A 56,950-nucleotide genomic window follows, 5' to 3' on the forward strand; every position below is an offset into this window, starting at 1 on the left:
AGCGCCATCATCACGGCACCGGCGTCCACGTCGTCGCGGACGGCGCCGTCCCGCACGGCGGCGGCCACCAGGTCGGCGACCGCCTGCTCCAGCGCCCGGCTGCCTTCGGCGAGGTCGCCGGCCCGATCGGCCATGAGCGTGGCCAGCGTCCGGGCCAGGCCCTCGTGGGCCGCGATGTGGTCGACCATGCCGCGCAGGAAGGTCGCCAAGGCCTCCGCCGGGGGCAACGTGGCCTGCAGCCGGCGGGCGCGGTCGCACAGGGCGGCGACTTCCCCGCGGTAGACCGCTTCGGCCAGCGACTCCCGGGTGGGGAAGTGGCGGTACAACGTGCCGGTGCCCACCCCGGCCAACCGGGCGAAGTCGTCGAAGCGGAGGTCGAAGAAGCCGCCCGCGTCGAAGACCTCCCGGGCCTTGGCGAGCAGGGCGTCGCGCTTGCGCCGGGCATCGGCCCGCAGCGGCTTCTCGGCGGTCACGAACCACCCTCCCGTTGACAAATGGAGATGATCTCCATATTTTCAGAAGTGGAGATGACCTCCAGATCGACAATACCCCACGAGGTGCGGCGTGAAGATCCTGATGTTCGGCCGAGGCGTGATCGCCACCGTCTACGGCTGGGCCCTCCAACGGGCGGGGCACGACGTCGAGTTCTACGTCCGGCCGGGCCGCGCGGCGACGTACGGGGACACGGTGGAGCTCGACCTGAGCGACCTGCGGCGCCGGGTGTGGGGGCAGCGCGTCACCGAGAAGTGGCCGGTGCGCTACCGCGAGACCCTGGAGCCCGGCCACGACTTCGACCTGATCGTGCTCAGCGTGCCGCACCACCGCCTCGAGGAGGCAACGGCCTTCCTGGCCCCGCGCCTCGGCCAGGCCACGGTTTTGGTCTTCGGCAACATCTGGACGGAGCCCCCGGCCGCGATCGGCACCCTCCCGGCCGACCGCATCGCGTGGGGCTTCCCTCAGGCCGGCGGCGGCTTCGACGCGGGAGGAGTGCTCCGTGGAATGCTGATGCGTTCGGTCGTCTTCGGCACGCTCGGCGAGCCCCCGACCGACCGAGAACTGGCGGCGCGCCAGGCGTTCCGCGAGGCCGGACTCCGCATCAAGGAACGCCCCGACTTCCGCGGCTGGCTGTGGGTCCACTTCGCGTCGGACGCGGGCCTGCTCTCGCAGGGGCTGCGAGTGGGGTCTCTGTCCAAACTGGCCGGGTCGAGGAGAGACCTGCGCGAGGGCCTGCTGGCGGCCCGCGAACTGCTGCCACTCCTGGAGGCACGCGGCGTCGACCTACGACGTCACCGCGGCGGTGTGCTGCTGTTCCGGGCACCCACCTGGCTGACGGCTCCGGTGCTCGCCTGGCTCACCGCTCACGTCGAGCCGGCGCGCGTGAGTTTGGCGGCGCACTTCGACCCCGAGGCCGAGGAGCCACGCGAGGTCTGCCGGGACACACTGACCGAAGCACGGCGGTTGGGCATTCCGGTACCACGGCTGGAAGCGGCGGAACCGAACTTCGCCCGGTAGCAGAGCCCGGAACCGCAGCCGTACTCATCCACGTTCGGCCGACGTCCACTGTGGTCAGCCGGCCTACTGGTTCTCAGCACCAGCCAGACGTTGAGCGCGGCCAACCCGGCGCCGCCGCCCAGCCGCCCCGCGGGCGACCGTGGATGTGCGACCTGCGGCCGGCTGACGCAGATGTGGCAACATCCCACCGTGTCTCTGGTGACCTGGGAATTCGATGGCGGCTTGTACTGCGCTGCGGCCACCGAGACTGGCGTAGGCGAGGATCGGACCACGTATTTCGAGCTCAGTGAGGCGCGAACGGTTCCGGCTTCAGCTGCTATGCCTGCTTCACCGGCTCCAGGACCGACCGCCGTGACGGTGGTTGTCTACGCGCCCGAAGAAGAGAAGCCGGCGGACGTCTTCTTCGACGGGGAGCAGACGCTGCCGTTCGTCGTCTTGCAGCACTTCGTCGAGATCGTCGCTTCACAGGCTGGCGAGCACGCAATCCTGGGGCTGCCGTCCTGACTGCCCCGGACACAACTGGATCAGACAAGTGCGGCCCCTGCCCAGGTTCTTCCTGGTCAGGGGCCGTTTTCTGCTGGTGCTCGCGAGTGCCCCCGGTGAGATTCGAACTCACACTGGACGGGTTTTGAATCCGTTGCCTCTGCCAGTTGGGCTACGGGGGCGCGACGCGACAACCCTACGGGATCACCGCTCTCCTCCGACCTTCGGGGGCGGGAGTGTCGTCCCCGCCACTTCGTGGTGAACGCCATCTCTCGAACTGGATCGTTCCCGGTAGGCTTCAGGTTCGCGGGAAGCCGCGAAAAACCGACTGTCCCGCCGAGTCTTCAGGAGGACCCCGGTGACCGATCAGGCTACCGAGGCCAACGGTGCCGCCACCGTGCCGCAGCGACGGGTGCTCGTCGCGGAGGACGAGGCGCTCATCCGGCTGGACCTCGTCGAAATGCTGCGTGAAGAGGGTTACGAAGTCGTCGGCGAAGCCGGGGACGGGGAGCAGGCCATCGCGCTGGCCACCGATCTCAAGCCCGATCTCGTGATCCTCGACGTGAAGATGCCCAAGCTGGACGGGATCGAGGCCGCGGCCAAGATCACCGGGGATCGGATCGCGCCCGTCGTCATCCTCACCGCCTTCAGCCAGCGGGATCTCGTCGAGCGCGCGCGAGACGCCGGCACCATGGCCTACCTCGTCAAGCCCTTCGCGAAGCGGGACCTCGTGCCCGCCATCGAGCTCGCCGTCAGCCGGTTCTCCGAGCTGCAGGCGCTCGAGGCCGAGGTCGCCGGGCTCACCGACCGGCTCGAGACGCGCAAAGTCATCGACCGGGCCAAGGGGCTGCTCATGAGCCGCCAGGGGCTCACCGAGCCCGATGCCTTCCGCTGGATCCAGCGCACCGCCATGGACCGGCGGACGACCATGAAGGCCGTCGCCGAGGCCGTCGTGGAGAGCATCGGGAGCTGAACCACCACCGACACGGGGTGCGCCGGGACGACCGGCGCACCCCGTTTTCGTGACGCTCCGGGTGCCCGAAAGGGCGTTGTTGGTACCTTTGCGAACCTTCCCGGCGTGGCCGGGCGCGGTGATCGACTCGTGGTCCGTAGACTCTGCACACGTTTAACCGGGCGTCAAGGGGCACTCCGCGGGCTGTTGAGCACCGAGAGTCACCACCCGCTGGTCAGATTACGACGAGCGGGTGTAAATCATACGTTAATACTCGTGACGACCGTCACGATGTGGCTACAAGAGCACGCGTGACTCTGTGCAACGGCTCCCGGGGCGGCTACTTTCAGCGGCCAGTCAGGTCCCACATGGGGACAGCCGTCCTACCGGGCGGTCAGGTGGCATTTGGAGGAACGAGTGCAGAAAGCACGACTTGCGCGGTTCATCGTGCTGGCCGCTGCCGGGGCCATTTCGCTCAGCGCGTGTTCGGCACGCACGGACAGCGGCTCGGGCGACAGCAGCGCGAGCTCGCAGTCCCAGGCCGCGGCTCCGTCCGCCGCCGCCGACGCGGCCGACCCCGCCGGTGACGGCAAGGCCCAGTGTTCCCCGACCTCCATCGCGTACGCGGGCACCATCAACGGCGCCAACGCCGCGCTGGGCGTCAACATCCTGAACGGCGCGAAGCTCGCCGTGGAGCAGCACAACAAGGCCAACCCGGGCTGCCAGGTCAAGCTGGAGCAGTTCGACACCGAGGGCACGCCCGACAAGGCGCCCGGCATCGTGACGCAGATCGTCAACACGCCGGCCATCATCGGCGTCGTCGGCCTGCCGTTCTCCGGCGAGTCCAAGGCCGCGGGCAACATCTTCAACGGCGCGGGTCTGGTCACGGTCACCCCGTCGGCCACCAACCCGACCCTGTCCCAGAACGGCTGGAAGACCTTCTTCCGCGGCCTGGGCAACGACAACACCCAGGGCCCGGCCGCCGCGAAGTTCATGACCGGCGAGCTCAAGGCCAACAAGGTGTGCGTCATCAAGGACGACTCCGACTACGGCACCGGCCTGGCCGCGTCGACCATCCAGGCGCTCGGCGACAAGGGCACCTGCCAGGACTCCGTCAAGACGAAGCAGACCGACTTCTCGGCCGTGGTCAACAAGATCAAGAGCGAGAAGCCGGACGCGGTGTTCTACTCCGGGTACTACCAGGAAGCCGCTCCGTTCGCGCAGCAGCTGAACGACGCGGGCGTCGAGGCCAAGTTCGTGGGCCCGGACGGCGTCAAGGACGACGAGTTCGTCAAGGGCGCCGGCGAGGCGGCCTCGAAGGCGTACTTCACCTGCCCGTGCGTCCCGGCGGACCAGTTCACCAAGTTCACCGACGCCTACAAGGCCGCGGTCGGCAAGGACCCGGGCACCTACTCGCCCGAGGCCTACGACCTGGCGACGATCCTGCTCAAGGGCATCGACGCGGGCAAGAAGGACCGCGCCGGCCTGCTGGACTTCGTCAAGTCGTACGACGGCCAGGGCATCACGAAGCACTTCAAGTGGGACGACAAGGGCGAGCTGTCCAGCACGACCGTGTGGACCTACAAGGTCGAGGGCGGGAAGATCGTCCGCAACACCGAGATCAAGTAGCGCAACGCTCCCGTTCTGATTCCCGGGGTGCTCGCCCGGCGGCTCGATCCCGCCGGGTGGGCACCCCGGTCCCACATGGAGAACTAGTGTGTCATTGACTCATCACTTGAGCTCGGTCGTTCTGGCGCAGAGCGACAGCTGGATCACGTTCGACGTGAGCGCGTTCCTCGACCAGTTCTGGAACAACACGTTCGACGGGCTCGCCTACGGCAGCATCTACGCGCTCGTGGCGCTGGGGTACACCCTCGTCTACGGCGTCCTGAAGCTCATCAACTTCGCCCACTCCGAGGTGTTCATCTACGGCGTCTACGCGACGTGGTTCACCTTCTACGGCCTCGGGTTCCGCCCCGGTAACACGCCCACGCTCACCGTGATCGAGCTGATCGGCTTCCTGCTCCTCGCGTTGCTGGCGTCGATGGCGATCTCCGGCGGCACGGCGGTGGTCCTCGAACGGGTCGCCTACCGGCCGCTGAGAAAACGCGGCGCGCCCAAGCTGGTCTTCCTGATCACCGCGATCGGCGCTTCCTTCGTGCTGCAGCAGCTCATCTTCATCTGGCGCGGCGGCAACCCCGAGCTGGGCATCCGGCTCATGCGCAACCAGGAAGTCTTCACGCTCTTCGGCGGCAGCGTCACCAACGTCACGATCATCACGGTCGTCGCGTCGATCCTGCTGATGCTCGGCGCCAACTACTTCGTCAACAAGACGAAGTTCGGGCGCGGCATCCGCGCCGTGGCGCAGGACCCGGACACCGCGACGCTGATGGGCGTCAACAAGGAACGCGTCATCATGCTGACCTTCCTCATCGGCGGCCTGCTCGCCGGTGCGGCGGCGCTGTTCTACATGATGAAGATCCCGCAGGGCGCGTGGTACCAGGGCGGCTTCCTGCTCGGCATCAAGGCGTTCACCGCGGCGGTGCTCGGCGGTATCGGCAACCTGCGCGGCGCGCTGCTGGGCGGCCTGCTGCTCGGCGTCGCGGAGAACTACGGCCAGTCGCTGTTCGGCGGCGGGTGGCGCGACATCGTCGCGTTCGTCCTGCTGGTGCTGGTCCTGATGATCCGGCCCACCGGCATCCTCGGTGAGTCGCTCGGAAAGGCCCGGGTATGACGACGACCACGACCCAGCCGGCGGTGGCGAGCCCCGGCAAGCACTCGCTGCGCGAGCGCTGGAACAACCTGAGCCGCGTCCAGCAGTGGGTCATCCTGATCCCGCTGGTGGTGCTGATCTACTTCCTGCCGGTGCTGAACCCGCCGATCCTGACCACCCAGCCGGGGTACGACTTCCCGATCGCGATGTTCGAGGTGGCCCGCTACGCACTGGTCGCCATCGGCCTCAACGTCGTGGTCGGCCAGGCGGGCCTGCTGGACCTCGGGTACGTCGGGTTCTTCGCGATCGGCGCGTACGTGATGGCGCTGTTCACGAGTCCCGACTCGTCGCTGTCGCACCTGCCGTTCCTCGTCGTGCTGCCGATCGCCATGGTCGTGACGATGGTGTTCGGCGTGATCCTCGGGACACCGACGCTGCGGCTGCGAGGGGACTACCTCGCGATCGTGACGCTCGGGTTCGGCGAGATCGTCCGCCTGCTCGCGGACAACGTCGGCCCGCTGCGCGGCAACTCCGGCTTCAAGGAGGTCGGGCACCCGCCGGGCACGAACGCCGACGGCTCGGCGCTGTTCAACAACTCGAACGGCACGCCGTGGTACTGGCTGTGCGTCACGCTGATCATCGCCGTCCTGTTCCTGGTCGGGAACCTGGAGCGCAGCCGCGTCGGCCGCGCGTGGGTCGCCATCCGGGACGACGAGGACGCGGCGGAGATCATGGGCGTGCCGACGTTCAAGTTCAAGATCTGGGCGTTCATCAGCGGCGCGGCGATCGGCGGCCTCTCCGGGGCGCTCTACGCCGGACAGCTCGGCTTCGTGAACAACCAGAAGTTCGACGTCGTCACGTCGATGCTGTTCCTGGCCGCGGTGATCCTCGGCGGGTCGGGCAACAAGGTGGGTGTCCTCCTCGGCGCCTGCGTCGTCGCCTACGTCCCGCTGCGCTTCCAGGCGATCGCCGAGTACAAGTACCTGATCTTCGGCCTGGCGCTGATCATCCTGATGATCTTCCGGCCGCAGGGCCTGCTCGGTGCGCGCCAGCGCCTGCTCGCCTACGGCAGGCAGGCGTACCAACGACTGCTGGGCCGCGGTGAGCAGATCAGCAGTGACGGCGCGCTGCAGACCGAACCGACCCCGGGGAGCAAGTCATGACCGAGCCCCAGAACGGCGGGCCGGAGGTCGTCGCGGAGGGCGGCCTCGTCGCCGAACTGCAGCAGATGACGGCGGAGGAGCGGGCCGAGCACGACGCCGAGGTCGCCGAGGTCGTCGCGCCGGACCGCGACATCGAGGTCGAGGTCGGCGAGACGCTGCTCGAGGTCGACGACGTGACGATGCGCTTCGGCGGTCTCGTCGCGCTCGACCAGATCTCCTTCGGCATCCGCCGCGGCGAGATCCTCGGCCTGATCGGGCCGAACGGCGCGGGCAAGACGACGTGCTTCAACGCGATGACCGGCGTCTACCGGCCGACCTCGGGCGAGGTCCGGCTGGAGGGCAAGGCGCTGGGCAAGACGTCGCGGCACGGCATCACCCAGCTGGGCATCGCGCGGACGTTCCAGAACATCCGGCTCTTCAGCGAGATGACCGCGCTGGAGAACGTCGTCGTCGGCACCGACGCGCGGCACAAGACCAGCCTGCTCGGCGCGCTGGTCCGCTCCCCGCGCCACCACCGCGAGGAGAAGGCCGCCGTCGAGAAGGCGATGGCCCTGCTGGAGTTCGTCGGCATCGCCGACCGCGCGGCCGACCGGGCGAAGAACCTGCCCTACGGCTACCAGCGGCGCCTGGAGATCGCGCGGGCGCTGGCCACCGAGCCGAAGCTGCTCTGCCTGGACGAGCCCGCGGCGGGCTTCAACCCGGCGGAGAAGGAAGACCTGATGGGCCTGATCCGGACCATCCGCGACGACGGCTACACCGTGCTGCTCATCGAACACGACATGAAGCTCGTCATGGGCGTGACCGACCGGATCGTGGTGCTGGAGTTCGGCAAGAAGATCGCCGAAGGACTGCCCGCCGAGATCCGCGAGAACCCCGCGGTGATCGCGGCCTACCTGGGGGTGCCTGACGATGACGTTGCTTGAGTTGTCGGACGTGTCCGTCCACTACGGACGGATCCAGGCGGTTTCCGGGCTGTCCATCTCGGTCGAGGAAGGCGAGATCGTCACGCTGATCGGGGCCAACGGCGCCGGCAAGTCGACGACGATGCGGGCCATCTCGGGCATCCGGCCGATCTCGTCGGGCAAGATCACGTTCGCCGGCGAGGACATCTCCAAGCTGCGCGGCGACCTCCGGGTCGTCCGCGGCATCTCGCAGGCGCCGGAAGGCCGCGGGATCTTCCCGGGCATGACGGTGATGGAGAACCTCGACATGGGCGCCTACGCCCGCAAGGACCGCAAGGACCTGGCCGAGGACCTGGAACGGGTCTTCGAGCTGTTCCCGCGGCTGGCGGAGCGCAAGGGCCAGTTCGGCGGCACGATGTCCGGCGGCGAGCAGCAGATGCTCGCGATCGGGCGCGCGCTGATGGCGAAGCCGAAGCTGCTGCTGCTGGACGAGCCGTCGATGGGGCTCGCCCCGCAGTTCATCCAGCAGATCTTCCGGATCATCACGGAGATCAACAAGCAGGGCACCACCGTGCTGCTGGTGGAGCAGAACGCGCAGCAGGCGCTGTCCCGCGCCCACCGCGCGTACGTCCTCGAAACCGGCCGGATCACCAAGTCCGGCACCGGCAAGGAACTGCTCGCGGACAACAGCATCAAGGAGGCCTACCTGGGCGTCGGCTGACGTCCCGGCGGCTTTCACCCCGGCCCCGCACGCTCCGGCGTGCGGGGCCGGTTCGCGTTCCCGGCCACAACCACCGGTTGTCGTCGCGGTCCGGAAGGCTGTTGGACCCGCTCGTCTTCTCGCGGTTTGCTTGGGGCACAACGAAAACCGAGGAGCACGAGATGATCGAGGGTATCGCGGCCGGGGTGCCGTTCGTGGCGGTGCCGCCGGCGAACGCCGGCGAACCGGCGGCGCTGGTGGCCGGCTGGCACCTGATGGACGTGCCGTCGAGCGAGCAGGCGATGGCCGAGGCCGTGCCGATGGCGGGTCTCCAGGCGTGGCGGGTGTACTTCGGGTTGCCGCTGAGCGGGGCGCGGCTGCCCGAAGGCGGCCACGACGAGGTCTTCCGGCGCGCGGGCGAGGACGCCGTCCTGAACGTCTTCGAGCCCGTGACCGAGCAGGCGGCGGCCGAGTTCCCGGCGGCGCTGGCCGAGCTGCGCGACCGGCTGCCGGGCGCGAGCGGGCCGCTCGGGGTGTTCGGCGGCTCGGCCGGGGCGATCGTGGCGCTGGAGGTGCTGGCGCGCGGGGACGCCGAGATCACCGCCGCCGCGGTGGTCAGCCCGGTCGTCCAGCTCGCGCCGATGATCGCCGCCAACGAGCGGCGCTTCGGGGTGACCTACGCGTGGACCGAGCGGTCCCGCGCGGTCGCGGCGCGCTACGACTACGTGAACCGGGCCGCCGAGCTGACCGCGCCGCTGCTGCTCGTGACCGGGGCCGACGACGACGTCGCCGTGCGCGAACCGGCCGCGGCCCTGCACGAGAAGCTGGGTGCCGAGCTGGTGGCGGTCGAGGGGATGGCGCACGAACTCCCGCCGGGCACGCCGGCCGCGGCCCGGGTCGACGCCGCGTTCACCGGGTGGTTCGCGCGGCAGCTGCGAGGATGACGTCGTCGTCCGGCACCCAGGCGTGCGCCGGGTCGTAGGCGCACCAGTCCTCTTCGCGGCTGGTGCGCCCGGCCAGCGACATCAGCCGCTTCAGCGCCGGGTGCGCCTTCCCTCGCCGCCAGACCAGCGACCACGGGAACAGCGGCGACGGCTCGAACGGCAGCACCTTCAGGTTCAGGTCGGGCGCGAGCTCCATGTCCGCGCCGGCGAGCGTGACGCGCCGCTTGCCGTAGCGGGTCTGCTCCAGCGTGTGCCGCAGGTCGTAGCTGACGCCGGAGTCGTCGATCGGCACGCCGAAGCGGGTGCACAGCTCGTGCACGTAGGACAGCCATTCGGCGGGGCCGCCGTGCCCGGGCAGCCAGATCCCGTCGGCGCTGAGGTCGGTCAGCGGCAGGGTGTCCTGCACGGCGAGGGGGTGCTCCGGGGCGAGCAGGGCGACCAGCGGCTCCAGCCGGACGACCCGGTGCTCCAGCTCGTCGGGCAGCGCCCGCCCGAAGCCGTTCACCCGGCCGAAGGCGGCGTCGAGCTCGCCGCTCAGCAGCTTCTCGACGGCGGTGGCGAACCCGCCGCCGGCGACCTTGTCCACCCGCAGCCCCGCGTCCCGCTCGGCGAGCCGGCGCAGCAGGAACATCGGGGAGAGGCGGTAGTCGAGCAGGTCGAGGCGCAGCGGCCGGTCGTCGGCGCCCATGGCGGCCACCGCCGCGTCGGCCACCCGGACCAGCTCCCGCGCGTGCGGCAGGAACCGCTCGCCTTCGGCGGTCAGCTCGACCGACCGGTTGGTGCGCAGGAACAACGGCGTCGCGAGGGCGTCCTCGAGCTTGCGGATGCGCTTCGAGAGCGCCTGCTGGGTGAGGAACAGCGCCTGGGCGGCTCGCCCGAAGTGGCGCTGGTCCGCGGTCACCACGAACGCCCGCACCTGGGCGAGGTCGAGGTCCACCGGCTCAGGCGCCCGGCGGGCGGTCCCGGACGACGCAGGTGAGCCGGGCGGTGCAGGTGCGGCGGCCCTCGTCGTCGGTCAGCACGATCTCCGCGGTGATGGTGCCGCGGCCGACGTGCAGCGGCGTCGCGACCCCGGTGACGGTGCCCGCGCGCACGGCCCGGTGGTGGGTGCAGGACAGCTCGAGCCCCATCGCCGCGCGGCCGGGGCCCGCGTTGAGGGCCGCGACCGTCGAGCCCAGCGCCTCGGCGAGCACCGCGTTCGCGCCGCCGTGCAGCAGGCCGTAGGGCTGGAGGTTGCCCTCGACCGGGATCGTGCCGACCACGCGTTCGGCCGTCGCTTCGAGCAGCTTCATGCCGATCTTGTCGTTCAGCTGCTGGTCCGCCGCCGCCGGGTCGATGCCCGACAGCCGCTCCACGTCGATGGGGGCGGCACTGTCCGTCACACAAAGCTCCTGTTCCTATGCGACACGTAAGAGTGTCGGACCCTCAGCCTAGACTCGGGCCCGTGAGCCCGAGTGAGAAGACGACCGTTGCCAACGCCACAGGATCGACCAGCGTCGCCGAGCGCCCGAAGCTGCTGCTGATCGACGGCCATTCGATGGCCTACCGCGCGTTCTTCGCGCTGCCGGCGGAGAACTTCAAGACCAAGACCGGCCAGGTCACGAACGCGGTCTTCGGCTTCACCTCGATGCTCATCAACCTGCTCCGCGACGAAGCGCCGACCCACCTCGCGGTGGCGTTCGACCTCTCGCGCAAGACGTTCCGCTCGGAGACGTTCGCGGACTACAAGGCGAACCGCAGCGCGACCCCGGACGAGTTCCGCGGCCAGGTCGACCTGGTCAAGGAAGTCCTCGACGTGCTCGGCATCCCGTCGCTGACGAAGGAGAACTTCGAGGCCGACGACATCATCGCCACGCTCACGACGCAGGCGACGGCGGAAGACTTCGACGTCCTGATCTGTACGGGTGACCGGGACGCGCTGCAGCTGGTCACCGAGCACGTGACCGTGCTGTACCCGAAGCGCGGCGTGTCGGAGATGACCCGGTTCACGCCGGACGCCGTCGAGGAGAAGTACGGGCTCACCCCGCGGCAGTACCCGGACTTCGCGGCGCTGCGCGGCGACCCCTCGGACAACCTGCCGAACATCCCGGGCGTCGGCGAGAAGACCGCGGCCAAGTGGATCAAGCAGTTCGGCTCGCTCGACGACCTGATCGACCGCGTCGACGAGGTCAAGGGCAAGGCGGGGGAGGCGCTGCGGGCGCACCTCAGCTCGGTCCAGCTGAACCGCCAGCTCACCGAGCTGATCCGCGACGTCGAGCTGGAGATCGCCCCGGCCGGGCTGGAGCTGCGCCCCTGGGACCGCGAAGCCGTGCACGCGCTGTTCGACGAGCTGGAGTTCCGCGTGCTGCGGGACAGGCTGTTCGCGACGCTGCAGAGCGCCGAGCCGGAGGCCGACGAGGGCTTCGAGGTCTCGGGGGCCGCGCTCGCGCCCGGCGCGCTCGGCGCGTGGCTGGCGGCGCACGCGAGCGGGGGCGAGCCGGTGGCGCTGGCGTTCCGCGCGGTGGGCGCGTCCGTCCGCTCCGACCTGCGCGCGGTAGCTTTCGCTGCGGCGGACGGCGAAGGCGCGTATGTCGACGTCACGGCGATGGACCAGGCGGACGACGCCGCGCTGGCCGCCTGGTTCGCCGACCCGGAGATCCGCAAGACCGGCCACGACCTCAAGGTCGCGCTGCACGCGATCCACGCCCGCGGCTGGACGCTCGCCGGGCTCGCCATGGACACCGCGCTGGCCGCGTACCTGGTGCGCCCGGGCCAGCGCACGTTCGAGCTGGACGACCTCGCGCTGCGCTACCTGCACCGCGAGCTGCGCTCGGAGACCGACGGCGGCGACGGCCAGCTGTCGCTGCTCGACGGCGGCGCGGAAGGCCTGGAGCAGAAGGAAATCCAGGAAGAGCTCGTCAAGGCCCGCGCCATCTTCGAGCTGGCCGGCGCGCTCGAGAAGGAGCTGGAGGAGATCGGCGGCGCGAAGCTGCTCGCCGAGCTGGAGCTGCCGCTGCTGGAGGTCATCACCGAGCTGGAGATCGCCGGGGTCGCCGTCGACCTGGAGCAGCTGACCACGCTGGAAGCGCACTACCTTTCGCGCGTCACGCAGGCGGCCGAAGAGGCGTACGCGGTGATCGGCAAGCAGATCAACCTCGGTTCGCCGAAGCAGCTGCAGGTCGTGCTCTTCGACGAGCTCGGCATGCCGAAGACCAAGCGCACCAAGACCGGCTACACGACCGACGCCGAGGCGCTGCAGGGGCTGTTCGAGAAGACCGAACACCCGTTCCTGCAGCACATGCTGGAGCACCGGGACGCGACGAAGCTGCGCACGACGGTCGAGGGGCTGATCAAGTCCGTCGCCGACGACGGGCGCATCCACACCACGCTGCTGCAGACGATCGCGGCCACCGGGCGGCTGTCCTCGACCGAGCCCAACCTGCAGAACATCCCCGTGCGCACCGAAGAAGGCCGTCGCATCCGCGACGCGTTCGTCGTCGGTGAGGGCTTTTCCGAGCTGATGACCGCGGACTACAGCCAGATCGAAATGCGGATCATGGCGCACCTGTCGCAGGACGAGGGCCTGATCGAGGCGTTCAACTCCGGCGAGGACTTGCACACGTTCGTGGCGTCGCGGGCGTTCTCGATGCCGCCGGAGGAGATCACGCCGGAGCTGCGCTACCGCGTCAAGGCGATGTCGTACGGCCTCGCGTACGGGCTTTCGGCGTACGGGCTTTCGCAGCAGCTGCGGATTTCCACCGAGGACGCCAAGTCCCAGATGGAGGCGTACTTCGACCGCTTCGGCGGCGTGCGCGACTACCTCCACTCGGTGGTCGGGGTCGCGGCGAAGAACGGTTACACCGAAACGGTCTTCGGCCGCCGCCGCTACCTGCCCGACCTCAACAGCGACAACCGCCAGCGCCGCGAGATGGCCGAGCGGATGGCGCTGAACGCCCCGATCCAGGGCAGCGCGGCCGACATCATCAAGGTCGCGATGCTCAACGTCCACCGCGAACTCGTCAAGGCGAAGCTGAAGAGCCGGATCCTGCTGCAGGTCCACGACGAACTCGTGCTGGAGGTCGCCGAAGGGGAGCGCGAACAGCTGGAGAAGCTGGTGCGCCACGGCATGGGCTCGGCGTACGAGCTCGCCGTGCCCCTCGAGGTCTCGGTCGGTTACGGGCGGTCCTGGAACGAAGCCGCGCACTGACCGTTCGCCTACTCTGCGTCGCGACCCGGATCACCGGGTCGTGGCGCGGGAGCACCCGGGCGGCCGTCGTCGGATGCCGTTCGCCGCGACGAAGCTGGCGGCATGGCCAGTGACTTCCAGCGACGCAAGATCTCCGTCGTCTTCGGCGCCCTCGACGCCGACGACGACGGGTATCTGACCGAGTCCGATTTCCGGGCGCTCACGGCGAGGTGGCTCGACGTGCGCGGCACCGACGGCGGCAGCCCCGACGGCGAGAAGCTCGCCGCGATCATGATGGGCTGGTGGGCGACCCTGCGTGCGGCGTCCGACCGCGACCGCGACGGCAAGGTCTCCCTCGACGAGGTCCTCGGTGTCGTCGACGAACTCCCGCAGATGCCGGGCGCCGTCACCGGCACGGCCGCGGCGATGTTCGAAGCGGTCGACGAAAACGGCGACGGCGCGATCTCGGCGGCGGAGTACCACCGGATGATCGAGGCGTGGAGCGGCGCCACGACGTCCACCGGCGACGCGTTCGCGCTGCTCGACACCGACGGCGACGGCCGGCTTTCCCACGACGAGTTCACCGGCCACTGGTACGAGTTCTGGGCGGGCGACGACCCGGCCGCGCCGGGCAGCTGGGTGTTCGGCCGGGTTTGACGGGTTTGCCGGTGCAGTGTCTGGTGATCTTTCGGGCAGACCGCTCAGCGAGCAGTCGGTCCCGCTGAGCGGTCTCCCCGGGGGCTCGTTCAGTCATCCGCGCACGAAAACCGTTGGCATTGCGACGAACGGAGGACTCCGTTCGGGTGAGCTATTACCGCTGGGTAGGGAGGTCGGCGCCCGAGGCGCGGCGATCACGGCGTAGGGTCCGCCGAATGGGGTTCGAGCGTGAGCGACGACGCTGGCGGGTCCGGCTGCACGACGAACTCGGCCGGGTGTGCGGGGCGGGCACGGTACTGGACGAGTACCACGTGCTGACGAGCGCGCACGTCGTCGAGACGGCCGGCGGGCCGAGGTCCGCGCTGACCGTCGACTTCGTCGGCCTGGCCGAGGCACTGCCCGGCACCGCGACCGTCGTCGAAGGCTGCTGGGTGCCCTCCGACGGTGGCGGGCACGGCGATCTCGCCCTGCTGCGCCTGGACCGCCCCGAATCGCGCGTGTTCCGCGCGCCGCTGCACCGCATGCCGCTGGGCGAGCACCAGCTCGTGCGCGCGTTCGGCTTCCCGCCCGGCTCGGTCGGCCGGTGGACGCACGCCCGGCTCGGCGCCCCGGAACCGACCGGCGGCGAGTGGGTCCGCCTGTTCCGCACCGCCGAAGCCGAACCGCTCGGCCCCGGCTTCGGCGGCACGGCGGTGCTCGACGAGGCGACCGGCCACGTCGTCGGCGTGGTCGTGGGCAAGGACACCGGGACGTGGATGGTGCCCGTCGAAACCATGCTCGGCCACCTGCCGCAGCTGAGCATCTGGACGTCCGGCAGCCCCGCCGTCGACGCCAGCTTTTCGCGCCCGGTCGGGGAAGCCGTCGACGTCTCGTTCGTGCAGCGCGTCGCGGACTGGTTCGCGAAGGCCGAGCCCGGCACGGTCTGGGTGGTCGACACCGGCGAGGCGGGCTCACCGGTGGCGGCGGCCCTGCGGTTCGGCATCGTCCTGGCCGACCGCGAACGTTCGCTCGGCGTGGCCGGCCTGCCGCCCGCGTTCGGGCAGATGCCGCCGGCGGGCAGCGTCGACCTGGCCGTCGACGCGACCGGCCGCACCGCCGACGCCGTCCGCCACCGCATCGCCGACCGGCTGACGAACGGGGTCGCCGGCCGCACCCTGGTCGTCGACGCGATCGACGACTCCGCCGAACCCGACCGCCTGGTCGGCGAGGTGCTCGCCCCGCTGGCCGGCCGCGCGGCCGAGCTGGGACTGCGCCTGCTGCTGGGTTTCCGCGAGGAGTCGTCCCCGGGAGTGGCGGCGGTCCGCGCGGGCACGGCGGCGGCCCGCCCGGCCCCGGACGACCTCGCCGGCCGCCTCGAGGTGCTGACGCAGGCGGTGGCGGAGCTCGCGGAGATCGAGGCGTACCAGCTGCGCGTGGCGACGCGCTTCACGGGCGTGGCCATGCTCCCGGCCCGCGCCCACCGCCTCCGCGGCGCGCTGAAGCAGCTGCGTTCGGCGGAGGTCGACGGCGACGCGGAGTGGGTGGAGCGCCACATCGACAGCCACGAGCACGCGGTAGCCCCAGCGGTCGAGGACGGCCGCCGCCAGCGCGCGGTCCTGGACGGCTTGATGGCCCGCCGCGAGGAACTCCGAGCGCGCCTGGCGGGCGACAACGAGCTGGCCCGCGAGCACGGGCTGGAGAGCGACCCGGAACTGGACCAGGCGTACGTCCCGGCGAAGCGCCTGCTGATCGACGGCCCGTGCGAGCTGACGGCAGCGGCCACGGCGGTGGACACGTACGCGGCAGCGGTCCGGGCGCGGTTGGAAGACCGCGGCTGAGCCGTCAGTTCCGGCGCCCGTCCGCGACCGCATCAGGCTCGGCCACTTCACTCGGCTGAGCCGATCACCCGAGACGGCCGCGCGGGACCACGGCTTGTGCGGGCGTTGGGAACGGTGAGTGGCAGCGGTCCGGGCCCGTCCGGAGGACCGCGGCTGAGCAGTCCGTTGTGGCCCCGGCCGCGACCACACCAAGCTCGGCCACCTCACGCGGCTGAACCAACCACCCCGAGACGGCCGCGCTCGAACATGCCTTGTGCGGGCGTTGCCGAACCGCGAGCGGCAGCGGTCCGAGCCCGCCCGGAAGACCGCGGCTGACCTCAAGTTTCGTGAAGGCCACCTCCAGGAACTCTGCGTTCCTCAAGGTGACCTTCACGGCTTTCGCCCCACGGAATTGTCGGTGCCGCCCGGTAGCGTGGAAAACGGGGGCGCCCCCGCGGGCCAGGCTGAGCTACCGCCGCCCCAGACCCCGGATCAGCACCATCACCGCATCCCGGACCTCCGCCCGGGTCCGCTGTGGTCCGAACACCTGCCAGTCCAGCGCCACCACCAGCATGGTCCCGAACAGTCCCGCCGCCGCCGTCGGGATCTCCACTCCCTCCGGCAGGCGCCCCGCCGACTCCAACCGGGACAGCTGCTGCTTCACGATCGAGATGATCTCCTCGCGCAGCAGCGAAAGCGTCCCGTGCCACTGGCCCGGCGTCCGCCACAGCTCGCTCACCAGGATCTGCGAAAACCCCGGGTACTGCGCGATGAACTCCAGCGTCGTGTCGACCTGCGCCTCGATCACCGCCAGCGGGTCCGCGTCCGAAACGGCGGAGCGCAACCGGAGAGCGAGCATGTCGACGCCGTACCGCAGGAGCGCGTCGACGAGGCCGTCCTTCGAGCCGAAGTTGTAGTACACCGTCCCCTTCGCGACCCCGGCCGCCGCCGCGATGTCGTCGACCGTCAGGCCGACGAGGCCCCGGCTCTTCGAGAGCTCCAATGTGGCCTCGAAGAGCTTCTGCTTCGTCCCGCCGCTCACAGGCTCAGTTCGGGCTTGAGCGCGGACACCGTCCAAACGCGACGTTTGCGCGCGGCCAGCGTGGACACCAGGATCCCGCCCACCAGGTAGGCCAGCAGCACGCCGATGTCGCCGAGCAGGTTCACCGTCGCGCCGCTGTAGAACAGGTGGCGGAAGCCGTCGATCGCGTAGCCCATCGGGAGCGCCACGTGCAGCGGGTACAGCGCGTCCGGGATCGTCTGCCAGGGGAACGTGCCGCCCGCGCTGACCAGCTGCAGCACCAGCAGCACCAGGCCGAGGAACTTGCCGACCGCGCCGAAGAACGCGTTGAGCGCGTGCACGACCGACGTGAACGTCAGCGACACCAGCACCGCGAATCCGATCGCGCCCAGCGGGTGGGCGATGTGGATGCCGACCAGCCACGTCACCGCGCCGAAGAGGACGACCACCTGCGCGATGCCCAGCAGCGCCGAGGACAGCCAGCCGCCCACCGCGACGCGGAACGGGGCCGCGCCCGCCGTCAGGGCCCGCGTCGAGAGCGGGCGCAGGATCAGGAACAGCACGAACGCGCCGATCCACGTGGCCAGCGAGATGAAGAACGGGGCCAGCCCCGCGCCGTACGTCCCCGCCGACGCCTCGCCGTTGGCGTTCACCGCCACCGGGTCCGCGATCGTGGTGGCCGTCGCGGTGCGGGTCGGGTCGTCCGGGTTCGGGATCTGCTGGAGCCCGGCCGCCAGCCCGTCGCGCAGCTTCACCGCGCCGTCCGCGAGCTGGTTCGTGCCGTTGACGGCGGTCTTCTCGCCGTCGTTGAGCTGCGAAGCGCCGTCACGCAGCTGGTTCGCCCCGTCGGACGCCTGTGCGATGCCGCTCGCCAGCTGCGGGGACGCCGCCGCGAGCTTGGCCGCGCCGTCGGACACCTGGCGGGCGCCGTCGGCCAGCTTCGCGAGGTCGCCGTTGGCCTGCTGGATCTTGCCGTTGGCCTGGTCGACGGGGGAGCGCAGCTGGTCGGCCTTCGCGAGGATCGCCTGCACCTGCGTCTCCGGCACGCCGGCGTCGCGCAGGTCGGTCTGCAGCTGGCTGCGGTAGGAGTCGAGCTTGCCCTGGATGTCCGACGACGCCGTCGCGGCGATCGAAGCCGCGTCGGCGACCTTCTGGTCCCCGGCGGCCACCTGCGAAGCGCCGTTCGCGAGCTGCTGCGTCTGCGACGGCAGGGAAGCGGTGCCGCTCTTGATCGTGCCCAGGCCGGTCGCCAGCGTCGACGAGCCGTCCGCGAGCTTCGCCGCGCCGTCGGCCAGCTTCTGCTGCCCCGTCTTGAGCTGCGTGGCGCCGTCGGCGAGCTGGGACGCGCCGGTCGAAGCCTCCTGGATCTTCGCGTAGATCGTGGAGAAGCCGACCAGGAACCGGTCCGCTGCCTCGCTGCCGACCTTCTCCGCGATCGTCTTGCGCACCTGCTCGGCGACCTGCTTCGCGATCGTGCCGGACAGGTAGTTGTTGGCGTCGTTGGTGGTCAGCGTGATCGTCGCCTGCTGCGGCTGGAAGTTGCCGACCGACAGCAGCGCGGCGGAGAAGCCGCTCGGGATGCCGATGGCGAACGAGTACTTGTCGTCGCGGACGCCGTCGCGGGCCTCCTGCTCGGACACCTCGTGCCACTGGAAGGTGCCGGACTTGACCAGCTCGTCGGTCACCTCGCGGCCGACGTTGCGCTGCTGCCCGCTCGCATCCTTCGCGCCGCTGTCGCTGGTGAAGACCGCGGCGGGCAGCTTGTCGAGCCGGCCGTACGGGTCGTAGTTCGCGTAGAGGTAGAAGGACGCGTAGAGCAGCGGTACCAGCACGAGCGCGACCAGCGCGAGCTTCGGCATCGTGCCGGTGGACAGGCGGCGCAGCTCGTTGCGCGCGATGCGGAAGGCGTTCATTCGGAGACCTCGTCAGTGCTCTCGGGGAGCTCTTCGGCGGGTGCGGGGGCGTGGTGCTGCGGCTCCGGCTGCTCGGCGGCGCCGAGGCGCGCGGGCGGGAAGGGGAGCGCGGACAGCGGGGTGGTCGCGGTCAGCACGACGACGGCGAGACCGCGCCCGGCCAGCTCGCGCGCGAGCCCGGCCCAGCTGTCGACGTCGCTGGTGTGCCGGTCCGGGGTGTCGAGGACGAGCACGCGCACGCCCTTGCGCTCCGCGGCCAGCTCGGTCAGCAGCCGGGTGCGCAGGGTGGGCGCGAGGTTCTCGAACCGCGTGCCCGCGAACGGCGCGGCGTCGTGCTCGCCGAGCCACCGGGCGACGTCCTCCTTGCCCGCCGGGCGGTGCGCCAGCGCGAGCTCCTCGCCGGCGACCACGCGCAGGGGCAGGGCGTCGTCGGGTTCGCTGACGTCCGGCGCGTCGACGACCGCGACGAGCTCGGTCAGGCCCGCGTCGACGCCCTCGGCGTGCACCGTGCCGGTGGTCGGCTTGAGCCGCCCGGCCAGCGCCAGGCCGAACGCCGTGACGCCGACGCCGGGTTCGCCGTGCACGATCGCCAGGTCGCCTTCGCCGAACGTCAGCGAGGTGGGCGGTAACAAGGTGCCGTGGTGCCCTTCGAGGGACACGCGATCGGCTCGGACCTGCACGATTTCTCCCGCTTCGCGAACTTTTGAACTGACCGGTCAGTTCAAAAACGTAGTCCCGACGGGAGGTTGGAGCAAGATCACCGGACGCACGTCACACGAGCGAGTGATTCACCGGAGCGCCGACGCCGGGCGCACTTCCCAGCTCGTCCACAGCGGACGATAGCCCTGCCGGTGCCAGAACACCGAGGCCAGCGGGTTGGTCGGGTTGTAGTAGAGGTACGTGCGGGTGGCGCCGCCGCGGTGGAGCTCCCGGTGCACGTGGGCCATCAGCGCCCGGCCGAAGCCGCTCCCGCGCTCGCCCGGCGCGGTCACGACGTTGTTCACGTACCCCCAGCGGCCGGTCGGGAGCAGCTCGCCCGCCTCGCTCCCCGGCGTCGAATCCACCCACGCGCAGTGCGCGAGCGCCCGGATCCCGCCGTTCTCTTCGGCCAGCCAGACGGGCGGTTCGTCCTCGTCGAGCGCGGCTCGCAGGCCCGGCCCCAGCAGGTCCGCGGTGTTGGCCCGGCGGGGCGCGGCCACGAGGCCGGTGTAGTCGAAGGTCGCCTCGGCCAGCGCCACCGCGGCGGCGTGGTCGGCCGGCCCGGCGCGGCGGACGGTGACCGCGGGGTCCGCCGCACCCGGGGGAGCGGTCCGCACCGCGACCGCCGACAGCGGGACCAGGCCGTGGTCGAGGAAGGCGCGGATCGCCTCCGCGTCCCGGCTCGGCCAGAGGACGACGCACGCCGAGTCGTCGCCGGTCGCCTCCGCGTCCAGCCGGCCCCGCAGCGCACGCAGCAGCACGTCGACGCCCTCGGTGCCGGTGTCGCCGAAGTAGGGGAAGAGCTGCCAGGTGTCGGCGGCCGACCACAGCATCGGGACGTCGCCGGGGCCGAACCGCTGCCGTTGGAGGACGCCGGTCACCTGGGTGCCGGCCGCGGTGGCCGCGTCCAGCCGCTCGCCCTCGGCAGGCGGTGCGGCGGGCGGGAGCAGCGCGTCGACCGCCGCGAACCGCGCCTGGTGGGCCGCGAGCAGCGGCTCGGCGATGTCCATGGGGTTCCCCCTCGCGATCAGGACCAGGCGGGGCGCCGGATCCACATGGTCCACAGTGGACGATAGCCCTGCCGGTGCCAGAACACCGGGGACAGCGGGTTCGGCGGGTGGTAGAAGAGGAACGTCCCGAGCGCGTCCGGCCGGAGCAGTTCCCGGTGCGCCGCCGCCATCAGCGCCCGGCCCACCCCGCCGCCGCGCGCCGCGGGCGCGACCGACAGCGTGTCGACGTACCCCCAGCGCCCCGGCCGCAGCCGCCCGTGGATGCTGTCGCCCGGCGCCGGGGCGGCCAGCGCGCACGCGGCCAGCCCGGCCGGCACGCCGTCGTCCTCCGCGAGCCACACCAGGCCGGAGAAGCGCAGCGCGCGGACGACCTCCGCGCGCAGCAGCGGCCGCGCGCCCGGCCGCTGGACGGCGGTGCCGACCAGCGACGTGTACCGCCACTCGGCCAGCCGCAGGTCGGTCAGGGCTTCGACGTCGCCGTCCCCGGCGCGGCGGACGGTGACCCGCGCCGGCCCGGGTTCCGCCGGCGGGTCCGGCGGCCGCACCGCCAGGCACGTCGACGGCGCGAAGCCGTGGGCCAGCAGGACCGCCGACGCCTCGGTGTCGCGGCTCGGCCAGGCCACCGTGCAGCCCGAGTCCGCGCTCGGGCTCGTCCCGCGCAGCCGCTCGCGCCAAGCGTCGAGCAGCGCGGCCAGTCCCGCCGCGCCGCTGTCGCCCGGCACCGGGGTCAGGTCCCAGATCTCCGACGGGCCCCACAGCGTCGGCCACGAGCCCGCCGGGTGCACGTGGTGGGCGAGCAGGCCGCCCGCCTTGCGGCCGCCGGTGGTCACCAGCAGCGGCTCGCTCACCGCGGGCGGGGCGGCGATCGGCGGCAGCAGCGGGTCGAGCGCGGCGAACCGCGCGTTCTGCTGCTCCTCCAGGGAGCTCACGAGCGGCGCGTGCGGAAGATCGCCGTGCCGGGGAAGAGCTTCCCGCGCAGGGGGCTCCACTGGCCCCACTCCCGCGTGTGCCCGGCCGGCCACTCGGGCTCGACCAGGTCGGTCAGCGCGAACCCGGCCGCGGCCAGCGCCCGGACGTAGTCGCCGAGGGTGTGGTGGTACTCGACGTAGGTGGCGGTGCCCTCGTCGTCGACCTCGACGTACGGCGTCCGGTCGAAGTAGGGCTGGGTGGCGGTGAGCCCCAGCGGGCCCGGGTCGTCCGGGAAGATCCACCGCATCGGGTGAGTCACCGAGAACACCCACGGCGCGCCGGCCCGCAGCACCCGGTGCACCTCGGCGAAGACCGCGTCGACCGAAGCGACGAAGGGGATCGCGCCGAAGGCCGAGCAGGCCGCGTCGAAGCTGCCGGTCGCCAGCGGCAGGTACTCGGCGTTGGCCTGCACGAGCGGCACGGCGAGGCCGGTGCGCTCGTTGCCTTCGCGGGCGTGGCGCAGCATGCCGGCGGAGAGGTCGGTCGCCACGGCGTGCGCGCCCTGCTCGGTCAGCCAGCGCGAGCACGCGGCCTGCCCGCAGCCGACCTCCAGCACGCGCTTGCCGCGGACGTCGCCGAGCAGCCGGGCCTCCGCCTCCCGCACGCCCTCCGGGCACCAGACGAAGTCGGCGTCGCCGAGGAAGCCGCCGTGCTCGGCCTGGTAGTCGTCGGCGTCGGCGTCCCACCAGGCGAGGTTGGCCGCCGCGGCCTCCGGCCCGCCGACCTCGCGGTAGGCGACGGCGGCGGTGCCCAGGTGGTGCTCGGCCGCGTCGTGGCGCCCCGGCGCGGGCGGCTCCTCCGGTGGCATGATGGTGGTCTCCGGTCCCTGGGGGTTTGCTTCCGCGAGGACCTTAGCGAGCGGCGGGGACCCTGATTGTGCCGCCCGGCGACCGCCGCGTAGGATAAGTGTTAGCGCAGTGGGTTCGCGCTGCCTTCCGCTCAGCTTCTGGTTGGGACTCGGGTCGCGCACCGTATGCGGGTCATGCCGCGGTCGTTCACTGGTGGACGTTTGCTCGCAGGGTCGTCGCATGCACCCATTCGCGCCGACAACTGCCAACCCTCGATTCCATCCACCGGAGCAACCCGCCTAATGACCACCGACACCGCCACCGCCCCGACCGCCCCCACCGGGGCCCCGCAGGTCGCCATCAACGACATCGGGTCGGAGGAAGACTTCCTCGCGGCTATCGACAAGACGATCAAGTACTTCAACGATGGCGACATCGTCGAAGGCACGATCGTCAAGGTCGACCGCGACGAGGTCCTGCTCGACATCGGCTACAAGACCGAGGGTGTCATCCCCTCGCGTGAGCTCTCCATCAAGCACGATGTCGACCCGGCTGAGGTTGTCACCGTCGGCGATGAGGTCGAAGCCCTGGTCCTCCAGAAGGAGGACAAGGAAGGCCGTCTGATCCTGTCCAAGAAGCGCGCGCAGTACGAGCGCGCCTGGGGCACGATCGAGGAGCTCAAGGAGAAGGACGAGCCCGTCAAGGGCACCGTCATCGAGGTCGTCAAGGGCGGCCTCATCCTGGACATCGGCCTGCGCGGCTTCCTCCCCGCGTCCCTGGTCGAGATGCGCCGCGTCCGCGACCTGCAGCCGTACGTCGGCCGCGAGCTCGAGGCGAAGATCATCGAGCTGGACAAGAACCGCAACAACGTGGTCCTGTCCCGCCGCGCCTACCTCGAGCAGACCCAGTCCGAGGTGCGCAGCGAGTTCCTCAACGCGCTCGCCAAGGGCCAGGTCCGCAAGGGCGTCGTGTCGTCCATCGTCAACTTCGGTGCCTTCGTGGACCTGGGTGGCGTCGACGGCCTGGTGCACGTTTCCGAGCTGTCCTGGAAGCACATCGACCACCCGTCCGAGGTCGTCGAGGTCGGCCAGGAGGTCACGGTCGAGGTCCTGGACGTCGACATGGACCGCGAGCGCGTCTCGCTGTCGCTGAAGGCGACCCAGGAAGACCCGTGGCGCCAGTTCGCCCGCACCCACGCGATCGGCCAGATCGTGCCGGGCAAGGTCACCAAGCTGGTTCCGTTCGGTGCGTTCGTGCGCGTCGAAGAGGGCATCGAGGGTCTGGTCCACATCTCCGAGCTGGCCGAGCGCCACGTGGAGATCCCGGAGCAGGTCGTCCAGGTCAACGGCGACGTCATGGTCAAGGTCATCGACATCGACCTCGAGCGCCGTCGCATCTCGCTGTCGCTGAAGCAGGCGAACGAGGGTGTCACGCCGGACACCGAGTTCGACCCGACCCAGTACGGCATGGCCGCCGAGTACGACGCCGAGGGCAACTACATCTACCCCGAAGGCTTCGACCCGGACACCCAGGAGTGGCAGGAAGGCTTCGACAAGCAGCGTGAGGAGTGGGAGCGCCAGTACGCCGAGGCGCACACTCGTTACGAGGCCCACATGAAGCAGGTCGTCAAGGCCGTCGAGGCCGACGCCGAGGCCGCCGCGGACGCCGCGACCGGCATCGAGGGTGGCGCGGAAAGCTACACCTCGGGTTCGGCTCCGGCCGACACGAAGAGCAGCGGTGGCACCCTCGCCTCCGACGAGCAGCTCGCGGCGCTCCGCGAGAAGCTCTCCGGCGGTGCGTGAGCACTAGCTCTCCGAGCTGAACGACGGAACCCCCGGTCCACTTCGGACCGGGGGTTCCGTCGTTTCCGGAGCCTGGGTTTCAGCGGCGCAGCGGTTCAGCGCAGGCCGAGGCCGCGCATCATCGCGGAGACGCCCTGGCGGTACACCGCTTCGTTGGCCTCTTCGGTCGGCGGGATGAACCAGTCCGTCAGCGGGGTCCGCGAAGCCAGCATCAGCTCCGAGCCCACGAGCCCGTGCATCGCGGTCCACAGCTGGTACGCGGCGGCCTGGGCGTCCGTTCCCGGCGGGGAGACCCGCTGGACGCGCTCGATGAACATCCGGAACGTCGTCCGCAGCACGGCCGAGCGCAGCGCCGGGTCCGGGTCGAAGCCGGGGACCGGGCGCTCGAACATCAGCGCGTAGCGGGCCGGGCTCTCCCGGGCGAAGTGCCGGTACTCGAGCGCCAGGTGCAGCAGGTCCGCCAGACCGTCCGAGCTCGACGGCGGCAGGGTTTCGAGCATCTCCCGCAGCGAGTCGAAAGTGCGCTCGTACAGGGCGTCGAGCAGACCCGAGCGGCCGCCGAAGCGGGCGTACACGGAGATCGTCGACGCGCCGGCGGCCTCGGCGACCCCGCGCACGGTCAAGCTCGGGACACCCCGGTTCACCAGCACCGAGAGCGCCGCGTCGAGAAAGCGCTCTCGGCTGCCCTGGTCGGCCGGGCGCATCGGCAAGTGCCTGGTGGCCATCGGCGCACCCCCTTCACGGCAGCCCGGCGCGGACGGCGTCCGGGCGGCCCACCCGCAGCAGAAGATACGATATCCGGCGCGTCTTGGGAATGCGTCCGATGTCCGGAATTGCGGTATTCCCGTCCGCTGGACGCAGGTCCGAGCACCGCGCGGGCAGGCATCGTCGGTGTCATGACCCTTGAAGTCCCTGACACCGCCCTCGCCCGCGAAGCCGCCGAGTACGTCCGCGACACCGCCGGCCCGCTGCTGTACGACCACTCGGCCCGCGTCTACCTCTTCGGCGCCCTGCAAGGCCGGCGGCGCGGCCTCGAGTTCGACGACGAGCTGCTCTACGTCGCCGCGCTGTTCCACGACCTCGGCCTCGTCGACGGCCACCGCACCGACCGCCGCTTCGAGCTCGACGGCGCCGACGAGGCCCGCCGCTTCCTGCTCACCCACGGCGCCGACCCCGACCGCGCGCGGATCGCGTGGACGGCCATCGCCCTGCACACCACCCCGGGCATCCCGGAGCACATGGAACCCGAGATCGCCCTGGTGACGGCGGGCGTCGAGTACGACGTCCTCGGCATCGGCTACCACGACCTGCCCGCGGCGGACCGGGCCGCCATCGTGGCGGCGCACCCGCGCCCGGACTTCAAGCGGCGCATCCTCGCGGCGTTCACCGAAGGCATCCGTGACCGGCCCGACACGACCTTCGGCAACGTCAAAGCCGATGTTCTCGCCCGCTTCGTGCCAGGCTTCGTCCGGCAGGACTTCGTGACCACGATCGAAGAATCACCCTGGGAGGACTGACCCGATGCCCGACCCCGGCACGGTAGTCGTCACCGCAACCGGCGACGGCACGTACACACAGCAGATCACCACGGCCACCCACACCCTGCTGGCCGACGAACCGATCGCGGCCGGCGGCGCCGACGCGGGCCCGAACCCGTACGAGCTGCTGCTGGCATCGCTGGGTTCGTGCACGGCGATCACGCTGCGGATGTACGCCGACCGCAAGGGCATCCCGCTGACCAGGGCGACGATCCGCCTCCGCCACGACCGCATCCACGCCCGCGACTGCGAGCACTGCGAGACCGAGATCGGGTTGCTCAGCCGGATCACGCGGGAGATCGAGCTGGAGGGTGAGCTCGACGACGAGCAGCGCGCGAAGCTGATGGTGATCGCGGACAAGTGCCCGGTGCACCGCACGCTGTCGTCGGAGATCGTGATCGAGACGCACGAAACCGCCCACTGACCGCGCTCGTCCATGCGCGGGGACGGTTTCGCCGGTGGCCGCGCGGGGGCGGGGAGCGGCGTGGGCGGGTCGCGGTGGTTGCGCGCGGGCTGGCTGGCGAGGCCGGCGGCTGCACGCGGGGTCGGCGGGGACGGTTTCGCGGGTGGCCGTGCGGGGGCGGGGAGCGGCGTGGGCGGGTCGCGGTGGTTGCGCGCGGGCTGGCTGGCGAGGCCGGCGGCTGCACGCGGGGCCGGGCAGCGCGGACAGTTCGCCGGTGGCCGCGCGTGGTCAGGAGGCGCAGGCCGCCTGGTGGCGGCATGCCGGATCGGGCGATGTGAGCGGCCGCGTGCCGAGCGGGCGGTCATGGCGGCCGCGTGCGGCGCGGGTGGTCGCGGCGGCCGTGCGTGGGTCCCGTGGTGCGAGCGGTCGCGCGTGGGTCGGGCGGCGCGGCCGGCGGCTGCACGCGGGGCCGGGCAGCGCGGCCAGTTCGCCGGTGGCCGCGTGGGTCAGGCGGCGCAGGCCGCTGTGGTGGCGGCATGCCGGATCGGGCGATGCCAGCGGACGCGTGCCGATCGGGTGGTCATGGCGGCCGCGTGCGGCGCGGGTGGTCGCGGCGGCCGTGCGTGGGTCCGTGGTGCGAGCGGTCGCGCGTGGGTCAGGCGGCGCGGCCATCGGCTGCGCGCGGGTCGGGCGGCGCGGACGGTTTCGCCGGCGGGTGCCCGCGAGGTCAGGCGGCGCGGACGGTCGCCGTAGCCGCGCGAGGCACGACGGCGGGGACCCAGATGCGCTCGAAGGCGGCGGCGCGGGCCTTACGGCGGAGGCCGGCGAAGCTGTGCTTGGCCGGGACCATCAGGGCGCTCAACCAGGTGCGCCGGTAGTCGGCCAGGGCGTCGGCGACCGGGTGGTGGCGAACGCAGTGCACCAGCCCCGGCGTGCCGAGCCGGTGCTTTCCGACGTGCTTGCTGTTCGCCATCGTTCCTCCGCGTGGGCGACCCTTGTCGCGCGGACGGTACGCACCGGTGCCGGGCGGGGTGGGTAAGCAACACGGCGTGTCCGGATATCGGTTGAGTCACGCGTCACGATCGGCTTGCGGATCGCCCGTCCGTCCGGATGGGCTCCGCCGCTCGGCCGGGCACCCAGCTTGAGCAGGCCGGGCTTGGCTAGGGTGATCGGCATGTTGCGTGTGGGGTTGACGGGTGGGATCGGGGCCGGCAAGTCGACCGTGGCGAACCGGCTCCACGAGCACGGGGCCGTTCTCGTGGACTCGGACCGGATCGCTCGGGAGGTGGTCGAGCCCGGGACCGAGGGGCTGGCGCGGCTGGTCGAGGAGTTCGGGACCGAAATCCTCGCCGCCGACGGGTCGCTCGACCGGCCCGTGCTGGCCGCGAAGGCGTTCGCCGACGACGAGTCGCGGCGGCGGCTGAACGCGATCGTGCACCCCCTCGTCGGCGCGCGCACCGGCGAACTGATGGCGGCCGCGCGGCCGGACTCGATCATCGTCCACGACATCCCGCTGCTCGTCGAAAACGGTCTCGCGACGGCATACCACCTGGTCGTCGTGGTCGACGCGCCGGTCGAGGTGCGGGTGCGGCGGCTCGTCTCGGCACGCGGGATGCCCGAAGACGACGCCCGGGCACGGATCCGCGCGCAGGCGAGCACCGAGCAGCGCCGCGCCGTCGCCGACGTCTGGCTCGACAACGGCGGCGCCGAAGACGCCGTGCTCGCCGAGGTCGACGCGCTGTGGGCGGACCGGTTGGTGCCGTTCGAGGCCAACGTGCGGCTGCGCCGGCCGCGGCCGCCGATGTCGCCCAAGATCGCCGAGTACGACCTGACCTGGCCGGCGCAGGCCGAGCGCGTGCTCGCCCGCGTCCGCGCCGCGGCGGGGGAGCTCGCCCGCCGCGCCGACCACATCGGCTCGACCGCCGTCCCCGGCCTGCCCGCCAAGGACATCCTCGACCTGCAGCTGACCGTGGCCACCCTGGACGACGCGGACACGCTCCTGGAGCTGCTCTCCGACGCCGGGTTCCCCCGCCTGACCGGCGACTGGTGCGACGACGCCCAGGACGGCACCGGGACGTGGCCCAAGCGCCTGCACGTCGGCGCGGACCCGAAGCGGCCGGTGAACCTGCACGTCCGGTCCACCGAGACCCCCGCGTGGCGGCTCGCGCTGCTCTTCCGCGACTTCCTGCGGGCGAACCCGGACGAGCGCGACGACTACCGCGACGTGAAGCTCCGCCTGGCCGCGGCGCACGCCTCGGACGGCACGGTCGAGGCCTACGCCGACGAGAAGCAGGAGTGGGTCAACGGCGTGTTCGCCCGCGCCGAGAAGTGGGCGGCGAGCACCGGCTGGACGCCCTAAGCGCGCATGTCCTTGAGCTGCGGCCAGATCTCGGCCCAGCTCGCGGTCCGGCCGGTGAGCAGCCAGACCGGCATGTGCTCGCTCGCGTTGCGCACGCCGAGGCGGTTGCCGGCCTGCCCGGCGATCCGCGCGTTGCCGAAGTGCTTCGCGATCTTCGACGGGTCGTAGCCGACGAAGAGCACGTTGCCCGCGCTGTCGTCCGGACGGCCGAAGTACCAGAAGCCCCGGCTCGGGCTGTACGCCTCGGGCAGGCCCTGCTCGGGCCCGTACCGCCCGAGCGCTCCCGCCTGCCAGTAGCCACCGGTGACGACGGCCGTGCCCGGCGGCGCTGTCCGGTACAGCGCGGCGACGTCGTGGGCCAGGTCCGGCCAGCCGATCTCCTCGGCGGCGTACGCGGGCCGCGGCGCGCCCGGGTGGTCGACGAGCCAGTGCGCCGGCCACAGCGGCAGCGTGAACGGCAGGCTGAACAGGGCGGACAGCACGAACACCGGCCAGGTCGGCACCCACCGCCACCACCGCGACGGCGGCCGTGCCTCGAGGTGGACGGCGGCGGCCGCCCACAGCACGCCGAACGTCCCGGCCGCGTAGTAGTACCGCCCGTTCGCGACCAGGAACACCGCGACGACGCCCAGCGCCGTCCAGCCCAGGAACCGGTAGGGCCGCAGCTCCCGGCTCCCGACCAGCACGATGACGCCGTAGAGCACGCCCAGTGCGCCGATCACCCAGCCGGCGCCGGTCAGCAGGTTCGGGAGGAAGGCCTCGCGGCCGCCCGCGGCGTCGACCTCCGCGCCGACCGCGTCGCCCATGCCGAGCTGCGGCCAGCCGTTCGCGCGCTGCCACAGCAGGGTCGGCACCAGCGAGACGGCGGCGATCAGCGCCCCCAGCCAGAGCTTCGGGCGGCGCAGCAGCTCGCGCGGCCCGAACACGAGCACCGCCAGCCCCGCCACCAGCCAGAACGCGCCGATGAGCAGCTTGCCGTTGAGTGCCACCGCCGTGACCACGCCGAGCCGGACGAGCAGCGCGTCGTTCCGGGTGCGGACCCAGCGGACCAGCACCCACAGCACGAGCGTCCACAGCAGCGGGTCGATCGTCGACGTCGCCAGGTAATGCCCGCTGCCGACGAACTGGCCGCAGATCGCGTACGCCGCCGCGGCGCGGGCCTGCGCCTTGCGCTGCCCGCCGAGCTCGCGCGCGGTCAGCGCGGTGACGACGACCCCGGCGGCGGTCGCCAGGATCGCCGGGATGCGGAACACGACCAGTGAACCCGGCGCCAGCGTGTTCATCACCCAGGCCAGGGCGGGCACGAGCGGCGGCTGGTCGGCGTAGCCCCAGGCCAGGTGCTTCGCGGCGGCGAGGAAGTACAGCTCGTCCCCGAAGTAGCCGTAGCGGCCGGCGGTGAGCAGCAGCGCCGTCGCCGTCCCCGCCGCGAGCAGGAGCACCGGGAGCCGGGCGAACGGCGCGAGCTCGGCTTTCGCCTGGTCGGGGGCCGTGGCTACGGCGTCCATCGTGCTCCTGTTCCTCGCGGGCGCCCGGTCTCCCGCACCCTACGTGCGCCGGCCGCGGACCACCGCGCAGGCGCCGCCGCCAGGGACGCGGCTCACAGCCGGACGCCCGCTCCTCGCCGATGACCACCACGTCGCTGCCCCCTTCCGGCCCGGTGCCGATGGGTCAAGGGTCGCGCGGCGGGGCGGACCGGCGCGTCATCACAACGGTCGGGATCGCGTCATCACTTCGGAGGAGGCGGGCTACGGATGCCGTCGCCAGGTCAGCGAGACGTCCTTTGTGGACAGCCAGGCCGAGAGGTCGTAGCCGTGCGCGGCGAGTCCTTCCACCGCCGCGTAGGTCGTCGTGAGGGCGTACTCGGCGTCTTCGGCGGTGACCAGGCCGGCCGCGTGGGCCTCGAGGAGCTCGTCGGAGTCGATCACCCGCAGCGACAGCTTGTCCTTCAGCACGATGTCGACGTAGAGGTCGGTGGCGACCCAGCGCGGGCCGTCGCGGCGGACGCGGACGACGTCGAGGTAGAAGTCCTGGTCGCGTTCGTGGCCGGGGGAGAACCAGAAGTCGGTGAAGCGGAGGCCGAGCCCGGGCACCAGCCACGACTCGAGGTAGTGGAACTGCGCGCGGCCCGGCGCCGGGCGCGCGAGGTACAGGCCGAACGGCTCCTCGCGGTACTCGTCGACCTCCCGGCGGATGCCCTTCGGGTCGATGTTCTCGCGCGCGGCGGGGTCGAAGACCTCGACCTTCGGGGGGTGGAGTGCGGCCATGCGGTCATCCTGCCGGGCCGGTCACGAATCGCGCACTCCCGCCGCGCGCGCCACACGTTCGGGCTAAGGTGCGCCGACCGTCCGGAATCGAGGGGGAACTGGGGATGTTCGGGATCATCAGGCCGTGCCGCCACCGGCTGTCCGCCGGCCTGCACGCGGACTGGATGGCGCACCTGTGCGGTCTGTGTCTCACGCTGCGTGACGAACACGGCCAGTTGGCCCGGGTCGTCACCAACTACGACGGGCTGATCATCTCGGCGCTCGTCGAGGCCCAGACCCCGCAGGCGGACCGCCGTCGGGAAGCGGGCCCGTGCCCCCTGCGCGGCATGCGGACGGCTTCGGTGGCCCGAGGCGAAGGCGCCCAGCTCGCGGCGGCGGTGTCCCTCGTCTTGGCGGCGGCGAAGGTCGGCGACCACGTCGAGGACCGTGATGGTGCGTTCGGCAGGCGTCCGGTGGCGTTCGCGGCCCGCCGGGTCGCGGCTCGCTGGGCGGACCAGGGCGGACGGACGGGTGGCCGGGTCGGCTTCGACACTTCGGTGCTGACGGAGGCGGTCGAGCGTCAGGGTTCGATCGAGCGGTCTCTCGGGGCCGGCGATTCGCCCCTTCTCGCGACGGAGCCGGCCGAGCTGGCGACGTCGGCGGCGTTCGCCAGGACGGCTGAACTGGCCGGCCGTCCGGGCAACGCGGCCCCGCTGGCGGAGGCGGGGCGGTTGTTCGGGCGCGTGGCGCACCTGCTGGACGCGGTGGAGGACCACGCGACCGACGCGGCGGCGGGGGCGTGGAACCCGTTGCTGGCAACGGGAACCGGGGTGGCTGAGGCGCGGCGGTTGTGCGATGACGCGGTGGTGGGTGTCGAGCTGGCGCTGCGGGAGGTGGAGTTCGCCGAGCCGGGGTTGGTGCACGCTTTGCTGGTCCATGAGCTGAGGCAGGCGGTCCGGCGGGCTTTCGGTCATGGTGCCGGACATGGGCACGGCAGCGGTCATGCCGGGACGCCGGATGATCGCCGACTGCCGGGGATCCAGGAACAGCCGGGCGGGTCTGGGGCGGGCTCGGCCGACGGGTGGCTGTTTGCCGGGGAGCCGGGCTCGGCCGACGGGTGGCTGTTTGCCGGGGAGCCGGGCTCGGCCGACGGGTGGCTGTTTGCCGGGGAGCCGGGCTCGGCCGAGGGGTGGCGGGGTGCCTGGGGGCCCGGTTCGGCTGAAGGGGCGCAGGTCGCTAGGGAGCCGGGTTCGGACGAGGGGCGGTCGGTCGCTTGGGAGCTGGGCTCGGCTGAGGGGCGGCCGGTCGCTTGGGAGCTGGGCTCGGCTGAGGGGCGGCCGGTCGCTTGGGAGCTGGGCTCGGCCGAGGGGTGGCCGGTCGCTTGGGAGTCGGATTCGGCCGGGCAGCAGCCGCCGCCCGGGTGGATCGGGCCGGGGCCCACTCCGCAGCAGCATCCGTACCAGCAGCCGCCGACCGGTCCCGCTCCGCACCAGGCTCCGCCGGGGTGGGGCGGTTCCCCGCGGCCGCAAGGGTTTCCGCCGCCGGGGCCGGTGCCTCCGCCGGGTGCTCCCGGTGGCCGAGGACCGGGTGGTCCTGGCGGTGGTGGTCCGGGCGGGCCTGGCGGTCCCGGCGGCCGTGGCCCAGGAGGTCCCGGTGGGCCCGGCGGTCCCGGTGGGCCTGGAGGCCCGGGTGGTCCCGGCGGACCGGACGGCCCCGGCGGACCGGACGGCCCCGGCAACCCCGAATCACTCAACGGCAAGGGCGGCGGCCTCTGGTACCCGAAGTTCGCCGTCCCCCCGAAGAAGCGCAACTTCTTCGTCGGCTGCGCCCTCACGCCCTACATGTGCTGCACCTGCCAATTCTGCTGCCGCGATCCCTTCCCCGGCCCGTGGAGCGGAAAACCGCACACGAGCGGCGGGTGCGACTGCGGCGGTTGTGACGGGTGTTGCGACTGTTGCTCCTGCTGCGACTGCAGCTGAGAGCTTTCGGCGAACTGGCCTCCGGGCCGCCGCTGAGCGTGCACCTGCGTACGGGGCCGGCCGCCGGCGGAGGTGTGCGAAGTCGTCGTCCGGACCGCCGCGCTCGCGCGCGCCGTTTCCGCCGCTGACCAGCTGAACCGCCTCTTCGAAGGGCACGGCCTGTCGATCCCGCCGCCGCCCTCCCTTCGAGAGGTGGTCCTCGCGCACCGGTCGGGCCCGGCCGCGTCCTCGTCTCCTGCTTCGGCGACGACCCGGCGCGATCCCGCACTGCGTCGTCGCGGACGGCGAAGTCACGTCGTGACGGTGTTCCGACCCTCCTGACCAGGGCCGACGGAAATTGTCGGTGGTGCGTCGTACTCTGGTCGACGTGGCTTTCGCAACCGAACACCCCGTGCTCGCCCAGTCCGACTTCCGGCCCGTCTCGGAGATCCCGCGGACCGGCGGCCGGTTCGAGGTGATCAGTGACTACCAGCCCGCCGGTGACCAGCCGGCGGCCATCGACGAGCTCGAACGGCGGGTCAACGCCGGCGAGAAGGACGTCGTGCTCCTGGGTGCCACCGGCACCGGCAAGTCGGCGACGACGGCGTGGCTGATCGAGCGCGTCCAGCGGCCGACGCTGGTCATGGCGCCGAACAAGACCCTCGCCGCCCAGCTGGCGAACGAGCTGCGCGAACTGTTCCCGAACAACGCGGTCGAATACTTCGTCAGCTACTACGACTACTACCAGCCCGAGGCGTACATCGCGCAGACGGACACCTACATCGAAAAAGACTCCTCGATCAACGACGACGTCGAGCGGCTGCGGCACTCCGCGACGATGAACCTGCTGTCGCGGCGGGACGTCATCGTGGTCGCGAGTGTCTCCTGCATCTACGGCCTCGGCACGCCGCAGTCGTACCTCGACCGGTCGTCGAAGCTCGCGATCGGCATGCAGCTGGACCGGGACGTCTTCCTCCGGGCGCTGGTCGACGTCCAGTACACGCGCAACGACATCGCGTTCGCGCGCGGCACGTTCCGCGCCCGGGGCGACACGGTCGAGATCATCCCGGCCTACGAAGAGCTGGCGATCCGCGTCGAGTTCTTCGGCGACGAGGTCGAGAAGCTCTACTACCTGCACCCGCTGACCGGCGACATCGTCAAGGAGGTCGACGAGGTCCGCATCTTCCCGGCCACGCACTACGTCGCCGGGCCGGAGCGGATGGAAAAGGCGATCGCGGGCATCGAGAAGGAGCTCGAGGAGCGCCTCGCGGACCTGGAACGCCAGGGCAAGCTGCTGGAAGCGCAGCGGCTGCGGATGCGCACGACCTACGACATCGAGATGATGCGCCAGGTCGGCTTCTGCTCCGGCATCGAGAACTACTCGCGCCACATCGACGGCCGCGGGGCCGGCACCGCGCCGGCGACGCTGATCGACTACTTCCCGGACGACTTCCTCCTGGTGATCGACGAGTCGCACCAGACGGTCCCGCAGATCGGCGGCATGTACGAAGGCGACATGTCCCGGAAGCGGAACCTGGTCGAGTACGGCTTCCGCCTGCCGAGCGCGGTCGACAACCGGCCGCTGACCTGGGAGGAGTTCTCCGACCGGATCGGGCAGACGGTGTACCTGTCGGCGACACCGGGGCCGTACGAGATGGGTCAGGCGGGCGGCGAGTTCGTCGAGCAGGTGATCCGGCCGACCGGCCTGGTCGACCCGAAGGTGGTCGTGAAGCCGACCGAGGGCCAGATCGACGACCTGGTGCACGAGATCCGCGAGCGGGCGGAGAAGGACGAGCGCGTCCTGGTCACCACGCTGACGAAGAAGATGTCCGAAGACCTCACCGACTACCTGCTGGAGCTGGGCATCCGGGTGCGCTACCTGCACTCGGAGGTCGACACGCTGCGCCGCGTCGAGCTGCTGCGGCAGCTGCGGGCGGGCGACTTCGACGTGCTGGTCGGCATCAACCTGCTGCGCGAGGGTCTCGACCTGCCCGAGGTGTCGCTGGTGGCGATCCTCGACGCGGACAAGGAAGGCTTCCTCCGGAGCGGGACATCGCTGATCCAGACGATCGGCCGTGCGGCGCGAAACGTCTCGGGTGAAGTCCACATGTACGCGGACAAGATCACCGACTCGATGCAGCACGCGATCGAGGAGACCGACCGCCGCCGGGCGAAGCAGGTCGCCTACAACGAGGAGCGGGGCGTCGACCCGCAACCGCTGCGGAAGAAGATCGCGGACATCCTCGACCGCGTGTACAGCGAGGCCGAAGACAGCGAACAGGTCTCGGTGGGTGGCTCGGGCCGCAACTCCTCGCGCGGCAAGAAGCCGGAGCAGGGCGACCGGGTGCGCAGCTCGGGGATGCTGGTCGACAAGAACGTCTCGGCCATGCCGCGCGCCCAGCTCGCCGACCTGATCCAGCAGATGACGGACCAGATGATGCAGGCGGCTCGCGACCTCCAGTTCGAACTGGCGGCCCGGCTGCGCGACGAGATCTCCGACCTGAAGAAGGAGCTGAGGGGCATGGACGCGGCCGGCATCAAGTAGCCGCGTCGGCCTGAGGGGGCACCTGGCGATGAACATGAAGGCGGCGGAGCGGCCGGCGGCGGAGGTCGCCCGCCGCCGCTCGGCCCGGTCGGCGTTCGTGCGGTTCTCGCAGACCGGTCTCGAACGGGTGAGGCGGGAACCGTGAACATCGAAGCCGTCGTCGCGTACTGCCTCGCCAAGGCCGGTGCGCAGGAGTCCTACCCCTTCGGCGATCACGTGCTCGTCGCCAAGGTCGGCGGCAAGGGCTTCGCGTTCATCGGGCAGGACGAACCCGGCAGCGTCGCCGTGAAATGCGGTGCCACCCAGGAAGAAGCGGCCGAGATCCGCGCCCGCCACCCGGGCGCGGTGACCGTGATGGACTACCTCGGCCGCTACGGCTGGAACCGCGTCGAGCTCGGCGCCGGGGTGCCGGACGCCGAGCTCGAGGAGCTGATCGACACCTCCTACGACTCCGTCGTCGCGCGGTTGCCGAAGGCGAAACGCCCTTAGGGCGCCGGTGCGGTCTCGTCCGGCTGCAGCAGGCCGAAGACGTTGCCCTCGGTGTCCTTGCAGTAGGCCAGCCACCCGACCCCGGGAACCGGGTTCTTCGGCAGGGCCAGCGACCCGCCGGCGTCGTTGACGTCCCCGAGCGCGGCATCGAGGTCGGTCACGGCGATGGTGTTGACGAACCCGTGAACCGGCGCGGACGCCTCGGGCGCGGGACCCTGGCGGGGGAGGAGCCCGCCGTCGATGCCGTTGCCCTCGCCGGTCGAGATCACCCAGTACGGGGCGTCGCCCCAGCGCTCGAACTTCCAGCCGAACACGCTGGTGTAGAACGCCACCGCGCGCTCGGGATCACCCGCGTGGATTTCGAAGTGGACGGGACGAGGCATGCCGCCTCCTCGGGCCGGGCCGTCAGGTGCCGTGAGACTACGCCCGGCCCGGCGAATGTCACAGCGGTGGCCGCTCCGTCAGGGTGAGGTCCGCGTCGAACGTCGGGAAGCCCGCCGGGGCGCTGCGTGCCGTCAACGCCGACGTCGGCGGCAGGCCCGCCCAGCGGCGGATCGTCGCCGTTGCCTGCGCGGCCTCGGCCGCGGGCAGCTGGGCGATCTTCGAGCCGTGGTTGCCGCCCTGGACGTAGTAGCGGTACGAGTCCCGGCTGCCCCGGCCCAGCTCGAACGGCTCCGCGCCCCACGGGTCGTTCGAGCCGTACACGAAAAGCAGGCGCGAGCCGTGGGTCTTCACCCAGAAGTCGATGTCCGGCATGGCCAGGTAGTCGAAGCGCGGCAGGCGGATCGACGCCGGGACGAACGTCTTCGGCTGGTCGGCGCCCGGGTAGCGGAGCAGGTCGCGCAGGTAGCTGTCGTACGCCTCGGGGGAGCCGAGCTGGACCGCGGCCTGGTAGTAGTACGGGATGTAGGGCGCCAGGTCCTGGTCGGAGTACGTGTTGAGGCTTTCCACCTTCTCGTACCAGGCGTAGACGTCCGCCGCGGGGGCGCCGGCCGCCGGGATCGTCGCGCAGTCCGCCTGGGTCTGGTACTGCCAGAAGGCGAAGTACGAGTCGATCACCGAGATCTCGAGGGACTTGTCGGCCGAGCCGACGATCGAGAACGTCAACCCGCGCTGCGCCGCGTCCGCCGCGGCGATCGCCCCCAGTTCGTCACGTCGCTTCAGCGCGTCGCGCTGGATCGCCTTCAACGCGTCGCGGCAGCCCGGGTCGTTGCCGGCGCGCGAGAGGAACCGGTTGTAGACGTCGATCGGGTCGATGACGTCGTTGGGTGCGACGTAGGGGACCGTGCCGTCGACGTCGTCGGGGAAGAAGCGCCGGAAGTACGTCGCTGTCATGCCGCCCTTGCTGCCGCCGGTCGCCAGCCACTTGCCCGGGTAGATCGCCTTGAACGCCTGGACCGCGCGGTGCTCGTCCGCGGCGGCCTGCCAGATCGTCAGCTGCTTCGCCCAGTTCTCCGGCTCCGGCCGCGAAGGCGTGAAGTAGCGGTACTCCATCGACAGCTGGTTGCCGTCGACGATCTGCGTCGGCTCGGACCGGTTGGCGGAGCCGCTGACGTTGTAGCCGCTCGTGAAGGCGACCGTCGGGGCGGCGAAGTCACGGTGCAGCAGCGTGAACCGCTGCTGGAACGTGCCCGCGCCCGGGTGGCGGTGGTCGGCGGGCTGCGTGTACGTCAGCTTGAAGAACCGGAAGCCGGCCGGGGCCGGGTCCTCCGAAGTGATCGTCAGGCCGGGGATCTTCTGCAGCTCGGCCTTGATGTCGGGAGCCGCCGCGGCAGCCGGGGCCAGACCCGCCAGCGCGAGCAGGACCGCGCCTGCGGTGAACAGTCTGCGCATCGAGCACCCTCCCGGCTCACGAACTCTCCGTGGGACCCTCACAGAACCGGCGGAGGTCGGCAATCGGCTGTCCGGGCGCAGATTCGGTCAGGACCCGACTTTCGGCGGGTGCGGCCGACGCCGGGTCGGCGTCCTCGGCCGTGCGCAGCCGCGGGCACCGTGCGAGTTGTCGGCGTGATCGGCGCCACGTTACCGTCCGAAGCCGTAGGCACCGGCATCGAGCGAGGGGTCCGCCATGAAGGTTTCCGACTGTCCTACGACGCAGGTCGAAGTCCGCATCGAAGCCGCACCGGACGAGGTCTGGTCCTGGCTGCTGGACGTCGACCTGCCGGCCCGGTTCTCCACCGAGTTCCAGGGCGGCGGCTGGGTCGGCGGCTCCGAGCCCGGCCTCGGCGCGCAGTTCCGCGGCCGCAACTCCCACCCGGTCGCCGGGGAGTGGGAGACGGTCTCGACGGTGACCGGTTACGAGCCCGGGCGGCTGTTCGCGTGGGCCGTCATGGACGTGACCAACCCCGCCGCGTCGTGGAAGTTCGAGCTCGTCCCGGACGGCGACGGCACGCTCCTGCGCCAGTGGGCCCAGATCGGCCCCGGCCCGTCCAACCTGACGACCATCATCGGCTCGATGCCCGAGCACGAAGAAGAGATCGTCGCCATGCGGCTGGGCGAGCTGCAGGCCAACATGCAGAAGACCGTCGAAGGCATCAAGGCCCTGGCCGAAACCGGCGTGCGCGCCTAACGCAGCACCCTGTCCACATAGGACTTGACGGCGGCGAGCGCGGCGGGCGACTGCCACAGCCGTTCGACCTCGGGGTCGTCGGAGTGGCGGTACTCGGCGATGCGCTCGTGGAAGGGCTGCCGGATCTGGGCCTTGGTGTGCGCGAACGCCCCGGCCGGCAGCTCACCGAGCCGGCTCGCGACGGCCAGCGCCCGCTCGAGCACCTCGTCCGGCGGCGCCAGCTCGTCGACCAGGCCGGCGGCCAGTGCGTCCTCGCCGCCGCGGGTTTCGCCCGAGTAGGCCAGCGAGGGCAACGGCGCCGTGCCGTAGGCGCAGCGCAGGATTTCCAGCGCGGCCAGCGGGAACGGTACCCCGACCAGCAGCTCGGTCACGCCGATCGTGCCGGAGCCGAGCACGCGGTGGTCGCACGCGGCGGCGAGCACCGCACCGCCGGCGACGGCGTGCCCGTTGAGCGCGGCCACGACCGGCCGCGGACAGCCGAACACCGCCAGCAGCGCGTCCGACAGCAGCGGCAGGAACTGCGCCACGTACGACGCGCCGCCGTCGTCGATGCGCTTGAGGTCGACGCCCGCGGAGAAGACGCGCCCGGTGCCGGTGAGCACGACCGCGCGGGCCTGTTCGACCTCCTCCAGCCGCAGCACGAGGTCGCGGCACGAGTCCGTGTCGAGGGTGTTGCCGCCGCCGTGGTCGATCCGCAGCACGGCGATGTCGTGGTGGCTCTCCAGCTTGATCGGCACGCGCCCGACCGTACCGGCTTCAGCTCGTGATGTCCTTCCGGGCGAACCGCCGTCCGGCGTAGAGGAAGAACACCGTTCCGTAGATGACCGCCGAGAGCAGGCCGCTCGCCAGGTTCGTCCAGTCGACGTCGGTGGAGATCAGGTCCATCCACGAGAACGCGTAGTGCGTCGGCAGGTAGTTGCGCAGGCCCTCCAGCGCCGTGATCTGGTCCAGGATCTGCGACAGGATCGCCACCAGCACCGCGCCGCCGACCGCGCCCAGTGGGGCGTCCGTCGACACGCTCAGCGCGAGCGCCAGGCCGGCCACCCAGGCCAGCTGCAGGATGATGTACACAGTGGACAGTGCGATGGCCAGCAGGCTGTCGCCGAACGAAACCGCGTCGCCGGTGGGGCTGATCGCGTCGCCCGCGCCGTACCAGAGCACGCCGACGCCCAGTGCCACCAAGGGCAGCAGCACCAGCGCGGACGCCGAGAGCAGCCCGGACACGATCGCCTTCTGCCGCAGCACGCGCTGCCGCGGCACCGGCACCGACAGCAGGTACTTCAGGCTCGACCACGACGCCTCGCTCGCGATCGTGTCGCCGAAGAACAGCGCCACGATCATCGGCAGCAGGAACGTCCCCGACACGAACAGCGCCAGCACCACGAAGTTCGGCGCGGACGCGGTGGCCAGGTCGACGAACCCGCCGCTGCGCCGGTTCGGGTTCGACTGCCCGGCCTCGAACGCGAGGACCAGGATGAACGGCAGGATCGCGACGAACCCGAGCAGGAACTGCGTGCGCCGCCGCTTGAGCTGGCGCCGCAGCTCGACGCCGAGCCGCAGCGTCCGCCGGGCGCTGTAGCCCTCGACGGCGCCGTCCGGCCCGACGCCGGCGTGTTCGGCCGAAGCGACGTCGCTCAGTTCGTCCAGCGCGTGCGGGTCGGTGTGCACCCCGGAATCACTCACGACTCTTCTCCGACCAGTTGCAGGAACGCGTCTTCCAGCCGGCGCCGGGGCCCGGCCTGCTCCACCGCGACGCCGGCGCGCACCAGCGCGGCGACGCCTTCGGCCCGCGGCAGCACGCCGAGGTTCGCGTGCACCAGCTCGCCCTCGACGTCGACGTCGGTGACGCCGCTGAGCGCCTTGAGCGCGGCCGCGGCGGCCGCCGGGTCGTCGACCCGGAACGTCGCCTCGCCACCGGCCGCGGCCAGCTCGCCGACCTCGCCCGAGGCCACCAGCGAACCGCGGTGCATGACCACGACGTGCGTGCAGGTCTGCTCGACCTCGGCCAGCAGGTGGCTGGACACCACCACCGTGCGGCCGGTCGCGGCGTACCGCTTCAGCACCTCGCGCATCTGGTGGATCTGGGGCGGGTCGAGCCCGTTGGTCGGTTCGTCGAGCACCATCAGCTCCGGCAGGCCGAGCATGGCCTGCGCGATCGCGAGCCGCTGCCGCATGCCCTGGCTGTAGGTCCGCACCCGGCGGTCGACGGCCGAGCCGAGCCCGGCGATCTCCAGCGCCTCCGCGAAGTGCGCCTTGTCGGCAGGCCGCCCGGTCGACGCCCAGTACAGCGCCAGGTTCTCCCGGCCGGACAGGTGCGGCAGGAAGCCGGAGCCCTCGACGAACGAGCCGATCCGCGAGAGCACCGGCGCGCCGCCGGTGATCTTGTGGCCGAAGACGCGGATGCTGCCTTCGGTCGGCGTGATCAGGCCCATCAGCATCCGCAGCGTGGTCGTCTTGCCCGCGCCGTTCGGCCCGAGCAGGCCGAGCACCTGGCCCGGTTCGACGCGGAAGGAGAGGTCCTTCACCGCGACGAACCCGCCCGGGTACTGCTTGCGCAGCCCTTCGATGACCAGCGGTGTCGTGGCCAGCTCGGGGTCGACGTCGGTGGCCCGGCGCCGGCGCAGCGCCGCGAAGAGCACCGCGGCCAGGCCGATCGCCAGTGTCACGCCGATGCCGGCCAGCTGCCCGACCGGGGCCGGCGAGCCGACCGACGTCCCGGGCACCACCGGCACGGCCAGCGCGGTGCCGCTCGCCAGCGCGATCCGGAACACCGCCGGCGAGGCCGGGGCCGCGAACGCCTGGTCCGTCGTGCCGACGACGAGCCGCAGCGAGTGGCCGCCTTCGATCGGGCGGACGACGCCCGGCAGCGTCACGGTGACGTCGACCGGCGTGCCGTCGGCAGGCAGCCCGCTCACCCGGAACGGGGCGATCGCGTTGGCGGGCAGCACCCGCGAACCGTCCTGCCCGACGTCGTAGAGCTTCGCGAACAGCACCGCGTCCGGCTGCGGGTGGGCCGGGTCCGCGGCGACCCGCAGCCGCACGGTGGACGAGCCGCTGACGACGACCTGGCTGTCGACCGGCGCCGTGGTGAACTGCGCGGACTGGCCCGGCGGGTCGTTGCTGAAGAGCGCGCCGAGCCGGGCGGAGCTGCTCGCGACGCCGTTGAGACCGGGGATGCCGCTCACCGCCGCCGGGTTCGCGCCGGCCGGGCGCACCACCGGCTGCGCGGGACCGGACATCGCCAGCAGCCGCCGCTCGGTCGCGGGGCCGGTCAGGCCGGGGTAGGTGCCGGCGTTGACCGTGCGGACCGACGGCGTCCCGTTGGCGCGCAACGTGCCCTGGACGTCGTAGCTGAAGCCGGTGCCCGGGTCGCCGCCGTTCACCGCGGTCCACAGGAAGTCGCCGATCTTGGCGCGCAGCTGCGGGCCGGGCTTGCCGCCGTCGTGGCCGCCGGTGTACCAGACCGTCTTGACCTTGCCGCCCGCCGCGGTGATCTGCCGGGCGCTGGCGTCGGACTGGTCGAGGCCGAACAGCGTGTCGCTTTCGCCCTGCACCAGCAGCGTCGGCACGGTGATCTTGTCCGTCACGGACGCGGGGGACACGCGGCGCAGCAGGTCGACGCTCGCCTGGCTCGCCTGCCCGGTGGTGCCGAGCTCGGTGTAGGCGCGGCAGACGGCGGCGGTGAAGCGGCCGCACGGGTCGGCCGGGCCGCCGCGGGGACCGCCGCCCGCACCCGGGGGCGCCGCGGGGACGGCGGCTGCGGCTCCGGCGGCGCCGGCGGTGCTCGTGTCGGTCTCCTGCCCGGCTTCCGGCGCTTCGGCCGACGGCGACCCGCTCGACGCGGCGCCCGAGCCCGCCGAGAAGAAGATCCCGGCCCAGCTCTTCTTGAACACGCCGTCGGTGGCGAACGCACCGGCCGCCGGGGTGCCCGAAGCCGCCGGCCCCGGCGTGGCCGCGTTCGGGACCAGGCCCTGCGCTAGGTCGTTGTAGGTGATCACCGGGGCGATCGCGTCGACGCGCTTGTCCGTGCCGGCCAGCAGCAGCGAGAGCGCGCCGCCGTAGGAGGCGCCGGTGACCGCGACCTTCGGGTCGCCGTTCGGATCGGTCGTCACCTGGTGCTGCGCGACGAGCCGGTCGATCAGGTGGCTCGCGTCGGCGACCTCGCCGTCCGGGTCGTTGAGCCCGATCTTGCCGGTGCTCTTGCCGAACCCGCGCGCGGACCACGTCATCACGACGAAGCCCTTCCGTGCGAGTTCGCGGGCGTCGTCGGCGACGCTGTTCTTGTCCCCGCCGAAGCCGTGCGCCAGCAGCACCGCGGGCGCGGGCACGGTGGCGGGGAGGTAGGTGGTCGTGTCGATCTTGACCTGCTCCGCCGAGCCGGGGGCGGCGGGCAGGTCGATCAGCGCGTCCTGCGTGGGCACCGGCGCGGGTGCCGCGGGCCGCGTGATCCAGAAGACCGCGCCGGCGGCCAGGACCACGACGACGGCGGCGAGCGCGGTGAGGCGGGCTCCGCGGGTGCGCGGGAGCGGGATTCGGGGCACGAAGAGAAACCTATTTGAGGTTTGCTGAGAGTGCTCCGCGTGGTTCACAGCGATCACACGCCAGGAGACCACCTGGTGGACTGAAGTGACCGAAATTACAGGACCAACCCGGTGACGTGCGGCGTTCCGGCTGGCGTTCGGGTGGGGGTAACCGGCAGACTGGAACGGCTGTGAGGGGAGTATTCCTTCGCGGCGGTGTCGTCAGCACGGTGGCCCTGCGCCCCCGGCACCGTCGGCCGGTGTTTTCACCGGCGGGAGAGACCTCCGGTTAGTTGCTCATGCGCACTATCCGGAGGTTCTGGTTCCATGACTGTCCCCCTGTGGCTGTGGATCGCCACGATCGGTGGCCTGCTCGCGCTCATCGCGCTCGACCTGGTCATCGTCGATCGCAAGCCGCACGAAGTGACCACGGGGGAAGCCGCTCGCTGGGTCATCTTCTACGTCTCGTGCGCCGTGCTCTTCGGTGCGGGCGTGTGGATCTTCGCCGGGCACGACCCGGGCGTCGAGTTCTTCACCGGGTACATCACCGAGTACTCGCTGAGCGTCGACAACCTGTTCATCTTCATGATCATCATGGCGTCGTTCAAGGTGCCCGCCATCCACCAGCACCGCGTGCTGCTGGTCGGCATCCTGCTCGCGCTGGGCTTCCGCAGCATCTTCATCGCCATCGGCGCTGCGCTCATCGAGCAGTTCGTCTGGGTCTTCTTCCTCTTCGGCGCGGTGCTGGTCTGGACCGCGGTCAGCATGCTGCGCGGCAAGGGTGAGGACGAGGAGTACCACGAGAACGCCGTCACCCGGCAGGTCCGCAAGATCGCGCCGGTGACCGACGACTACCACGGCCACCACTACACGGTGAAGCTCAACGGCAAGCGGATGATCACGCCGATGCTGCTGGTGATCGTGGCGATCGGCTCCGCGGACCTGCTGTTCGCGGTCGACTCGATCCCGGCGATCTTCGGCATCACCCAGGAGGCGTTCCTCGTCTTCACCGCCAACGCGTTCGCGCTGATGGGGCTGCGGCAGCTGTACTTCCTGCTCGGCGGCCTGGTGACGAAGCTGGTCTACCTGACCTACGGCCTCGCGGTGATCCTCGCGTTCATCGGCGCGAAGCTGTTCCTGCACGCCCTGCACGAGTACCACGTCGTGCCGGACTGGCTGGACATCAACAACTGGATCTCCCTCGGCGTCATCATCGTGGTGCTGACGGTGACTACGGTGGCCAGCCTGGCCAAGGCCCGGCGCGACGAGCGCAAACAGGTCGCCGCCTAAGTCGTTCGCAGCGCTAAAGATTTCCGGTACGGTCGGGGGCGTGCGCCCTGCCGACATCGAAGACCTCGTCGTCCCCGGCCGTCCCGCCCTGCGCGGAAACCTGCTGCTCACCGCGCTGAGTCAGCCCGACCTGAAGGCGAACGCCGCCCGCGGCGCGCTGCGGCGGGTGTCGCTCGACGGCGGCGAGTCCGCGTGGACGCACGGGCCGCGCGACTCCGCCCCGGCGATTTCGCCGGACGGGCGCTGGGTGGCTTTCCTCCGCGCGGGGGAGGGCAAGGGCGCCGACGGCAGCCCGCAGCTGCACGTGATGCCGTCCGACGGCGGGGAGGCGCGGCGGCTGACGTCGCTGCACCTCGGGGCCGGTGAGCCGGTGTGGGCGCCGGACTCGCGGCGGATCGCGTTCACCGCGCGCGTGCCCGAGGCCGGCCGCTACGGGACCGAGGACGCCGACGGCGAGACCCCGGAGCCGGCCGCCGAAGCCCCGCGCCGGATCACGCGCATGGACTACCGGCTCGACGACGTCGGCTTCGTGCGCGATCGCCCGCAGCGCCTGTTCGTCGTCGACGCGGCCGAGCCCGCCGAGGAGCCCGAGCCGCTGACCGGCGCCGGGTTCGACGCGAGCAACCCGGTCTGGACGCCCGACGGCACGCGCGTCGTCTTCGTCGCGCCGCCGGAGTGGGGCGCGGCCGAAAGCGACGTCCGCGACGTCTGCGCGATCTCCGCCGAGGGTGGCGAGCCCGAGGTCCTCGTGCGCGGCGACGGCTACTCCGAGCGCCCGGCGTTCGGCCCCGACGGCACGTTGTTCTACTTCGGGCAGTCCTTTGCGGAGCACCGCGAGGCCGCGATGACCGGGCTCTACGCGGCGACGCCCGAGTTCGGCGCCGGCCCGGTGAAGGCCCGCCGGCTCACCGACCGGGAGACGGTGGACTGCGAATCGTCGGCGGGTGCCCCCACCCCGCGCGGCGCCGACGTGCTCGTGGCCGTCCGCAACCGCGGTGCGGTGGAGCTGCGCGCGGTCGCCGTCGACGCCGTCGACGCGCCGCTGGCCGACCTGGCGGTGGTCTACGCCGACCGGACGGCGCTGCGGTCGTTCGCGCTCGACGGCTCGGTGCTGGCCGCGGTGATCGCGACGCCGTCGACCTCCGGTGAGGTCGTGCTCCTCGGCGACGGCGGGCCGCGGGTGCTGACCGACTACTCGAAGCCGTTGCGGGACAAGGGCATCCGGCCGATGATCGAGCTGGAGACGACCGCGCCGGACGGCTACCCGGTGCACGGCTGGCTGGTGCTGCCCGAAGGCGAGGGTCCGCACCCGGTGCTGCGCGTGGTGCACGGCGGCCCCTTCACCCAGCAGGAGTGGGCGGTGTTCGACGAGGCCCAGGTGTACGCGGCGGCGGGCTACGCCGTGGTCGTCGGCAACCCCCGCGGTTCGGCGGGCTACGGCCAGACCCACGGCCACGCGATCACCCACGGCTTCGGCACGGTCGACGTCGACGACGTCCTGGCCCTGCTCGACAAGGCGCTGGAGCGCCCGGATCTGGACGCCTCCCGCGTCGGCGTGATGGGCGGGTCGTACGGCGGTTTCATGACGAGCTGGCTGGCCGCCCACCACGGCGAGCGGTTCAAGGCGGCGTGGAGCGAGCGCGCGGTCAACGCGTGGGACTCGATGGTCGGCAGTTCCGACATCGGCTACTTCTTCGTCGACGCGTACATCGGGTCCGATCCCGAGGTGCAGCGCGACCGGTCGCCGCTGCAGCACGCGGCGAAGATCGAGATCCCGTTCGCGGTGGTGCATTCGGAGCACGACTGGCGCTGCCCGCTGGAGCAGGCGGAGCGGATGTTCGTGGCGCTGCGGCGCGCGGGCGCCCCGGCGGAGATGCTGCTGTTCCCGGGCGAAGGCCACGAGCTGACCCGGTCGGGCCGTCCGCGGCACCGGGTGCAGCGCTTCGAAGCGGTCCTGGAGTGGTGGGCGCGGCACCTGTAGTGCGCGGCCTGGTCTGCTTCGACGTCGACGGCACCCTCGTGCCCGGCACGACTTCGTGCGCGTGGGTGGCCGCGGTGCTCGGGCACGAAGCCGAGCTCCGCGCGGCCGAAGCGGCGTACGACGCGGGCCGGATGAGCAACCAGGAGGCGTCGGTGATCGACGCCCGCGGCTGGGCGGGGCACACCGAAGCCGAGGTCCTGGCTCGGCTCGAAACGCTGCCGCTGGTCGCCGGGATCGGCGAGACGGTGGCGTGGTGCCACGACCACGACCTCCGCCCGATCCTCACCACGCTCGCGTGGACGCCGGTGGGCCGGATGCCGGCCCGGCGGTTCGGGTTCGACGCGTACTGCGGCCCGGTACCCGAAGCGGTCGGCGGCCGCTACACCGGCGAGGTCGCCGAGCACCTGGACGAGTACGGCAAGCGGGACTTCGCGCTGGCCCAGGGCTTCGCGCCGGAGCTGTGCGCCGCCGTCGGGGACAGCCGGTCCGACCTGCCGCTGTTCGCCGCCGCCGGGCTGAGCATCGGCTTCAACGCGGCACCCGCGGCCCGGGCCGTCGCGACCCACGCCGTGGACTCCGGCGACCTGCGGGCGGTCGTGCCGCTGCTGGAGCGTCAGTTCAGCAGCGTGTAGTTCAGCTCTTCGCAGACCCGGCCCAGCGGGACGTCGAGACCCGGGTGGTCCAGCGGGAGCAGCACATCCGGTGCGATCGGCAGGGCCGCGCCCGCCGGCGGGTCCCACAGGCAGATCGCCGGGTCGCCCGAGTCCATCGAGGAGCGGTACCAGAGGCCGTCGAGGTCGCTGAACGCGCCGCGGATCGCGCGGGCCCACGCCTGCGTGAGCTTCTTCGGGCCGCTCGAGATCTCCTGGGACGCGCCCACCCGCGTGGGCCAGAGGCCGGTCAGGTCGAGCAGGCGCAGCGTGCGCGTCGGGCGGACGACGACCAGGCGGGGGCCGCGCGTGCGGCGGTCCACCGTCGAGCTGGTCTGGAAGACCTCGGCGATCGACGTGCGGACCGTGAGGCCGAAGTAGAGGACCCCGTTCGCGGGGTCGGTGACCGGCGCGCCGCCGCGGCCGGGCGGCTGCTGGTCGAACCGGCCGTGCGGGAGCGGGCCGGTGTAGCGGAACGAATTCCACTGCTGGGGGTGGTTGCCGTGCGCCGTGAAGATCCGCACCAGCCTGGTCGCGGGCTGGACCGTCACCACGTCGTCGGCGCGGTTCAGCTGCCGGACCAGGACGGATCGGGCGGGCGGCAGCGGTAGCCGGGCCATGGGTCGGGGGTGGTCCGTCCTTGTCGGTGATCTTGCTCGGGGAGGTCCAGCCTAGAGTGGCGAGCCGAGCGTGGCGATGAGGCGGGCGACGTGGTCCGGATCACCCCCGGACAGGAGCCACTGGCGAGGGGTCGCCGCGTGGTCGTTGATCACCAGGTCGGGTTGCGGTGTGCTCATGAAAGCGGCGACGACGAGCGCGGGCTGGTCCTCGGGCAGCGCCTTCAGCACGACCTCGAGGCCGGGGAGCACACCGGATCCGGCGAACTGCCAGGCCGGGAGCTTCCAGCCGCCGTCCTTCCAGCCGGTCAGCCTGCCTTCCTTGAGGCGGTGCCGGATCCGGCTGTCGTCGACGCCGAGGGCCCTCGCGGCCTCGTTGACGCTCATCGCCCCTTCGGCGAGCACGGCGTGGGCGGCGACGGTGCGGGCCCGGAAGTCCGGTTCGTCCTCCCGTCGCGGCGAAAGGTCGAGGCCGACGTCGGCGAGCGCCGCGCGCTGGTCGGCCGAGAAGTAGTGCGAGGGATCCGGATTCGGCGGGGACAGTCTGCGCGCCGCGTCTTCGACGAGCGTCAGGAACTCGTTCGCGTCGACCTTCAGGCCCGCCTTGGCGAGGATGTTCTCCAGCGCTACAGACATGGGGTTCAGCCTAACCCGAAACAGCGCGCGTGTGCGGGTTCGTGCGGTTTCTTGCCCTGTCTGTGGGTGAATTCACCAGAGATCGACACTTACCGCACATCACTCAACACGTTGAGTAGGCAACTTCCGGCTAGTCTGACCGCATCGGGCGAGCTTGTCCAGACCCGTGACGTCTTGACACCCCGGGCGTCGCGGTCCTACGTTCCCTGTCAGTAAACGATTTCCGCTCCGTGCTCACAGGATCCGGCGGATTCCGCGCCGGTCATGGGGGACACAGGGGGTGGGGCGTGCCTGGGGGGCCCGGCACGAGCCGGCCCCCCGGGCACGTCGCTCTCTGGTGTTCGGGTGCCGCCGGTCAGCGGCGGGAGCTCTTCCGTTCGATCAGCCGGGCTTCGAGCGTCGTCGTGGTCGCTTCGCGGCCGCTGTCGGCGATCCGGGCCAGCAGGAGCTGCGCGGCCACCCGTCCGACCTCGTACGCCGGCTGCGCGACGACCGTGAGCGGCGGGTCGATCAACGTCGTCCAGGGCGCGTCGTCGAACGAGACGATGCCGACGTCCCGCCCGGGCCGCAGCCCCCGCGACGAGAGGGCTTCGAGCACGCCGATCGCCATGGTGCTGTTCGCGACCAGCAGCGCGTCCGGCGGCGACGGCTCGTCGAGCAGCTCGAGCGCGGCCAGCCGGGCGCCCTCGGCGCGGTACTCCGCCCGCCGGGACAGGACGTTCGCTTCGCCTACGACGTCGCGGTACCCGGCCAGCCGGTCGTCGGCCGTGCGGACCCCGGCGGGGCCGGTCAGGCACCCGACGCGCCGGTACCCGCCGGCGAGCAGGTGCCGGGTGGCCTCGGCGGCGGCGTGCCGGGTGTCGACGAGCACCTGGTCACCCGCGTCGGCGGGCAGCGGCCGGTCCACCGCGACCAGCGGAGTCCCTTGGCGGCGCAGGCCTTCGACGTTCGTCGACCGCCCGGTGGGGGACAGCACCACCCCGGCGACGCGCTCCTGCAGCGCGACCTCGATGTAGCGCCGTTCCTTGTCTTCGTTTTCGTCGGAGTTGCACAGCACGACCGAGTAGCCGGACCGCTGCGCGAGGTCTTCGACGCCGCGCGCGATGGCGGTGAAGAAGGGGTTCTCGACGTCGGAGATGATCAGCGCGAGGACGGCTGTCTCCTGCCGCCGCAGGTTCCGCGCCAGCCCGTTCGGGTGGTACCCGAGCTCGGCGGCCGCCTCCTGCACCCGCGCGGCCAGCGTGGGGTCCACAGTGGACTTCCCGTTGAGCGCGCGCGACACGGTCGCGGTGGAGACGCCGGCCCGCGCGGCGACGTCGCTGATGGTGGCCACACGCCCTCCCTGATCACTCGTCGAGGGGGAGGATAGCGCTCCTGGTAGTCGTTTACCGTCCGCTTACCTTGCCGGGTGAAGCGCCACTTCCGGTTGACCGCGCGGGTTACGCCGAATGGCGCCGATCACGCCCCGTGGTGTCCACAGTGGAGGTAGGCGCGCGGGGTGAGCCCGGTGAGCGCCCGGCAGTCCCGGCTGAGGTGAGCTTGATCGGAGTACCCGGCGGCGACGGCGAGAGCGGCGAGGTTCGGCACGTGCGGGGCCAGGGCGATGGCGCGCTGGAGGCGGGCGACGCGGAGGTAGGTGGCGGGCCCGTAGCCGACGGCTTGGACGAACCGGCGGCGCAGGCGCCGCTCGCCGACGGTGGCGGGCTCGGCGGGATCTTCGACAGACGCACCTCGCGGCGCGGGAGTGGTGGGGAGTGATGGTGGGGCGCCGGCTTGCGCCGCGTGGGTGGTGGGGAGTGCTGCTGGGTTGCCGGTTCGCGCCAACCGCGCCTCTTGCGCCGGGCGGGTATCGGGAAGCGCCACCGCGTCGCCGGCTTGCGCCGCGTGGGTGGTGGGGAGTGCTGCTGGGTTGCCGGCTTGCGCCGCGCGGGTGGTGGGGAGTGCTGCTGGGTTGCCGGCTTGCGCCGCGCGGGTGGTGGGGCGTGCCGCTGTGGCGTCGGCTTGCGCCGCGCGGGTGGTGGGGAGTGCGGTCGGGTCGCTGGCTCGCGCCATCCGCGCCCCTTGCGCCGCGCGGGTATCGGGGAGCGCCACCGCGTCGCCGGTTCGCGCCATCCACGCCTCTCGGTCCGCGCGGGTGCTGGGGAATGCCGCCAGGTTGCCGGTTCGCGCCATCCACGCCTCTTGTGCCGCGCGGGTGCTGGGGAGACCCATCGCCGCGCCGGGCCGCGTCAGCCGTGTGTCTCGTGCCGTGCCGGTGCTGGGGCGCGCCACCGCGTCGGCGACCCGGGCCACTCCCGCTTCCAGCCGGGCCACCAGCTCCGCCACCGCCGGGTCCACCGGCGGCGCCTCCGTCAGCCGGGACGCCACCACCGCCGCCGGTGTCACCTCGCCCGCCAGCAAGCGCTCCGCCAGCAGCTCCCCTTCCCGTCCCCAAAGGTCGCCGAGCGGTACCCGGCTGTCGCGCAGCTCGTCCGCCGCCACCCCGAGCACCGCGGCCGCCCGGCCGGGCACGAACCGCACCCCCTGCAATTCCGCTCCCGGGTGGGTCACCGAAGACCAAGCCGTCGTGTCCGGGCCCGCCACGAACACCGAGCCGTCGCCCACCACCAGGTCGAGGCAGCCGTCGGGGACGATCCGCTTCGGGCCCGCCGATGCCGAGCGCCACACGCAGCGCGCCACGTCTGCCAGCCGCGCCGGTGGTGGCGCCTCTTCGTACACACCCCGATGATGCACCCGGGGACCGGCAAAACCCGAGCCGCACCCGTTTGGGTGAAAGTTGGACATCTCGGCCACGGCGGCTAACGCGGAGTTAGGTCACGGCGAGATATAGGCGACGCACTCGACGGAAGTGCGCGCGACGAGAGAAGACCTCTCCATGGGTGTTCCCACCGCGACCCACGAGCACCGCGCCCGCACTGCCGGGAGCGTCGTCGTGGTCCTGGGTGTGCTCGCCGCGGCCTTCGCGGTGACGTCGTTCATCGTGCCGCGGTCCGCGCGCGGACCCGCCAAGGAAGCGCCCGTGGCCGCGACGGTCGCGCCGGCCGCCGTGCGGACGGTCAGCCGGACCGTCGTCTACGAACTGCTCGGCCCGGACGGCGCCCGCAACGTCACCTACGCCGCCGCGGGCTCGGCGCTCGCGCAGCGGGCACAGGTGACGACGCCGTGGTCGGTCACCTTCACCCGGACCGGCCCCGCCGACCGCACCGAGTTCTACAGCGTCGCCGCGCAGAACCCCGGGCCCGGCGAACTTCGCTGCCGGATCGTCGTCGACGGCGTCGTGGTCGCTGAGAAGGCCGTCGCCGAGGCGGGACGCCTCTTCAGCTGCGCCGTCTGAGCCCGGCCACCCGAGCCCCCGAAAAGAGGGAAGATCGGCGGCGTGCACGACGCCGCGATCACCTTCGGGCCCGCCTTGGTGGCGGTGCTGGTCCTGCTCGCCGTCGCCGGGGCCGCCGTCGTCCGCTGGGGTGAGCTCGGGCAGGGCCGCGCGGTGCTGGTCGCCGCCGCCCGGGCGGTCGCCCAGCTGGCGCTGGTGTCGCTGATCATCACCGCGGTCCTCCGCTCGGCCCCGCTCACCGGCCTGTTCGTGCTGCTGATGTTCACCATCGCCGCGGTGACGTCGGCGCGGCGCGTCGGGACCTGGGCGAACCTGCCGTGGACCGCCGCGGCGATCGCCGCCGGGGTCGTGCCCGTGCTGGCGCTGGTCCTCGGCGCCGGCGTCGTCCCCCCGAAGCCGATCGCCCTCGTGCCGATCGCCGGTATCGTGATCGGCGGCGCGATGACCGCGACGTCGCAAGCCGCGCGCCGGGCGCTCGACGAGCTCAAGTCCCGCCACGGGGAGTACGAAGCCGCGCTCGCCCTCGGCTTCCTGCCCCGCCCGGCCGCCCTCGAGATCTGCCGCCCGTCGGCCGGGCACGCGCTGATCCCGGCGCTCGACCAGACCCGCACGGTCGGCCTGGTGACGCTGCCGGGCGCCTACGTCGGCGTCCTGCTGGGCGGCGCCGGGCCGATCGAAGCGGGGTTGACGCAGGTGCTGGTGCTGATCGGGCTCCTCGCGGCCGAAGCCGTCTCGATCCTGGTGACCGTGCAGCTCGTCGCGGACGGGAAGCTCAGCCGAGCGGCGTAGCCAGGTGCCCGGTGTCGTTGAAGCGCCGGATGATCCAGGTGTCGCCGTGCAGCACCAGGTGCGAGATCGAGCCGTTGTCCGCGCCGAGGAACGCGAACCGCTCGACCGAACGGCCGGCCTGCGCGAACACCTCGCCGATCACGCCGCCGTGGGTGAACACGGCGACGCGCTGGTCCGGGTGCGCGGCCGCGATCCGCGTCAGCGCGCCGCGCAGGCGGGCGCCGAACCGCTCGTCGGACTCCGCGCCCGGGATGACGTCCCAGCGCTGCTCGCTCCACAGCCGCTCGACGATCGGGTGGCCTTCGGCGGTGTACTTCCGGAAGAGCCCGTTTTCCCAGTCGCCGAGGTGGATCTCGCGCAGGTCCGGCTCGACGACCGGGGTGATCCCGAGCTTCTCCGCCAGCGGCGCGGCGGTCTCGGCGGTGCGGCGCAGCGTCGTCACGTAGATCGCGTCGATCCGCTCGCCGGCCAGCCGGTCGCCGACGCGCCGGGCGTGGTCGCGGCCGTCGGGGGCGAGCTCCGGGTCGGCCTGGCCGTCGACCAGCTCGAACGGGTTTTCGCCTCGGGCGGGAGCCGACTCGCCGTGCCGCACCAGGAAGATCTCCGTCGCGCCCGGCGGCGGGCTGAAGCGGTGCTGGCGGTACTCGATCTCCTGCTCAGGGGTGCTCATGGCCCCGACATTATCCGAGTTGCTTGTCCACGAAACACCACCGCCAGGTCTCGCCCGGCTCGAAGCTCCGCATGACCGGGTGCCGGCTTTCGTGGAAGTGCCGGGTGGCGTGCCGGCGCGGCGAGGAGTCGCAGCAGGCGACGTTGCCGCACTTCAGGCACATCCGCAGGTGCACCCAGGTGGTGCCCTCCTCGACGCAGGCAGCGCAGGTGTCCGGCGAGCTGGGCTCGCGCTCGACCCACTCGTGGGCCAGGTGCTTGCACGAGCCGGCCGTCGCGGCCGGTGTGCGCAGCTCGCGGCCTTCGACTTCGGGCTCTTCCTCGTCGCGGTCCAGCATGGACTCTTCGATGTCGAGCCGCTCCAGGACCTTCCGCAGGACGTCGTCGTCGGCGCTGCCGGCGTCACGGGCCTTCAGGAACTGCTCGCGTTCCACCTCGAGGAGCTGGATCCGCAGGCGGCGGTAGGCGTCGCTCGGCGTCTCGGCGAGCACGCTTTGGCGGCCGAGCTGCTCCCACGCGGAGTCGGAGCGGTTCTGCAGCCGGTCGCGGATGCGCTGGATGATCTCCGGCGGGTCGTCCGGCCGCTGGATCTCCTCGAGCTTCGCCAGCGCCGCCGTGGTCATGTCGTGCAGCACGGACGCTTCCTGCAGCGCGTCCTCCGCCGGGTCGGGCCGCGGCAGGCGCAGCCGCCGGATCAGCGGCGGCAGCGTCATGCCCTGCACGGCGAGCGTGCCGGCCACGACGACGAACGCGGCGAGCACCAGCACGGCCCGCTGCGGGGTGTCCGCCGGCAGCACGAAGGCCGCGGCGAGCGTGACGACCCCGCGCATGCCCGCCCAGGAGATCACCGCCGAGTAGCGCCACGGCCAGATCTTCGACCGGGTCTTGCCGGGCAGGAACCGCCGCTCCAGCCGTTTCACGGTGCCGATCCCGACCAGCCACAGCATCCGCGTGAAGATCGTCGCGGCGAGCACCGCCACGCAGATCCACGTCAGCATGCCCAGCGACAGCCCGGATTCGCCCACTTCGGACAGGATCCGCCGCAGCTGCAGGCCGATCAGCAAGAAGACCATGTTCTCCAGCAGGAACGCGATGGTCTGCCAGTTCAGCCTGCTGGCCAGCCGGGCCGAGCCGGAGAGGATCTTCGGTGCCTTGTGCCCCAGGATGAGCCCGGCGACGACCACGGCGAGCACGCCGGACCCGTGGATCGCCTCGGTCGGGATGTAGGCGATGAACGGCACCGCGAACGACAGCGCGGTGTCCAGCACCGGCTCGTTCAGCCGGGCGCGGATGAACGCGGCCACGAACCCGACGACCAGCCCGAGCACGATCCCGCCGATGGCCGCGCGCAGGAAGTCGGCGCCGACCTGCCAGAAGCTGACCGAGCCGGCCAGCGCGGCGATGGCCGTGCGCAGGGCGACCAGCGCGGCCGCGTCGTTGAAGAGGCTCTCGCCTTCGAGAAGCCGGATCAGCTTGCGGGGCATGCCGACCCGGCGGGCCACGACGCTGGCCGCGACCGCGTCCGGCGGCGCCACGATCGCCCCGAGCGCGATGCCGCCGGCCAGCGGGAGGCCGGGGATCACCGCCCAGGCGACCAGCCCGACCCCGAACGCGGTGAACACGACCAGCCCGACCGACATCAGCCCGATCGCGCCGCGGTTCTTCCGGAAGTCGACCAGCGACGTCTGGATGGCCGCCGAGTACAGCAGCGGGGGGAGCAGGCCGAGCAGCACGACCTCGGGGTCGAGGTGGTACTCGGGCACGCCGGGGACGTACGACGCCGCGACGCCGACGACGATCAGGCACAGCGGGGCGGACCAGTCCAGCCGCCGCGCCACGGCGCTGACGACGAGGACCGTCACGACCAGCGCCACTATCTCTGCCGCTATGTGCACGGGGTAATCATTACCCGCCCGCCGCGGCGGGTGTCACCTGGCCAGCTCGGGGAGCACTTCGGCGACCAGCTGGGTGTCCATGTACTCGGTGATCTCGCGGATCCGGCCACCCTCGAGCCGGAAGACGAAGCAGTACTGGTTGTCGTAGCGCCGCCCGGTCTTGGTGGCGACGCTGCCCCGCGTCTCGACCACGACGACGTCGTCCTCGGCCACGAACCGGCTCGCGGTGCTCGTGTAGACGCCGTCGAACTGCTCGCCGAGCGGCCCGAGCAGGTCCCGGCGGACGGAGTCCTTGCCGGCGAAGCTGCCGGACCAGCTGTTGTGCCCGCCGACGGTCCAGGTGACGTCGTCGGCCATGGCGGCGACCAGCGGCCGGATGTCGCCGGTGGCCCAGGCGGCGAAGGCGGTTCTCAGGAGTTCCTTGTTTTCGGCTGCGCTCATGGCTGGTAGTCAACACGCTGGAGCGCGCTCCAGGGCAAGTTCGTAGGCTGGGTCCGTGACGACGGTGGAGACCGCGGCCGGCGCACTGCGCGGGTCCGAGCGGGACGGGGTCAGGACCTTCCTCGGCGTGCCCTACGCCGAGCCGCCGGTGGGGGAGCTGCGGTTCCGCGCGCCCCGGCCGGCGCCGCCCTGGTCCGGTCTCCGTGACGCCGTCGAGTGGGCACCCCGGGCACCGCAGCCGGAGCTGACCGGGCGCGGCTTCACCGGCGACGAGGACTGCCTCTACCTGAACGTCTACGCGCCGGCGGCGCCCGGCTCGTACCCCGTGCTCGTCTGGATCCACGGTGGCGGCGGCGTGATGGGCGCGCCGCACCAGTTCGACGCCTCCGCGTACGCCCGCGCCGGCGTGGTGGTCGTGACCGTCGCCTACCGGCTCGGCGTGCTCGGGATGCTGCACCTGCCCGGCGTCGCCGACTCGAACCTGTCCCTGCGCGACCAGGTCGCGGCGCTCGAGTGGGTGCGCGACAACGTCGGTGCGTTCGGCGGCGATCCGGGCCGGGTGACGCTCGCCGGGCAGTCCAACGGTGGCCGCACGGTCGGGACGCTGCTCGCCGTACCCGCCACGCGCGGGCTGGTCCACCAGGCGATCGTGCAGAGCGGCACCGGCGTCGGCTCGGTCGTGCACACCCCGGCCGAGGGCGCGGCGATCGCTTCGGCGGTCCTCGCCGAGCTGGACGTCTCGCCGGAGGACCTCGCGACTCTGCCCGTGACGCGGATTCTCGCGGCGCAGCAACGGGTTTCGGCGGTGTCCGGCACGAAGGTGACCTACCGCGTGGTCGTCGGGGACGAGCTGCTGCCGGAACGCCCGCTGGACGCCGTCCGCGAGGTCCCGCTGCTCATCGGGACGACGGCCGACGAGGAGGACCTGTTCAGCTGGCTGCAGTCGGGTGGCGCGAAGCTCCTGGGCGTCGGGTCGACGATGCTGGACGCCACCGAGGTCGAGAAGGCCGTCTCGGCGTACGGCGAGTTGCTCGACTGGCCCGAGGAGCAGATCCGCAACCGCGCGCTGACCGCGGGGGACTGGTGGATCCCGGCGATCCGGTTCGCCGGGAAGCAGCCGGCCGCCTGGATGTACCGGCTGGACTGGCGGATCGCCCCGCGGGGCAAGGGCCTCGGCGCACCGCACGGGCTGGACCTGCCGTTGACGTTCGACGACATCCGCAACAAGAACTGGCGGTTCCTCTTCGCCGGCCGGACGTTCCCGGCGGAGCGCATGCAGGCGATGGCGACGGAGATGTTCGGCTCGTGGGTCCGGTTCATCGCGACCGGCGACCCGGGCTGGCCGCGCTACACGGGCGACGACCGCGTGACGCGCCTCTTCGACGACGTCTCGACGACGGTCTCGGACCCGGACTGCGCCCAGCGCCTCCTCTGGGAATGACCGAGGGCGGCCCGCGGCGTGCATCGGCCCGCGTGTAGCAGAAGGGCGAGTGGCTGCGACCTAGTGTTCGTCCCCGATGCCCACGCGAACCGGAGGCAGCTGGATGAGCTCAGGGCGAGACAAAGGGCCGAGCAACTCGTCGCGTCTCACCGGGAAACGGCAGCTTGCGCGTCGCCGACGGCGACGACCGGCTCCGGCCGACGGAGGCGACAGATCGGAGCAGCCGCAAGCCGAACGAACGCGGGGGACGGTCGCCGTGCAGCGGGCGCTGCAGCTGCGGGTCGAAAGCCACCTCAAGGGCGACGCCGAGGCCGCAGGCATCGCGGCAGCGCCGACTTACACCGGCCCTCCGGTTCAGCTCCCGATTCCCGTCCGGATCTGGCTCGAGGGCGAA

Annotated in this window: 51 protein-coding genes, 1 tRNA gene and 1 pseudogene (2 of these 53 cut by a window edge); 27 read left to right on the plus strand and 26 right to left on the minus strand. The window is 71.9% G+C overall.

The annotated features are described in order from the left end of the window. Positions 1-473 carry the 5' portion of a TetR/AcrR family transcriptional regulator gene (locus AB0B33_RS12340; RefSeq protein WP_360770140.1) on the minus strand. Its footprint begins 97 nt before the window's first position, so the window shows 473 of its 570 coding nt (coding positions 1-473); its start codon is at positions 471-473; its stop codon lies beyond the left edge, outside the window. A gap of 91 nt (positions 474-564) precedes the next feature. Between AB0B33_RS12340 and AB0B33_RS12345 the strand changes: the two genes are divergently transcribed. Together AB0B33_RS12345 and AB0B33_RS12350 are read left to right on the plus strand one after the other, a co-directional pair. Further along, on the plus strand, positions 565-1,512 hold the full coding sequence (locus AB0B33_RS12345; protein ID WP_360770143.1) for a 2-dehydropantoate 2-reductase N-terminal domain-containing protein: 948 nt from the start codon (positions 565-567) through the stop codon (positions 1,510-1,512). A gap of 198 nt (positions 1,513-1,710) precedes the next feature. Continuing rightward, positions 1,711-2,016: a hypothetical protein gene (locus AB0B33_RS12350; protein ID WP_360770145.1), complete on the plus strand. Its 306-nt coding sequence runs from the start codon at positions 1,711-1,713 to the stop codon at positions 2,014-2,016. An 87-nt stretch (positions 2,017-2,103) separates the two neighbouring features. Here AB0B33_RS12350 and AB0B33_RS12355 read toward each other — a convergent pair. Then, positions 2,104-2,177: transfer RNA gene (locus tag AB0B33_RS12355), tRNA-Leu, on the minus strand. Between the two features lie 176 nt (positions 2,178-2,353). Here AB0B33_RS12355 and AB0B33_RS12360 point away from each other — a divergent pair. From AB0B33_RS12360 to AB0B33_RS12390, 7 genes are all read left to right on the plus strand, one after another. Next, positions 2,354-2,968, plus strand: coding sequence for a response regulator (locus AB0B33_RS12360; protein WP_247021332.1), 615 nt, complete (start codon positions 2,354-2,356; stop codon positions 2,966-2,968). Positions 2,969-3,394: 426 nt separating this feature from the next. After that, on the plus strand, positions 3,395-4,576 hold the full coding sequence (locus AB0B33_RS12365) for a branched-chain amino acid ABC transporter substrate-binding protein (RefSeq protein WP_360770393.1): 1,182 nt from the start codon (positions 3,395-3,397) through the stop codon (positions 4,574-4,576). 106 nt (positions 4,577-4,682) lie between these two features. Beyond that, positions 4,683-5,681, plus strand: coding sequence for a branched-chain amino acid ABC transporter permease (locus AB0B33_RS12370; protein ID WP_247021334.1), 999 nt, complete (start codon positions 4,683-4,685; stop codon positions 5,679-5,681). After that, the gene (locus AB0B33_RS12375; RefSeq protein ID WP_247021336.1) at positions 5,678-6,823 is read left to right on the plus strand and encodes a branched-chain amino acid ABC transporter permease; all 1,146 of its coding nucleotides are present in this window, start codon (positions 5,678-5,680) and stop codon (positions 6,821-6,823) included. The genes AB0B33_RS12370 and AB0B33_RS12375 overlap by 4 nt, the downstream gene beginning before the upstream one ends. Then, complete coding sequence (locus tag AB0B33_RS12380; protein ID WP_247021338.1) at positions 6,820-7,746, plus strand: ABC transporter ATP-binding protein; 927 nt, start codon at positions 6,820-6,822, stop codon at positions 7,744-7,746. The genes AB0B33_RS12375 and AB0B33_RS12380 overlap by 4 nt, the downstream gene beginning before the upstream one ends. Then, complete coding sequence (locus AB0B33_RS12385) at positions 7,733-8,446, plus strand: ABC transporter ATP-binding protein (protein WP_247021340.1); 714 nt, start codon at positions 7,733-7,735, stop codon at positions 8,444-8,446. The genes AB0B33_RS12380 and AB0B33_RS12385 overlap by 14 nt, the downstream gene beginning before the upstream one ends. 161 nt (positions 8,447-8,607) lie before the next feature. Further along, on the plus strand, positions 8,608-9,369 hold the full coding sequence (locus tag AB0B33_RS12390; protein WP_360770151.1) for a prolyl oligopeptidase family serine peptidase: 762 nt from the start codon (positions 8,608-8,610) through the stop codon (positions 9,367-9,369). Here the strand turns inward: AB0B33_RS12390 and AB0B33_RS12395 are convergent. After that, the gene (locus tag AB0B33_RS12395; RefSeq protein WP_360770153.1) at positions 9,335-10,306 is read right to left on the minus strand and encodes a LysR family transcriptional regulator; all 972 of its coding nucleotides are present in this window, start codon (positions 10,304-10,306) and stop codon (positions 9,335-9,337) included. The genes AB0B33_RS12390 and AB0B33_RS12395 overlap by 35 nt on opposite strands. Positions 10,307-10,310: 4 nt before the next feature. Further along, a complete protein-coding gene (locus AB0B33_RS12400; RefSeq protein ID WP_086858832.1) occupies positions 10,311-10,751 on the minus strand; it encodes a hotdog fold thioesterase in 441 nt (146 codons plus the stop codon). Between the two features lie 62 nt (positions 10,752-10,813). Here AB0B33_RS12400 and polA point away from each other — a divergent pair, with 62 nt between their 5' ends. From polA to AB0B33_RS12415, 3 genes are all read left to right on the plus strand, one after another. Next, positions 10,814-13,555 (plus strand): DNA polymerase I, encoded by a 2,742-nt coding sequence (gene polA / locus AB0B33_RS12405; RefSeq protein WP_360770157.1) that lies wholly within the window; start codon positions 10,814-10,816, stop codon positions 13,553-13,555. A gap of 102 nt (positions 13,556-13,657) precedes the next feature. Next, positions 13,658-14,191 (plus strand): EF-hand domain-containing protein, encoded by a 534-nt coding sequence (locus AB0B33_RS12410; RefSeq protein WP_360770160.1) that lies wholly within the window; start codon positions 13,658-13,660, stop codon positions 14,189-14,191. Between the two features lie 215 nt (positions 14,192-14,406). After that, positions 14,407-16,008 carry a trypsin-like peptidase domain-containing protein gene (locus AB0B33_RS12415; RefSeq protein WP_360770162.1) on the plus strand — a complete coding sequence of 534 codons (1,602 nt, stop codon included), beginning with the start codon at positions 14,407-14,409 and terminating at the stop codon, positions 16,006-16,008. Positions 16,009-16,456: 448 nt separating this feature from the next. On the opposite strand, the gene AB0B33_RS12420 is transcribed toward AB0B33_RS12415, so the two are convergent. From AB0B33_RS12420 to AB0B33_RS12445, 6 genes are all read right to left on the minus strand, one after another. Continuing rightward, entirely contained in the window at positions 16,457-17,029 is a 573-nt protein-coding gene (locus AB0B33_RS12420; RefSeq protein WP_247021350.1) for a TetR/AcrR family transcriptional regulator, read from the minus strand. After that, the gene (locus AB0B33_RS12425; RefSeq protein WP_360770165.1) at positions 17,026-18,921 is read right to left on the minus strand and encodes a YhgE/Pip domain-containing protein; all 1,896 of its coding nucleotides are present in this window, start codon (positions 18,919-18,921) and stop codon (positions 17,026-17,028) included. Before AB0B33_RS12425 ends, AB0B33_RS12420 begins: the two co-directional genes overlap by 4 nt. Continuing rightward, positions 18,918-19,601, minus strand: coding sequence for an ABC transporter ATP-binding protein (locus AB0B33_RS12430; protein WP_360770167.1), 684 nt, complete (start codon positions 19,599-19,601; stop codon positions 18,918-18,920). Before AB0B33_RS12430 ends, AB0B33_RS12425 begins: the two co-directional genes overlap by 4 nt. Before the next feature lie 108 nt (positions 19,602-19,709). Continuing rightward, positions 19,710-20,630, minus strand: coding sequence for a GNAT family N-acetyltransferase (locus AB0B33_RS12435; protein ID WP_247021355.1), 921 nt, complete (start codon positions 20,628-20,630; stop codon positions 19,710-19,712). Between the two features lie 17 nt (positions 20,631-20,647). Next, positions 20,648-21,559, minus strand: a complete 912-nt coding sequence (locus AB0B33_RS12440) for a GNAT family N-acetyltransferase (protein WP_360770170.1) — start codon at positions 21,557-21,559, stop codon at positions 20,648-20,650. Then, entirely contained in the window at positions 21,556-22,407 is an 852-nt protein-coding gene (locus tag AB0B33_RS12445) for a class I SAM-dependent methyltransferase (RefSeq protein WP_360770173.1), read from the minus strand. Before AB0B33_RS12445 ends, AB0B33_RS12440 begins: the two co-directional genes overlap by 4 nt. Before the next feature lie 282 nt (positions 22,408-22,689). On the opposite strand from AB0B33_RS12445, the gene rpsA reads away from it, so the two are divergent. Further along, complete coding sequence (gene rpsA, locus AB0B33_RS12450) at positions 22,690-24,189, plus strand: 30S ribosomal protein S1 (protein ID WP_247021360.1); 1,500 nt, start codon at positions 22,690-22,692, stop codon at positions 24,187-24,189. Between the two features lie 95 nt (positions 24,190-24,284). Here rpsA and AB0B33_RS12455 read toward each other — a convergent pair whose 3' ends face one another. After that, entirely contained in the window at positions 24,285-24,914 is a 630-nt protein-coding gene (locus tag AB0B33_RS12455; RefSeq protein WP_247021362.1) for a TetR/AcrR family transcriptional regulator, read from the minus strand. A 171-nt stretch (positions 24,915-25,085) separates the two neighbouring features. On the opposite strand from AB0B33_RS12455, the gene AB0B33_RS12460 reads away from it, so the two are divergent. Together AB0B33_RS12460 and AB0B33_RS12465 are read left to right on the plus strand one after the other, a co-directional pair. After that, positions 25,086-25,706, plus strand: a complete 621-nt coding sequence (locus tag AB0B33_RS12460) for an HD domain-containing protein (RefSeq protein WP_360770177.1) — start codon at positions 25,086-25,088, stop codon at positions 25,704-25,706. A gap of 4 nt (positions 25,707-25,710) precedes the next feature. Beyond that, positions 25,711-26,151: an OsmC family protein gene (locus AB0B33_RS12465; RefSeq protein ID WP_360770180.1), complete on the plus strand. Its 441-nt coding sequence runs from the start codon at positions 25,711-25,713 to the stop codon at positions 26,149-26,151. Positions 26,152-26,857: 706 nt separating this feature from the next. On the opposite strand, the gene AB0B33_RS12470 is transcribed toward AB0B33_RS12465, so the two are convergent. Continuing rightward, positions 26,858-27,103, minus strand: a complete 246-nt coding sequence (locus AB0B33_RS12470; protein WP_360770182.1) for a hypothetical protein — start codon at positions 27,101-27,103, stop codon at positions 26,858-26,860. 201 nt (positions 27,104-27,304) lie between these two features. On the opposite strand from AB0B33_RS12470, the gene coaE reads away from it, so the two are divergent. Then, a complete protein-coding gene (gene coaE / locus AB0B33_RS12475; protein ID WP_360770185.1) occupies positions 27,305-28,489 on the plus strand; it encodes a dephospho-CoA kinase in 1,185 nt (394 codons plus the stop codon). On the opposite strand, the gene AB0B33_RS12480 is transcribed toward coaE, so the two are convergent. Next, the gene (locus AB0B33_RS12480; protein WP_360770187.1) at positions 28,486-29,994 is read right to left on the minus strand and encodes a glycosyltransferase family 39 protein; all 1,509 of its coding nucleotides are present in this window, start codon (positions 29,992-29,994) and stop codon (positions 28,486-28,488) included. The genes coaE and AB0B33_RS12480 overlap by 4 nt on opposite strands. Before the next feature lie 240 nt (positions 29,995-30,234). Next, on the minus strand, positions 30,235-30,753 hold the full coding sequence (locus AB0B33_RS12485) for a DUF402 domain-containing protein (protein WP_247021373.1): 519 nt from the start codon (positions 30,751-30,753) through the stop codon (positions 30,235-30,237). Between the two features lie 104 nt (positions 30,754-30,857). Between AB0B33_RS12485 and AB0B33_RS12490 the strand changes: the two are divergent. From AB0B33_RS12490 to AB0B33_RS12500, 3 genes and pseudogenes are all read left to right on the plus strand, one after another. Continuing rightward, positions 30,858-31,712: pseudogene (locus AB0B33_RS12490) on the plus strand (DUF5685 family protein); the annotation flags it as partial. Between the two features lie 1,366 nt (positions 31,713-33,078). After that, a complete protein-coding gene (gene uvrB, locus AB0B33_RS12495; RefSeq protein WP_281506259.1) occupies positions 33,079-35,235 on the plus strand; it encodes an excinuclease ABC subunit UvrB in 2,157 nt (718 codons plus the stop codon). Between the two features lie 141 nt (positions 35,236-35,376). Beyond that, positions 35,377-35,724, plus strand: a complete 348-nt coding sequence (locus tag AB0B33_RS12500; RefSeq protein ID WP_247021376.1) for an MmcQ/YjbR family DNA-binding protein — start codon at positions 35,377-35,379, stop codon at positions 35,722-35,724. Here the strand turns inward: AB0B33_RS12500 and AB0B33_RS12505 are convergent. Together AB0B33_RS12505 and AB0B33_RS12510 are read right to left on the minus strand one after the other, a co-directional pair. Then, on the minus strand, positions 35,721-36,107 hold the full coding sequence (locus AB0B33_RS12505) for a VOC family protein (RefSeq protein WP_360770192.1): 387 nt from the start codon (positions 36,105-36,107) through the stop codon (positions 35,721-35,723). The genes AB0B33_RS12500 and AB0B33_RS12505 overlap by 4 nt on opposite strands. A gap of 58 nt (positions 36,108-36,165) precedes the next feature. Then, positions 36,166-37,557, minus strand: coding sequence for a S28 family serine protease (locus AB0B33_RS12510; RefSeq protein ID WP_360770195.1), 1,392 nt, complete (start codon positions 37,555-37,557; stop codon positions 36,166-36,168). Between the two features lie 235 nt (positions 37,558-37,792). Between AB0B33_RS12510 and AB0B33_RS12515 the strand changes: the two genes are divergently transcribed. Beyond that, positions 37,793-38,293, plus strand: coding sequence for an SRPBCC family protein (locus AB0B33_RS12515; RefSeq protein ID WP_360770198.1), 501 nt, complete (start codon positions 37,793-37,795; stop codon positions 38,291-38,293). On the opposite strand, the gene AB0B33_RS12520 is transcribed toward AB0B33_RS12515, so the two are convergent. Genes AB0B33_RS12520 through AB0B33_RS12530 form a run of 3 tightly spaced genes read right to left on the minus strand, consistent with a single transcriptional unit; the run spans position 38,290 to position 42,834 of the window. Further along, a complete protein-coding gene (locus AB0B33_RS12520) occupies positions 38,290-39,030 on the minus strand; it encodes an enoyl-CoA hydratase/isomerase family protein (protein ID WP_360770201.1) in 741 nt (246 codons plus the stop codon). The two genes, AB0B33_RS12515 and AB0B33_RS12520, sit on opposite strands and share 4 nt — an antisense overlap. A gap of 19 nt (positions 39,031-39,049) precedes the next feature. Next, positions 39,050-39,976, minus strand: coding sequence for an ABC transporter permease subunit (locus tag AB0B33_RS12525; RefSeq protein ID WP_360770204.1), 927 nt, complete (start codon positions 39,974-39,976; stop codon positions 39,050-39,052). Then, positions 39,973-42,834 carry an alpha/beta fold hydrolase gene (locus AB0B33_RS12530; RefSeq protein ID WP_360770207.1) on the minus strand — a complete coding sequence of 954 codons (2,862 nt, stop codon included), beginning with the start codon at positions 42,832-42,834 and terminating at the stop codon, positions 39,973-39,975. The genes AB0B33_RS12525 and AB0B33_RS12530 overlap by 4 nt, the downstream gene beginning before the upstream one ends. Before the next feature lie 306 nt (positions 42,835-43,140). On the opposite strand from AB0B33_RS12530, the gene AB0B33_RS12535 reads away from it, so the two are divergent. The 3 genes from AB0B33_RS12535 to AB0B33_RS12545 are packed head-to-tail and all read left to right on the plus strand — an operon-like array spanning position 43,141 to position 46,716. Further along, a complete protein-coding gene (locus AB0B33_RS12535) occupies positions 43,141-44,103 on the plus strand; it encodes a TerC family protein (RefSeq protein ID WP_247021391.1) in 963 nt (320 codons plus the stop codon). Between the two features lie 40 nt (positions 44,104-44,143). Beyond that, positions 44,144-46,084, plus strand: a complete 1,941-nt coding sequence (locus tag AB0B33_RS12540) for a S9 family peptidase (RefSeq protein ID WP_360770209.1) — start codon at positions 44,144-44,146, stop codon at positions 46,082-46,084. Beyond that, positions 46,084-46,716, plus strand: coding sequence for a haloacid dehalogenase-like hydrolase (locus AB0B33_RS12545; protein ID WP_360770211.1), 633 nt, complete (start codon positions 46,084-46,086; stop codon positions 46,714-46,716). The genes AB0B33_RS12540 and AB0B33_RS12545 overlap by 1 nt, the downstream gene beginning before the upstream one ends. Here the strand turns inward: AB0B33_RS12545 and AB0B33_RS12550 are convergent. The 4 genes from AB0B33_RS12550 to AB0B33_RS12565 all read right to left on the minus strand — a co-directional run bounded on the left by AB0B33_RS12550 (position 46,698) and on the right by AB0B33_RS12565 (position 50,705). Next, positions 46,698-47,354 carry an RES family NAD+ phosphorylase gene (locus tag AB0B33_RS12550; protein WP_086861703.1) on the minus strand — a complete coding sequence of 219 codons (657 nt, stop codon included), beginning with the start codon at positions 47,352-47,354 and terminating at the stop codon, positions 46,698-46,700. The two genes, AB0B33_RS12545 and AB0B33_RS12550, sit on opposite strands and share 19 nt — an antisense overlap. Before the next feature lie 51 nt (positions 47,355-47,405). Next, positions 47,406-47,987, minus strand: a complete 582-nt coding sequence (locus AB0B33_RS12555; protein ID WP_247021397.1) for a DNA-binding protein — start codon at positions 47,985-47,987, stop codon at positions 47,406-47,408. Positions 47,988-48,342: 355 nt separating this feature from the next. Then, positions 48,343-49,320, minus strand: coding sequence for a LacI family DNA-binding transcriptional regulator (locus tag AB0B33_RS12560; RefSeq protein ID WP_360770215.1), 978 nt, complete (start codon positions 49,318-49,320; stop codon positions 48,343-48,345). A 125-nt stretch (positions 49,321-49,445) separates the two neighbouring features. Then, entirely contained in the window at positions 49,446-50,705 is a 1,260-nt protein-coding gene (locus tag AB0B33_RS12565) for a helix-turn-helix domain-containing protein (RefSeq protein ID WP_360770218.1), read from the minus strand. A 157-nt stretch (positions 50,706-50,862) separates the two neighbouring features. Here AB0B33_RS12565 and AB0B33_RS12570 point away from each other — a divergent pair, with 157 nt between their 5' ends. Beyond that, positions 50,863-51,321, plus strand: a complete 459-nt coding sequence (locus tag AB0B33_RS12570) for an MmpS family transport accessory protein (protein ID WP_247021401.1) — start codon at positions 50,863-50,865, stop codon at positions 51,319-51,321. A 42-nt stretch (positions 51,322-51,363) separates the two neighbouring features. Continuing rightward, entirely contained in the window at positions 51,364-52,110 is a 747-nt protein-coding gene (locus tag AB0B33_RS12575; RefSeq protein ID WP_360770221.1) for an ABC transporter permease, read from the plus strand. On the opposite strand, the gene AB0B33_RS12580 is transcribed toward AB0B33_RS12575, so the two are convergent. The 3 genes from AB0B33_RS12580 to AB0B33_RS12590 are packed head-to-tail and all read right to left on the minus strand — an operon-like array spanning position 52,094 to position 55,115. Continuing rightward, positions 52,094-52,780: a histidine phosphatase family protein gene (locus AB0B33_RS12580; RefSeq protein WP_360770224.1), complete on the minus strand. Its 687-nt coding sequence runs from the start codon at positions 52,778-52,780 to the stop codon at positions 52,094-52,096. The genes AB0B33_RS12575 and AB0B33_RS12580 overlap by 17 nt on opposite strands. A gap of 10 nt (positions 52,781-52,790) precedes the next feature. After that, positions 52,791-54,674 carry a Na+/H+ antiporter gene (locus AB0B33_RS12585; RefSeq protein ID WP_247021407.1) on the minus strand — a complete coding sequence of 628 codons (1,884 nt, stop codon included), beginning with the start codon at positions 54,672-54,674 and terminating at the stop codon, positions 52,791-52,793. A gap of 33 nt (positions 54,675-54,707) precedes the next feature. Beyond that, positions 54,708-55,115, minus strand: coding sequence for a nuclear transport factor 2 family protein (locus AB0B33_RS12590; protein WP_360770227.1), 408 nt, complete (start codon positions 55,113-55,115; stop codon positions 54,708-54,710). A gap of 55 nt (positions 55,116-55,170) precedes the next feature. Here AB0B33_RS12590 and AB0B33_RS12595 point away from each other — a divergent pair, with 55 nt between their 5' ends. Beyond that, complete coding sequence (locus tag AB0B33_RS12595; RefSeq protein ID WP_360770230.1) at positions 55,171-56,556, plus strand: carboxylesterase family protein; 1,386 nt, start codon at positions 55,171-55,173, stop codon at positions 56,554-56,556. Between the two features lie 256 nt (positions 56,557-56,812). Next, positions 56,813-56,950 carry the 5' portion of a hypothetical protein gene (locus tag AB0B33_RS12600; protein ID WP_360770233.1) on the plus strand. It continues 504 nt past the right edge of the window, so the window shows 138 of its 642 coding nt (coding positions 1-138); its start codon is at positions 56,813-56,815; the stop codon falls past the right edge of the window.

The sequence above is a fragment of the Amycolatopsis sp. NPDC049159 genome (genome assembly GCF_040648295.1).
GTDB classification, from domain to species: Bacteria; Actinomycetota; Actinomycetes; order Mycobacteriales; family Pseudonocardiaceae; genus Amycolatopsis; species Amycolatopsis pretoriensis_A.

Coding starts and splice junctions, on each gene's coding strand:
- AB0B33_RS12465 (WP_360770180.1), top strand. CDS start 25,711: ATGCCCGACCCCGGCACGGTAGTCGTCACCGCAACCGGCGACGGCACG.
- AB0B33_RS12385 (WP_247021340.1), top strand. CDS start 7,733: ATGACGTTGCTTGAGTTGTCGGACGTGTCCGTCCACTACGGACGGATC.
- AB0B33_RS12380 (WP_247021338.1), top strand. CDS start 6,820: ATGACCGAGCCCCAGAACGGCGGGCCGGAGGTCGTCGCGGAGGGCGGC.
- AB0B33_RS12375 (WP_247021336.1), top strand. CDS start 5,678: ATGACGACGACCACGACCCAGCCGGCGGTGGCGAGCCCCGGCAAGCAC.
- AB0B33_RS12590 (WP_360770227.1), bottom strand. CDS start 55,115: ATGAGCGCAGCCGAAAACAAGGAACTCCTGAGAACCGCCTTCGCCGCC.
- AB0B33_RS12550 (WP_086861703.1), bottom strand. CDS start 47,354: ATGGCCCGGCTACCGCTGCCGCCCGCCCGATCCGTCCTGGTCCGGCAG.
- AB0B33_RS12570 (WP_247021401.1), top strand. CDS start 50,863: ATGGGTGTTCCCACCGCGACCCACGAGCACCGCGCCCGCACTGCCGGG.
- AB0B33_RS12535 (WP_247021391.1), top strand. CDS start 43,141: ATGACTGTCCCCCTGTGGCTGTGGATCGCCACGATCGGTGGCCTGCTC.
- AB0B33_RS12445 (WP_360770173.1), bottom strand. CDS start 22,407: ATGCCACCGGAGGAGCCGCCCGCGCCGGGGCGCCACGACGCGGCCGAG.
- AB0B33_RS12410 (WP_360770160.1), top strand. CDS start 13,658: ATGGCCAGTGACTTCCAGCGACGCAAGATCTCCGTCGTCTTCGGCGCC.
- AB0B33_RS12415 (WP_360770162.1), top strand. CDS start 14,407: ATGGGGTTCGAGCGTGAGCGACGACGCTGGCGGGTCCGGCTGCACGAC.
- rpsA (WP_247021360.1), top strand. CDS start 22,690: ATGACCACCGACACCGCCACCGCCCCGACCGCCCCCACCGGGGCCCCG.
- AB0B33_RS12470 (WP_360770182.1), bottom strand. CDS start 27,103: ATGGCGAACAGCAAGCACGTCGGAAAGCACCGGCTCGGCACGCCGGGG.
- AB0B33_RS12425 (WP_360770165.1), bottom strand. CDS start 18,921: ATGAACGCCTTCCGCATCGCGCGCAACGAGCTGCGCCGCCTGTCCACC.
- AB0B33_RS12505 (WP_360770192.1), bottom strand. CDS start 36,107: ATGCCTCGTCCCGTCCACTTCGAAATCCACGCGGGTGATCCCGAGCGC.
- AB0B33_RS12455 (WP_247021362.1), bottom strand. CDS start 24,914: ATGGCCACCAGGCACTTGCCGATGCGCCCGGCCGACCAGGGCAGCCGA.
- AB0B33_RS12480 (WP_360770187.1), bottom strand. CDS start 29,994: ATGGACGCCGTAGCCACGGCCCCCGACCAGGCGAAAGCCGAGCTCGCG.
- AB0B33_RS12435 (WP_247021355.1), bottom strand. CDS start 20,630: ATGGACATCGCCGAGCCGCTGCTCGCGGCCCACCAGGCGCGGTTCGCG.
- AB0B33_RS12460 (WP_360770177.1), top strand. CDS start 25,086: ATGACCCTTGAAGTCCCTGACACCGCCCTCGCCCGCGAAGCCGCCGAG.
- coaE (WP_360770185.1), top strand. CDS start 27,305: ATGTTGCGTGTGGGGTTGACGGGTGGGATCGGGGCCGGCAAGTCGACC.
- AB0B33_RS12555 (WP_247021397.1), bottom strand. CDS start 47,987: ATGTCTGTAGCGCTGGAGAACATCCTCGCCAAGGCGGGCCTGAAGGTC.
- AB0B33_RS12485 (WP_247021373.1), bottom strand. CDS start 30,753: ATGGCCGCACTCCACCCCCCGAAGGTCGAGGTCTTCGACCCCGCCGCG.
- AB0B33_RS12515 (WP_360770198.1), top strand. CDS start 37,793: ATGAAGGTTTCCGACTGTCCTACGACGCAGGTCGAAGTCCGCATCGAA.
- AB0B33_RS12390 (WP_360770151.1), top strand. CDS start 8,608: ATGATCGAGGGTATCGCGGCCGGGGTGCCGTTCGTGGCGGTGCCGCCG.
- AB0B33_RS12510 (WP_360770195.1), bottom strand. CDS start 37,557: ATGCGCAGACTGTTCACCGCAGGCGCGGTCCTGCTCGCGCTGGCGGGT.
- AB0B33_RS12580 (WP_360770224.1), bottom strand. CDS start 52,780: ATGAGCACCCCTGAGCAGGAGATCGAGTACCGCCAGCACCGCTTCAGC.